49 protein-coding genes and 1 tRNA gene (1 of these 50 running past the window's edge) are annotated in these 57,671 nt (G+C 39.1%); 30 read left to right on the top strand and 20 right to left on the bottom strand.

Annotation, left to right across the window (positions count from 1 at the left end; translation table 11 throughout):
- The 3 genes from AACV01_RS16980 to hemN all read left to right on the top strand — a co-directional run.
- On the top strand, positions 1 to 248 hold the 3' portion of the coding sequence (locus tag AACV01_RS16980) for a DUF4810 domain-containing protein (protein ID WP_004246796.1). The gene continues 103 nt to the left of window position 1, outside the view; the window shows 248 of its 351 coding nt (coding positions 104–351); its start codon lies beyond the left edge, outside the window; its stop codon occupies positions 246 to 248.
- Positions 245 to 901 (top strand): DUF799 domain-containing protein, encoded by a 657-nt coding sequence (locus AACV01_RS16975; protein ID WP_004246797.1) that lies wholly within the window; start codon positions 245 to 247, stop codon positions 899 to 901. Before AACV01_RS16980 ends, AACV01_RS16975 begins: the two co-directional genes overlap by 4 nt.
- A gap of 860 nt (positions 902 to 1,761) precedes the next feature.
- Entirely contained in the window at positions 1,762 to 3,135 is a 1,374-nt protein-coding gene (hemN, locus tag AACV01_RS16970) for an oxygen-independent coproporphyrinogen III oxidase (protein ID WP_020946400.1), read from the top strand.
- A gap of 29 nt (positions 3,136 to 3,164) precedes the next feature.
- Here hemN and glnG read toward each other — a convergent pair whose 3' ends face one another.
- From glnG to glnA, 3 genes are all read right to left on the bottom strand, one after another.
- On the bottom strand, positions 3,165 to 4,586 hold the full coding sequence (gene glnG, locus AACV01_RS16965) for a nitrogen regulation protein NR(I) (RefSeq protein WP_046334844.1): 1,422 nt from the start codon (positions 4,584 to 4,586) through the stop codon (positions 3,165 to 3,167).
- A gap of 10 nt (positions 4,587 to 4,596) precedes the next feature.
- Complete coding sequence (gene glnL, locus AACV01_RS16960; protein WP_004249083.1) at positions 4,597 to 5,643, bottom strand: nitrogen regulation protein NR(II); 1,047 nt, start codon at positions 5,641 to 5,643, stop codon at positions 4,597 to 4,599.
- A gap of 179 nt (positions 5,644 to 5,822) precedes the next feature.
- On the bottom strand, positions 5,823 to 7,232 hold the full coding sequence (glnA, locus tag AACV01_RS16955; RefSeq protein WP_004246801.1) for a glutamate--ammonia ligase: 1,410 nt from the start codon (positions 7,230 to 7,232) through the stop codon (positions 5,823 to 5,825).
- A 359-nt stretch (positions 7,233 to 7,591) separates the two neighbouring features.
- On the opposite strand from glnA, the gene typA reads away from it, so the two are divergent.
- From typA to rluF, 5 genes are all read left to right on the top strand, one after another.
- Positions 7,592 to 9,427 (top strand): ribosome-dependent GTPase TypA, encoded by a 1,836-nt coding sequence (gene typA, locus AACV01_RS16950; RefSeq protein ID WP_004246802.1) that lies wholly within the window; start codon positions 7,592 to 7,594, stop codon positions 9,425 to 9,427.
- 292 nt (positions 9,428 to 9,719) lie between these two features.
- Complete coding sequence (gene yihX, locus AACV01_RS16945) at positions 9,720 to 10,337, top strand: glucose-1-phosphatase (protein ID WP_004246809.1); 618 nt, start codon at positions 9,720 to 9,722, stop codon at positions 10,335 to 10,337.
- A gap of 79 nt (positions 10,338 to 10,416) precedes the next feature.
- Positions 10,417 to 10,854 carry a D-aminoacyl-tRNA deacylase gene (dtd, locus tag AACV01_RS16940; protein ID WP_161682206.1) on the top strand — a complete coding sequence of 146 codons (438 nt, stop codon included), beginning with the start codon at positions 10,417 to 10,419 and terminating at the stop codon, positions 10,852 to 10,854.
- Positions 10,855 to 10,877: 23 nt separating this feature from the next.
- The gene (fabY, locus tag AACV01_RS16935) at positions 10,878 to 11,792 is read left to right on the top strand and encodes a fatty acid biosynthesis protein FabY (RefSeq protein ID WP_161682204.1); all 915 of its coding nucleotides are present in this window, start codon (positions 10,878 to 10,880) and stop codon (positions 11,790 to 11,792) included.
- 175 nt (positions 11,793 to 11,967) lie between these two features.
- The gene (gene rluF, locus AACV01_RS16930; protein ID WP_004246812.1) at positions 11,968 to 12,846 is read left to right on the top strand and encodes a 23S rRNA pseudouridine(2604) synthase RluF; all 879 of its coding nucleotides are present in this window, start codon (positions 11,968 to 11,970) and stop codon (positions 12,844 to 12,846) included.
- An 87-nt stretch (positions 12,847 to 12,933) separates the two neighbouring features.
- On the opposite strand, the gene AACV01_RS16925 is transcribed toward rluF, so the two are convergent.
- The 3 genes from AACV01_RS16925 to AACV01_RS16915 form a co-directional block, all read right to left on the bottom strand.
- The gene (locus AACV01_RS16925; protein ID WP_004246813.1) at positions 12,934 to 13,173 is read right to left on the bottom strand and encodes a hypothetical protein; all 240 of its coding nucleotides are present in this window, start codon (positions 13,171 to 13,173) and stop codon (positions 12,934 to 12,936) included.
- A gap of 83 nt (positions 13,174 to 13,256) precedes the next feature.
- Positions 13,257 to 14,945, bottom strand: a complete 1,689-nt coding sequence (locus AACV01_RS16920; RefSeq protein ID WP_161682202.1) for an AsmA family protein — start codon at positions 14,943 to 14,945, stop codon at positions 13,257 to 13,259.
- Positions 14,946 to 15,190: 245 nt separating this feature from the next.
- Complete coding sequence (locus AACV01_RS16915; protein WP_020946395.1) at positions 15,191 to 16,582, bottom strand: uracil-xanthine permease family protein; 1,392 nt, start codon at positions 16,580 to 16,582, stop codon at positions 15,191 to 15,193.
- Positions 16,583 to 16,824: 242 nt separating this feature from the next.
- On the opposite strand from AACV01_RS16915, the gene gltS reads away from it, so the two are divergent.
- A complete protein-coding gene (gene gltS / locus AACV01_RS16910; RefSeq protein ID WP_004246816.1) occupies positions 16,825 to 18,039 on the top strand; it encodes a sodium/glutamate symporter in 1,215 nt (404 codons plus the stop codon).
- Between the two features lie 108 nt (positions 18,040 to 18,147).
- Here the strand turns inward: gltS and recG are convergent, their stop codons facing one another.
- From recG to AACV01_RS16880, 6 genes are all read right to left on the bottom strand, one after another.
- Complete coding sequence (gene recG / locus AACV01_RS16905; protein ID WP_020946394.1) at positions 18,148 to 20,235, bottom strand: ATP-dependent DNA helicase RecG; 2,088 nt, start codon at positions 20,233 to 20,235, stop codon at positions 18,148 to 18,150.
- 7 nt (positions 20,236 to 20,242) lie between these two features.
- Positions 20,243 to 20,962: a tRNA (guanosine(18)-2'-O)-methyltransferase TrmH gene (trmH, locus tag AACV01_RS16900; protein WP_004246818.1), complete on the bottom strand. Its 720-nt coding sequence runs from the start codon at positions 20,960 to 20,962 to the stop codon at positions 20,243 to 20,245.
- 2 nt (positions 20,963 to 20,964) lie between these two features.
- Positions 20,965 to 23,091 carry a bifunctional GTP diphosphokinase/guanosine-3',5'-bis pyrophosphate 3'-pyrophosphohydrolase gene (spoT, locus tag AACV01_RS16895; RefSeq protein WP_004246819.1) on the bottom strand — a complete coding sequence of 709 codons (2,127 nt, stop codon included), beginning with the start codon at positions 23,089 to 23,091 and terminating at the stop codon, positions 20,965 to 20,967.
- A 29-nt stretch (positions 23,092 to 23,120) separates the two neighbouring features.
- The gene (gene rpoZ, locus AACV01_RS16890; RefSeq protein WP_004246820.1) at positions 23,121 to 23,396 is read right to left on the bottom strand and encodes a DNA-directed RNA polymerase subunit omega; all 276 of its coding nucleotides are present in this window, start codon (positions 23,394 to 23,396) and stop codon (positions 23,121 to 23,123) included.
- Between the two features lie 54 nt (positions 23,397 to 23,450).
- On the bottom strand, positions 23,451 to 24,074 hold the full coding sequence (gene gmk / locus AACV01_RS16885; RefSeq protein WP_004246821.1) for a guanylate kinase: 624 nt from the start codon (positions 24,072 to 24,074) through the stop codon (positions 23,451 to 23,453).
- Positions 24,075 to 24,375: 301 nt separating this feature from the next.
- A complete protein-coding gene (locus AACV01_RS16880) occupies positions 24,376 to 24,993 on the bottom strand; it encodes a trimeric intracellular cation channel family protein (RefSeq protein ID WP_004246822.1) in 618 nt (205 codons plus the stop codon).
- A gap of 136 nt (positions 24,994 to 25,129) precedes the next feature.
- On the opposite strand from AACV01_RS16880, the gene AACV01_RS16875 reads away from it, so the two are divergent.
- From AACV01_RS16875 to AACV01_RS16865, 3 genes are all read left to right on the top strand, one after another.
- Positions 25,130 to 26,416: a DUF3748 domain-containing protein gene (locus AACV01_RS16875; protein ID WP_161682200.1), complete on the top strand. Its 1,287-nt coding sequence runs from the start codon at positions 25,130 to 25,132 to the stop codon at positions 26,414 to 26,416.
- 216 nt (positions 26,417 to 26,632) lie between these two features.
- A complete protein-coding gene (locus tag AACV01_RS16870; protein ID WP_012368526.1) occupies positions 26,633 to 27,517 on the top strand; it encodes an endonuclease/exonuclease/phosphatase family protein in 885 nt (294 codons plus the stop codon).
- Positions 27,510 to 27,944: a hypothetical protein gene (locus AACV01_RS16865; RefSeq protein WP_004246827.1), complete on the top strand. Its 435-nt coding sequence runs from the start codon at positions 27,510 to 27,512 to the stop codon at positions 27,942 to 27,944. The genes AACV01_RS16870 and AACV01_RS16865 overlap by 8 nt, the downstream gene beginning before the upstream one ends.
- A gap of 48 nt (positions 27,945 to 27,992) precedes the next feature.
- Here the strand turns inward: AACV01_RS16865 and AACV01_RS16860 are convergent, their stop codons facing one another.
- The 3 genes from AACV01_RS16860 to glyQ form a co-directional block, all read right to left on the bottom strand.
- Positions 27,993 to 28,313: a helix-turn-helix domain-containing protein gene (locus AACV01_RS16860; protein ID WP_004246828.1), complete on the bottom strand. Its 321-nt coding sequence runs from the start codon at positions 28,311 to 28,313 to the stop codon at positions 27,993 to 27,995.
- A 130-nt stretch (positions 28,314 to 28,443) separates the two neighbouring features.
- Positions 28,444 to 30,516, bottom strand: a complete 2,073-nt coding sequence (glyS, locus tag AACV01_RS16855; RefSeq protein ID WP_041701373.1) for a glycine--tRNA ligase subunit beta — start codon at positions 30,514 to 30,516, stop codon at positions 28,444 to 28,446.
- 9 nt (positions 30,517 to 30,525) lie between these two features.
- Entirely contained in the window at positions 30,526 to 31,431 is a 906-nt protein-coding gene (glyQ, locus tag AACV01_RS16850) for a glycine--tRNA ligase subunit alpha (protein WP_161682198.1), read from the bottom strand.
- A gap of 250 nt (positions 31,432 to 31,681) precedes the next feature.
- On the opposite strand from glyQ, the gene AACV01_RS16845 reads away from it, so the two are divergent.
- Together AACV01_RS16845 and AACV01_RS16840 are read left to right on the top strand one after the other, a co-directional pair.
- Positions 31,682 to 32,263 (top strand): DNA-3-methyladenine glycosylase I, encoded by a 582-nt coding sequence (locus AACV01_RS16845; protein ID WP_004246833.1) that lies wholly within the window; start codon positions 31,682 to 31,684, stop codon positions 32,261 to 32,263.
- Between the two features lie 172 nt (positions 32,264 to 32,435).
- Positions 32,436 to 33,689 (top strand): valine--pyruvate transaminase, encoded by a 1,254-nt coding sequence (locus AACV01_RS16840; protein WP_036908872.1) that lies wholly within the window; start codon positions 32,436 to 32,438, stop codon positions 33,687 to 33,689.
- Positions 33,690 to 33,961: 272 nt separating this feature from the next.
- Here the strand turns inward: AACV01_RS16840 and AACV01_RS16835 are convergent, their stop codons facing one another.
- Entirely contained in the window at positions 33,962 to 35,620 is a 1,659-nt protein-coding gene (locus AACV01_RS16835) for a putative transporter (protein ID WP_017628660.1), read from the bottom strand.
- A gap of 378 nt (positions 35,621 to 35,998) precedes the next feature.
- Here AACV01_RS16835 and AACV01_RS16830 point away from each other — a divergent pair, with 378 nt between their 5' ends.
- Positions 35,999 to 36,328 carry a YceK/YidQ family lipoprotein gene (locus AACV01_RS16830; protein WP_004246836.1) on the top strand — a complete coding sequence of 110 codons (330 nt, stop codon included), beginning with the start codon at positions 35,999 to 36,001 and terminating at the stop codon, positions 36,326 to 36,328.
- Positions 36,329 to 36,385: 57 nt separating this feature from the next.
- On the opposite strand, the gene AACV01_RS16825 is transcribed toward AACV01_RS16830, so the two are convergent.
- Entirely contained in the window at positions 36,386 to 36,688 is a 303-nt protein-coding gene (locus AACV01_RS16825; protein ID WP_004246838.1) for a DUF5339 family protein, read from the bottom strand.
- A gap of 299 nt (positions 36,689 to 36,987) precedes the next feature.
- Between AACV01_RS16825 and AACV01_RS16820 the strand changes: the two genes are divergently transcribed.
- From AACV01_RS16820 to AACV01_RS16775, 10 genes are all read left to right on the top strand, one after another.
- Positions 36,988 to 37,064, top strand: a tRNA-Pro gene (locus tag AACV01_RS16820).
- A gap of 227 nt (positions 37,065 to 37,291) precedes the next feature.
- Positions 37,292 to 38,974 carry a ShlB/FhaC/HecB family hemolysin secretion/activation protein gene (locus AACV01_RS16815; RefSeq protein ID WP_161682196.1) on the top strand — a complete coding sequence of 561 codons (1,683 nt, stop codon included), beginning with the start codon at positions 37,292 to 37,294 and terminating at the stop codon, positions 38,972 to 38,974.
- A 522-nt stretch (positions 38,975 to 39,496) separates the two neighbouring features.
- Positions 39,497 to 41,104 carry a dipeptide ABC transporter periplasmic-binding protein DppA gene (gene dppA / locus AACV01_RS16810; protein WP_041701370.1) on the top strand — a complete coding sequence of 536 codons (1,608 nt, stop codon included), beginning with the start codon at positions 39,497 to 39,499 and terminating at the stop codon, positions 41,102 to 41,104.
- Positions 41,105 to 41,273: 169 nt separating this feature from the next.
- Positions 41,274 to 42,293, top strand: coding sequence for a dipeptide ABC transporter permease DppB (gene dppB, locus AACV01_RS16805; RefSeq protein ID WP_004246841.1), 1,020 nt, complete (start codon positions 41,274 to 41,276; stop codon positions 42,291 to 42,293).
- Positions 42,294 to 42,303: 10 nt separating this feature from the next.
- Positions 42,304 to 43,206: a dipeptide ABC transporter permease DppC gene (gene dppC, locus AACV01_RS16800; RefSeq protein WP_004249100.1), complete on the top strand. Its 903-nt coding sequence runs from the start codon at positions 42,304 to 42,306 to the stop codon at positions 43,204 to 43,206.
- A gap of 12 nt (positions 43,207 to 43,218) precedes the next feature.
- A complete protein-coding gene (gene dppD, locus AACV01_RS16795) occupies positions 43,219 to 44,202 on the top strand; it encodes a dipeptide ABC transporter ATP-binding protein (protein WP_004250066.1) in 984 nt (327 codons plus the stop codon).
- Positions 44,195 to 45,196 carry a dipeptide ABC transporter ATP-binding subunit DppF gene (gene dppF / locus AACV01_RS16790; protein WP_046334853.1) on the top strand — a complete coding sequence of 334 codons (1,002 nt, stop codon included), beginning with the start codon at positions 44,195 to 44,197 and terminating at the stop codon, positions 45,194 to 45,196. Before dppD ends, dppF begins: the two co-directional genes overlap by 8 nt.
- Positions 45,197 to 45,322: 126 nt before the next feature.
- Complete coding sequence (locus AACV01_RS16785) at positions 45,323 to 47,038, top strand: two-partner secretion domain-containing protein (protein WP_046334854.1); 1,716 nt, start codon at positions 45,323 to 45,325, stop codon at positions 47,036 to 47,038.
- A gap of 232 nt (positions 47,039 to 47,270) precedes the next feature.
- The gene (locus AACV01_RS16780) at positions 47,271 to 47,981 is read left to right on the top strand and encodes a HAMP domain-containing protein (protein ID WP_004246847.1); all 711 of its coding nucleotides are present in this window, start codon (positions 47,271 to 47,273) and stop codon (positions 47,979 to 47,981) included.
- 212 nt (positions 47,982 to 48,193) lie between these two features.
- Positions 48,194 to 49,666: a M16 family metallopeptidase gene (locus tag AACV01_RS16775; protein WP_223293380.1), complete on the top strand. Its 1,473-nt coding sequence runs from the start codon at positions 48,194 to 48,196 to the stop codon at positions 49,664 to 49,666.
- Positions 49,667 to 49,758: 92 nt separating this feature from the next.
- Here the strand turns inward: AACV01_RS16775 and AACV01_RS16770 are convergent, their stop codons facing one another.
- The 3 genes from AACV01_RS16770 to AACV01_RS16760 form a co-directional block, all read right to left on the bottom strand.
- Entirely contained in the window at positions 49,759 to 49,965 is a 207-nt protein-coding gene (locus AACV01_RS16770) for a 2-hydroxymuconate tautomerase family protein (RefSeq protein WP_060554927.1), read from the bottom strand.
- Between the two features lie 79 nt (positions 49,966 to 50,044).
- Positions 50,045 to 51,067, bottom strand: coding sequence for an inner membrane protein YhjD (gene yhjD, locus AACV01_RS16765; protein WP_004246850.1), 1,023 nt, complete (start codon positions 51,065 to 51,067; stop codon positions 50,045 to 50,047).
- A 276-nt stretch (positions 51,068 to 51,343) separates the two neighbouring features.
- Positions 51,344 to 51,736 carry a DUF1090 domain-containing protein gene (locus AACV01_RS16760; RefSeq protein ID WP_161682194.1) on the bottom strand — a complete coding sequence of 131 codons (393 nt, stop codon included), beginning with the start codon at positions 51,734 to 51,736 and terminating at the stop codon, positions 51,344 to 51,346.
- A 180-nt stretch (positions 51,737 to 51,916) separates the two neighbouring features.
- Between AACV01_RS16760 and AACV01_RS16755 the strand changes: the two genes are divergently transcribed.
- The 5 genes from AACV01_RS16755 (at position 51,917) to AACV01_RS16735 (ending at position 57,669) form a co-directional block, all read left to right on the top strand.
- On the top strand, positions 51,917 to 52,759 hold the full coding sequence (locus AACV01_RS16755; RefSeq protein ID WP_004246852.1) for a 23S rRNA (adenine(2030)-N(6))-methyltransferase RlmJ: 843 nt from the start codon (positions 51,917 to 51,919) through the stop codon (positions 52,757 to 52,759).
- Between the two features lie 145 nt (positions 52,760 to 52,904).
- Complete coding sequence (gene gorA / locus AACV01_RS16750; RefSeq protein ID WP_004246853.1) at positions 52,905 to 54,257, top strand: glutathione-disulfide reductase; 1,353 nt, start codon at positions 52,905 to 52,907, stop codon at positions 54,255 to 54,257.
- Positions 54,258 to 54,670: 413 nt separating this feature from the next.
- Positions 54,671 to 56,092 (top strand): NAD(P)/FAD-dependent oxidoreductase, encoded by a 1,422-nt coding sequence (locus AACV01_RS16745; RefSeq protein WP_004246855.1) that lies wholly within the window; start codon positions 54,671 to 54,673, stop codon positions 56,090 to 56,092.
- Positions 56,093 to 56,132: 40 nt separating this feature from the next.
- Positions 56,133 to 56,630: a RidA family protein gene (locus AACV01_RS16740; protein ID WP_004246856.1), complete on the top strand. Its 498-nt coding sequence runs from the start codon at positions 56,133 to 56,135 to the stop codon at positions 56,628 to 56,630.
- Between the two features lie 268 nt (positions 56,631 to 56,898).
- Entirely contained in the window at positions 56,899 to 57,669 is a 771-nt protein-coding gene (locus AACV01_RS16735) for an alpha-amylase family glycosyl hydrolase (RefSeq protein ID WP_237584972.1), read from the top strand.
- The last annotated feature ends 2 nt before the right edge of the window (positions 57,670 to 57,671 follow it).

Genomic DNA, 57,671 nt, shown 5'->3' with positions numbered 1-57,671 from the left:
ATCAATATTATCAACAAAGTGAAAGTGATCCTCATGCGCAAATCGATGCATTGAAAAAAAGCATCGAGGTTGCCCGAGCAAAATCATTAGGCGTTCCACCGGGGTTACATGCACATTTGGGCATGTTATATGTGACCACTGGCGCATTAGACTTAGCCATGAGTGAGTTTGATCAGGAGAAAACTCTTTATCCTGAATCAGCAAAGTTTATGGATTTTCTGATGAAAAATAAGGGAGCACAAAAATGAATCGCATTTTAACGTTAGTTTTTGTGGCATTTGCTTTTGTGTTATCAGGATGTGCAGAGCCAGTCAAAACAGACTATACCGCCTTTAAAGCAAGTAAACCAAAAAGCATTTTAGTGCTGTTACCTAAAAATCAGACTCCAGAAGTAGAAGCTGCCCATAGTTTTTTATCTCAAGTGACTTATCCTTTGGCGGAAGCTGGTTATTATGTTTTTCCTGTCGCCGTTGTTGAAGAGACCTTTAAACAAAATGGTTTGTCAACGGGAAGCGATATCCAAGCGGTAAGTCCTAGTAAGTTACGTGAGATTTTTGGTGCGGATTCTGTGCTCTATTTGGATGTCACCCAATATGGTACTTCTTATCAAGTGATCGCCAGTGAGACGCGTGTCAGTGCCAGTGCTAAATTGGTTGATTTACGTAATGGAGCCTTACTGTGGAGTGGACATGCCAGTGCATCGAGTGCAGAAGGGGATACAGCATCGAATGGTTTGGTGGGCATGTTAGTTTCTGCAGTAGTGACTCAAATTGTTGATACTATTGCAGATAAAAGTCATGAAATTGCAGGAGTAGCAAGTGTGCGTTTACTTTCTGCTGGACATGCCAATGGGATCTTATATGGTCCTCGCTCTCCCCACTATGAAAAAGAGGGACAATAACGGTTTGTTATAGTGATTACTCTTTTAAAAGACGCGGTTTATATTGTAAATATAAGCCGCGTTTTTATTTATCTATTATAAATAATAATTATTCTTATTTATATTGGGCGATTTTATCTGCATTTTATATAAACAGCGTGCGACTACTGATTTGAGAGTGAAACATTAAGGGGGAAATGATATATCGCAGAGAACTAACCATCCTTGGTTGATTGTCCATTTCCTTCCGTGGCGCGTAATCCTTAATTCGGAATATATAAAGAGACGATTAAATAAGAGAAATATCAGAATGAATGCGAAAAGGTAATGGGGAGTGCTATCTTTCCTTGTAATATAGCGACCTTTATTCTTTTACTGAGCCTCAAATTTAAATCAAAACACGACTTAATTGGATATTAATCAATGTTTAAATATAGAGTATGTAATATTATAAATTAGGTAAAGGGCTAATTATCATTATAATTATAACTATCGAATTATGAGAGAATAAAAATATAATAAAATTAATAAAACGATATATTTATTTATTTTAAAGTGTATTTTGAGTAATATATTTTTTTTAATGTGTTATAAAAATAATCGAAAAAAGATGTGTCATTAAAATGCGCTACTAACATATTGAATAAACTTAATTTATTCATAAATAAATTTTAACAGTAATACTATTTCCGTTTAATGTGATCTATATCATATTTTTTACTTGAGTGATTATTTACAGATAGAGTGAAAAGGTCAAAAACAGGATCTTTTTTTCTCTCGTGTTCAGTTAAGCATTTATTGGTTACACTATTATTTCTGGTGGTCATAATGTCTGTTGGCTGGTATGGCACATCGGCGGTTCACTTTTGGAAGGTAGAAGCATGTCAGAACAAACAATTATTTGGGATCTTGACCTGATCCATAAGTATAACTATTCAGGTCCGCGCTACACATCATACCCAACGGCATTGGAATTTAATCAGCAATATAGTGATGCGGATTTCGAACAAGCAACAAAGCGTTATCCCGAACGACCTCTATCACTGTATATTCACATTCCTTTCTGCCATAAGTTATGTTATTTCTGCGGCTGTAATAAAATTATCACGCGCCATAAACATAAAGCTGATGAATATCTTGATGTTTTAGAAAAAGAAATTATTAATCGCGCTCGCTATTTTAAAAATAGAAAAGTGACCCAAATGCATTGGGGGGGCGGTACTCCCACTTTTCTTGATAAACAGCAAATTAGTCGCTTAGTCGCTTTATTAAGACAACATTTTCATTTTGTGGAAAATGCTGAGCTCTCTATTGAAATTGATCCCCGTGAGATTGAGTTAGATGTTATTGATCATTTACACAATGAGGGATTTAACCGCCTAAGTATGGGGGTGCAAGATTTTAATAAAGAGGTACAACAAAAAGTTAATCGTGAACAAGATGAAGCATTTATCTTTTCATTAGTAGCAAGAGCGCGTGAAGTGGGCTTTCATTCTACCAGTATTGATTTGATCTATGGGCTACCTAAACAGACTAAAGAAAGTTTTGCTTTTACGTTAAAAAAAGTGATTGAATTGTCCCCTGATCGCTTAAGTGTGTTCAATTATGCACATTTACCTAATTTATTTGCCGCACAACGTAAAATTAAAGATGAAGATTTACCACTTGCAGAAGAAAAGTTAGAGATCTTGCAAGAGACTATCACCACACTCACCACAAATGGTTATCAGTTTATTGGTATGGATCACTTTGCTAAGCCTGATGATGAATTAGCGGTTGCACAACGCCAAGGTATTCTACATCGTAATTTCCAAGGATATACCACTCATGAAGAGTGTGACTTATTGGGAATGGGCGTTTCAGCTATCAGTATGCTGGGTGATCACTATGCGCAGAATGAAAAAGTGCTAAAAGAGTATTATGCTCGCGTAAATAGCGAAGGGCATGCGTTGTGGCGTGGACTCTCTCTAACCCATGATGATTGTATTCGTCGCGATGTTATTAAAACCTTGATTTGTAATTTCCATCTTAACTTTACTGAGATTGAACATCTATATCAGCTTGATTTCCAAGATTATTTTAAAGAAGACTTAGCATTGCTTGCACCAATGGCAGAAGATGGATTGGTGGAGATCAGCGCAGAAAAAATTCAGGTCACTCCAAGAGGACGTTTATTGATCCGTAATATTTGTATGTGTTTTGATACTTATTTACGTAATCAAATGCGCCAACGCCAATTCTCTCGAGTGATTTAGTGGGCAAAAATAAAAGGGAGGGGAGTGACTTAAAACTCCTCTATACCTAACTCTTTTAATTTACGTGTCAGCGTATTTCTTCCCCATCCTAATAAACGTGCAGCATCTTGTTTATGGCCTTTTGTATAGGAAAGCGCACTGAGTAGTAAGGTGCGCTCAAATTGTGGTAGAGCATCATGAAGAATATTTTCTTTGCCTTCACTGAATACCTCATCCGCCCATAATGAAAGATGTTGTGACCAATGTTGAGAGGAGACTCGAGGTATCGATTTGCTCTTCTCATCTGATTGGCGGATCTCTTGAGGTAAATCTTGCGGCATAATCTCTTGGCTAGCGGTCATAACCGTTAACCAACGACATACGTTTTCTAATTGTCTGACGTTACCTGACCAGTGGTATTCCATCATGCAATGTAAACTTTGCTGGTGGAGCACTTTGGTTTCAACACCAAGCTCTCGAGCGGTTTTTTGGAGAAAATAACGCGCTAAGCTTGGAATGTCTTCTGTTCTATCACGCAGTGGGGGCAATTGAATACGTATTACATTGAGTCGATGGTAGAGATCTTCACGAAAATCACCTTCCATTACGCGTTTTTCTAAGTCTTGATGAGTCGCGGCAATAATACGCACATCGACTTTCACAGGGGCATAACCGCCAACACGATAAAATTGTCCTTCAGCCAAGACGCGTAATAAGCGGGTTTGAATATCCAGTGGCATATCGCCAATTTCATCAAGAAAGAGGGAACCGCCATTTGCTTGTTCAAAACGGCCTTGGCGTACTTGAGATGCACCAGTAAATGCCCCTTTTTCATGACCAAAAAGTTCTGATTCAATTAAGTCTTTGGGAATAGCCGCCATATTGAGTGCAATAAAAGGGGCTTGTGCTCTCGGACTATGGCGATGAAGAGCATGTGCAACTAATTCTTTACCAGTACCCGACTCGCCATTGATAAGCACACTAATTGATGAGCGAGAAAGGCGACCAATAATGCGATAAACCTCTTGCATCGCAGGGGCTTCGCCAATCATGTCAGAGACAGATTGAAGGTTAGTTTCTGTTGTATTAGGTTGTTTTTGCTCTCGATAGTGCGTAATAGCACGATGAATGAGTGCAAGTGTATCATCAATATCAAAAGGCTTGGGGAGATAATCAAATGCCCCTTGCTGATAAGCATTTACCGCGGCATCAAGATCAGAATGCGCTGTCATGATAATAACCGGCAACGTAGGGTGTTGCTCTTTAACGCTTTTTAATAGAGATAAGCCATCAATATCAGGCATACGAATATCTGATAATAATACATCGGGAAGTTCACTATTGAGTGCACTGAGGACGTCATTAGCGTGTTCGAAGGTTTTACATGTAAGGCCTTCTCGTGTAATGGCTCGCTCAAGCACCCAGCGAATAGAGCTATCATCATCGACAACCCATATATTTCCTTTTTGCATTGGTTATCTCCTATTTTATTGGCAAGTAAATAGAAAACTCGGTATTTCCCGGCCAACTGGTAAACTCAATTTTACCGGCGTGTTGGTCGACTAAGCTACGTGCAATGGATAAACCAAGGCCATTTCCGCCTTCTCTGCCACTGACCATCGGGTAAAAAAGCGTGTCTTGTAGATGAGGAGGAATACCGGCACCAGTATCAATCACATCAATGCGAGCCACCAGTCGATGACGTTCACCCTGCAGTGTGACTTGGAACGCTGTTCGGGTTCGCAAAATAATAGTTCCCCCAGTTTTCTCCACTGCCTGTAATGCATTGCGGGTGATATTTAACAATACCTGCTCAATCTGATCCGGATAGTGTGAAAGCTCAGGTAGACTAGGATCATAATCTTTGAGTAAGGTGACATTTTCAGGGCATTCTAATGTGATAAGTTGTGCAACACGCTCTACAACATGATGAATACTCTGAAAGGTTTTGGTGCCGGGATGTTGTGGACCGAGTAACCTATCTACAAGCGCTCTTAGGCGATCGGCTTGTTCAATAATGACTTGGGTATACTCAGTCAGCGCAGGATCAGGTAATGATTTTGCTAATAATTGAGCCGCCCCTCGTAATCCACCGAGTGGATTTTTAATTTCATGTGCCAGTCCCCTAACCAATTCCCTAGCCGCCATTTGTTGTGCTTGTTGTATCTGCTCTTGGCTTAACCGGCGTTGACTATCCATAGGCGCCAGCTCCAACAAAATGTGTTGCTCGGAAATAGGCTGGGCACTGAGCGACATAGTGTGTGATTGGTTATTAATAACCAAAATCACTTCGTTATCAGTGAAGCTTTGCCCATTTGCTAATGTTTCACGCATTAACTGTTCATCAAAAGAGGAATAACTAAACAGTGCGCTAAAAGGGGTTTCAAATAATTTGCGACGACTTTGAGCCAGTAATTGCAATGCAGCATGGTTTGCATAGCAAATAATAAACTCTTGGTTGATAACCAATACTGAGTGGATTAATGAATCCAAAATAAGTGTGTTATCAGGTAAATCCGCCGTTTCCATATTGAATACTCCCATTGCACCATTTTAGTGCATCTTACCTTTTTTTTCATAAATGAACAGATGCGTAATTTATTAACAGATGCCTCATTAGAGAGAAAAGAGCCCATCCGAAGATGGGCAAAATAGCTTCACGGCAACAAAAAAATCATAAGCAAAGTAAGTACTTTAACTATTGTGCGTTACGCACTGTAATACATTTCAAATTCAAGTGGATGTGGTGCCATACGAACACGCTGCACATCAGTACGTAATAGCTCAAGATAAGCGTCTAAAGCATCATCAGTGAATACACCGCCACGGGTTAAGAATTCACGGTCATTATCAAGGGCATTGAGCGCCTCTTCTAATGAACCTGCCACTGTTGGGATCTCTTTAGCTTCTTCTGGGGGTAAGTCATAGAGGTTTTTATCCATGGCATCACCTGGGTGAATTTTATTGATAATACCATCAAGACCCGCCATTAATTGAGCTGCAAATGCAAGGTAAGGGTTAGCTAAAGGATCTGGGAAACGCACTTCGATACGGCGTGCTTTCATGCTAGCGACTACCGGAATACGAATGGATGCTGAGCGGTTACGGGCAGAATAAGCCAGCATAACAGGGGCTTCAAATCCCGGCACTAAGCGTTTATATGAGTTAGTGGTTGGGTTAGTAAATGCGTTTAATGCACGAGCATGTTTGATAATACCACCGATGTAATACAGCGCCATTTCAGATAATCCGCCATATTTATCACCAGCAAATAAATTGACACCATTTTTAGACAGTGACATGTGGCAGTGCATACCTGAGCCATTATCACCCACTAAAGGTTTTGGCATAAAGGTCGCGGTTTTACCAAATACGTTAGCGACGTTTTGTACTACGTATTTATAAATTTGAGTTTCATCTGCTTTTTTGGTCATGGTATTAAAGCGGGTTGCCACTTCATTTTGACCTGCAGTTGCGACTTCGTGGTGGTGTGCTTCAACCACTAAGCCCATCTCTTCCATGATATTACACATGGTCGAGCGAATATCTTGTGAGGAATCAACCGGAGGGAGAGGGAAGTAACCTCCTTTTACCATTGGGCGATGACCTTTGTTACCTTCTTCATATTGTGTATTGGTATTCCATGCTGCTTCAATATCATTGATGGCATAAGAAGCACCAGAGATATCATTTTTAAAACGAATATCATCAAAAAGGAAGAATTCAGGTTCAGGGCCAAATAGGACGGTGTCAGCGATACCACTTGATTTTAAGTAGTCTTCTGCACGTTTTGAGATAGAGCGCGGGTCACGATCGTAACCTTGCATAGTGCCTGGCTCTAAAACATCACAACGAATAATTAATGTTGGATCTTGGAAAAATGGGTCAAGCATCGCTGTTGTAGCATCAGGCATTAGCACCATATCTGATTCATTAATGCCTTTCCAACCACCAATAGAGGAGCCGTCGAACATTTTTCCTTCTTCAAAGAAATCATCGTTAACTTGATGCGCCGGAATAGTAATATGTTGTTCTTTACCGCGGGTATCAGTGAAACGTAAGTCAATATATCTAACTTTATGTTCTTCAATCATGGATAACACATGTTCAAGGGACATAGTAACTCTCCTGGCGAATGGTTTTATTAAGTGCAGTGGCCTTACACATTTTTCGGTGAATTTTTTGCTCACCTAAATTCTATTGCGAAAAGCATGCCAACTTATCTAAAAAGGGATATATACTGTATTGATGAAGTTTAGTGTAGAATATCCCCCGTGATTTTTTAATTATTGCACAAATTTGGTGCAAATTAAGTCTGAATGATTGCACAATTTTGGTGCAATCGGTGCAAGACGACTTATTTCTGAGGCGTGAAAAGGATCACAATTCAATTAATTGCATATTGTTAAGCAATCATTATTGTGATCTTGTTTAGTCTCTCGTCTAAAGCGTGTACAATAACACGCTTATTTCTACAATGCCTGAGGCAAATTTTGTGATCGAAAACTTGCGTAATATCGCCATCATCGCCCACGTTGACCATGGTAAAACTACTATTGTCGATAAATTACTACAGCAATCTGGCACGTTCGGTGAACGTGAAACCGTTGCTGAGCGCGTGATGGACTCTAATGATCTCGAAAGAGAGCGCGGAATTACTATTCTTGCGAAAAATACAGCGATTAAATGGAATGACTATCGTATTAATATCGTAGATACCCCAGGACACGCCGACTTCGGTGGTGAGGTAGAACGCGTTATGTCTATGGTAGACAGCGTTCTATTGCTGGTTGACGCGATGGATGGCCCAATGCCACAAACTCGCTTTGTGACACAAAAAGCGTTTGCTAACAACTTAAAACCTATCGTTGTTATCAACAAAGTTGACCGTCCAGGTGCACGCCCTGACTGGGTTGTTGATCAGGTCTTTGATCTGTTTGTTAACTTAGGTGCGACTGACGAACAACTGGATTTCCCAATTATCTATGCATCAGCATTAAATGGTATTGCGGGAACAGATTATAATGACATGGCTGATGATATGACTCCATTATATGAAGCTATCGTCAAATATGTAGAGCCGCCAAAAGTCGATCTGGAGGGGACCTTCCAGATGCAGATTTCTCAGTTAGATTATAATAACTATCTGGGTGTTATTGGTATTGGCCGTATTAAGCGCGGTAAAGTAAAACCTAATCAACAAGTGACTATCATCGATAGCGAAGGTAATACCCGCAACGGTAAAGTAGGTAAAGTATTAGGCCATTTAGGCTTAGAGCGTATCGATGTTGACGTTGCAGAAGCTGGCGACATCATTGCGATTACAGGTTTAGGTGAATTAAATATTTCTGATACGATTTGCGAAGTAGGTGCTGTGGAAGCATTACCTGCATTAGCCGTTGATGAGCCTACTGTTAGCATGTATTTCTGTGTTAATACATCACCATTCTGTGGTCGTGAAGGTAAGTTTGTTACTTCTCGTCAGATTTTAGATCGTCTGAAAAAAGAGTTAGTTCATAACGTAGCACTGCGTGTTGAAGAGACTGAAGATCCAGATGCATTCCGTGTATCAGGTCGTGGTGAATTACACCTATCAGTACTGATTGAAAATATGCGCCGTGAAGGTTACGAATTAGCTGTATCTCGTCCGAAAGTTATCTTCCGCGAGATTGATGGTCGTAAACAAGAGCCTTTCGAACAAGTCACTATCGATATTGAAGAGCAGCACCAAGGTGATGTGATGCAAGCGATGGGTGAGCGTAAAGGTGAAATGCGCGACATGCAACCAGATGGTAAAGGACGTGTACGTTTAGACTACATTATCCCTAGCCGTGGTTTAATTGGCTTCCGTACTGAGTTTATGACGATGACATCAGGTACTGGTTTACTGTACGCAACATTCAGTCATTATGACGATGTGCGCCCAGGTGAAATCGGTCGTCGTAATAATGGTGTGATGATCTCTAATGGTCAGGGTAAAGCCGTTGCTTACGCGCTATATAGCTTACAAGATCGTGGTAAGTTATTTGTTACTCATGGTGCAGAAGTTTATGAAGGCCAAGTTATTGGTATTCATACTCGCTCTAATGACTTAACAGTAAACTGCTTAACAGGTAAAAAACTGACAAATATGCGTGCTTCTGGTACGGATGAAGCGACAACGCTGACGCCACATATCAAGCAAACATTAGAACAAGCATTAGAGTTTATTGATGATGATGAATTAGTGGAAGTGACTCCACAATCTATTCGTTTACGTAAACGTCATCTTTCAGAAAACGATCGTCGTCGTGCTTATCGTAGCAAAGACTAATTTGTTATTCTGATAATATAATTCTTAGGGCGCGTTAAGCGCCCTGAGTTTATATGGACTATTTATCTATTAATAATTTCAGATACTCTTATTGTTACCGCATTCTTTACCGTATTTTTACTAACCCTATCTTTTCTATTTTTCTTTTTTAACCTATTTCCCTTTGTAACTAGTTCTATTCGATATTTTTCAAAAAATTAGGTGTGAATATGGTATTTTTTATCGTTTAAGCCTATTCACTCAAGCAATTTATGATTAAAGTAAAACGAGTTTTCTATTATGGAGAGAATTTATGCTTTATATCTTTGATATGGGTAATGTGATTATCGATATTGATTTCAATCGTGTTTTTGCCGTGTGGAGTAAACTCAGTGGGGTTCCATTAGCCAGTATAAAAGATAATTTTACGACTGGGGAAACCTTTAAATTACACGAACGAGGCAATATTACGGATATAGAATTTGCAGAAGCTGTCTGTGCTGAGCTTGGTATTGGACTGAGTTTTGAACAGTTTGCGGAAGGATGGCAGGCTATTTTTATCGCTGTTCGCCCAGAAGTCATAGATATAATGAATAAGCTAAGAGAGCAAGGTCATCGTGTGGTGGTATTGTCAAATACTAATCGATTACATCAAGATTATTGGCCTCAGCACTATCCTGAAATCGCCGCTTCAGCGGACTTTCTCTATTTATCCCAAGATATCGGTATGAGAAAGCCAGATCCTGAAGTGTATAAATATGTGCTACAGTCCGAAGGCGTTGAAGCACAAGATGCTGTCTTCTTTGACGATTTACAAACCAATGTCGATGCAGCCATTGCGTTAGGTATTCAAGGCGTTCATGTCGTAGATAAAAATACGGTTGTTGAATACTTTAAAGATCATGATTTTACTCTCCCAGTAACAGAATAACGTTATAATAGGATAACAATTAATTGAATTTGTTATCCTTTTTTATAAACACATATTCGGTGTTAATCAGGAATACAGTATGATTGCGTTAATCCAAAGAGTGACACAAGCGAAAGTCGATATTGCCGGTGTGACTGTTGGCGCCATTAATCACGGCTTACTCGTGCTATTAGGAGTAGAAAAAGACGATAACCAACAGAAAGCAAAAAGATTGTGTGAAAAAGTGTGTGGTTATCGTATTTTCGGTGATGAAAATGACAAAATGAATCTGAATGTACAACAAGCAGGTGGTAGCCTATTAGTCGTATCGCAATTTACACTCGCTGCTGAAACCCAAAAAGGGATGAGACCGGGTTTTTCTAACGGAGCGCCTCCTGAAATGGCTGAAAATTTATATCACTATTTTGTTGAGCAGTGTAAGCAACAAGGTTTAGAAACCCAAACAGGGCAATTTGCCGCCGATATGCAGGTCACCCTGACTAATGATGGCCCAGTGACATTCTGGTTGCAGGTCTAGTTGAATTATAATAGGAGCTTACTATGTATCATTTACGAACCCCTAAGACGCAAACAGAATTAGCAGCTTATTATACTTTTCGTTGGGAAATGCTTCGTAAACCGTTACATCAGCCCGAAGGCTCCGAAAAAGATGGTTATGATACCTTAGCGCATCACCAGATGGTGGTTGATGACAGTGGGCAACCCGTTGCTATTGGTCGTCTCTATATAAATGCCGATAATGAAGGTGCAATCCGCTTTATGGCGGTACGTGAGGATGCTCAAGGTAAAGGATTAGGCTCTTTAGTTGCCATGGCGTTAGAGTCTTTAGCTCGCCAAGAAGGGGTAAAGCGTATTGTTTGTAGCGCCAGAGAAGAGTCTGTTCGTTTCTTTGAAAAATTAGGTTATGAGAATTGTGGTTTAGTCACAGGCCCTCAAACTACCCCGATCAAACATTACTTTATGAAAAAAAGTATTGAATCATTAGATGATATTCTCCATCGTCCTGATTGGTGCGCGGAGTTGCAAAAACAGTGGCATCAGCATATTCCCCTAAGTGAAAAAATGGGGTTACGTATTACGCAATATACGGGCACCCGTTTTTATACCACGATCCCTGAATCCGGTAATCAAAACCCACACCATACTATTTTTGCTGGTAGCCAGTTTTCTTTAGCAACACTGACCGGTTGGGGGCTGATTTGGTTGTTAATGCAAGAGCATAAACTGCAAGGCGATATTGTGCTGGTGGATGCGCATATTCGTTATCGAAAACCAGTCGCAGGTCGGCCGTCAGCCGTTGCTGATATGGAAAATTTAAGTGGTGATTTAGGACGATTAGCGAAAGGAAGCAAAGCACGTATTAAGTTAGATGTTGATATTTGTGGTGATGAAGGAACGGGGGCGGTTTTTAGCGGCACTTACATTGTGTTACCCTCACAAAATAAACAGTGCTAAATAATAAATCTCTATTTAATTGAAAATTAAGTTATTTATTGTTTTTATCTCTCTTTTTTTCTACCTTTTTCTTATCATGGAAATGGGGAGTGAGAAATCTCTGCTTTAGTGTCTACCTAATAGTGTTTCTATCGTCACTTAATTGAGGTATATTCCGCAGTTTACGGAGGGAAGCATGGACACCAATTTATCTACTCGTCTTAATAAATATATCAGTGAAAGCGGTATCTGTTCACGTCGTGAAGCCGACCGTTATATCGAGCAAGGTCTGGTTCTTATCAATGGTAAGCGCGCAGGCATTGGCGATCGCGTAACGGCTGGCGATGAAGTGAAAGTGAATGGACGATTAATTGAAGCGCAAGATAATTCTGAGCTGGTGTTGATCGCACTGAATAAACCTGTAGGTATCGTCAGTACCACAGATGAAGGTGAGAAAGATAATATTGTTGATTATGTTAACCATAGCACCCGTGTTTTCCCAATTGGTCGTTTAGATAAAGATTCTCAGGGACTGATTTTTTTGACTAACCATGGTGATCTGGTCAATAAAATCTTACGGGCGGGTAACTCCCATGAAAAAGAGTATTTGGTCACGGTTGATAAACCCATTACTGATGAATTTATTCGCGGTATGGGGGCGGGTGTTCCTATTCTGGGACAAAAAACCAAGAAATGTAAGGTGAAAAAAGAAGCCGCAATGGTATTTCGTATCACCTTAGTACAAGGTCTAAACCGTCAAATTCGTCGTATGTGTGAATATTTTGGTTATGAAGTTACCAAGCTTGAACGTATCCGTATTATGAATGTTAGTTTGGCGGGATTACCTGTCGGGGAATGGCGTGACTTAACGGATGATGAGCTGATAAAGCTATTTGATGCTATTGAAGCATCAAGCTCTGAAGCCCCTAAACAGAAGCAAAATAAACCTAAGAAACAGATAAGTAGTAATGCGAAAGCGTTAGGGATCCATATTCCGAAAACAAAAGCCAAAGAGACGGAAAATAATACGCGTAAACGCTTTGCACAACCGGGGCGTAAAAAGAAAAAACGTTAGTTTGTTTCTTTTATCATTCTGAGTTAAATAAGCGCCTATAGCGGGAGAAATTAGCGCTTATCCCGCTTTATTCCTTAGTGCAATCAATCACTCTAAATCCAGTTCATCGAGTTTCTTTTGGCGACGTTCAAGTACAATGGCGGCTAATTCTGCATCCATAATACGCCCCATTAGCGTGTCATAATCCTGTTTTGATAGGCAATAAAATAACGGAGTTTGGTTATTATCACACACTTCGACACTACTACTATTTTCAAGTGCGGTTAAGGGTGCTTGCTGAAATTCATCAAGAGTGATTGTTGGCAGGGAAAAATTGTCATCAGACATGAAAACTCCGCAATAAGAAAATAGAAAGAGTCTGCATTGTAACGCTTTTTGCAGCAGGCGCAATCTATGCGCCTGCTAAACCATTAAAAGGATAAATTATTTATTATCTCGCCGTCTTGCATCCTGTCATCGATAGGCGTTTGGTCATCTTTTTTACCTATTAATGTACCATTTAAGGTCGGTATAACAGCGTCAGCGGCTAAGTTACCTTTCAGTTTTAAGGTAAATTGTCCTGTTTCATCGGTAGGTTGCGATAATTTCCAACCCATATTATTAGGCAAAGAGAGGGGCACATTCAGCCCATTGACGATAAGAGAAAATAGTCTTTGGTTATTGTTTTGTTCTAATGCAGCAGAGCCACGCACGATGCCTTTATCTACGAAAGCAGAAAACTGTGGAATAATGGCAGTATCTTGTTGTGTCATTAATGTTAGGTCAGGGCGGCGAAGCTCTACGCCATTTAATGTACCACTATCAGCACTTAACGTCGCGGTGCCTTGCCATAATCCCCATTGCCCATCTTTGGCGATGATTAAATTTTTCAGTTGGCCTGTTAGGCCGGTAAATTGAAAAGGAAAGAGGGGATTAATATCAATGAGGATAGATTGGTTTAATGATAACTGCTTAATATTGATACTCTTCACATCTTGCTCAATAGGTTTAGCAAAGAAGGAGAGCCATTGCTCAGGTAGGGTATATAAAATACCTGAGAGTGTTGCATCTTCAATATTTAAAGTCTTTGTCTCGCTGTTCCATTGTCCTGCTAGTTTTATTAGCCCTTTTTCATAGCGTAAGCTTAAATTATCTATGTTAAATAAATTATCTTGCTGATTTAACTTAGCGATCACATCAGTGACATGTTGATTTTTATACACAATATCATCGGTGTTTAGCTCACCGGATGTCAGTGATAGGCCATTATTCCACGCAACTTGAGAAAACTGCCCAGCAAATCCACTTATTGCCCACTGTTTCCCTTCGGCAGTAAAATCAACAATGTTCAATTGCTTGATAGTCATTGCAGGAGATTGACTTAATGATTGTTGTAACTCTTCTAAGGTTTTTGTGGATTGCCAACGCAGTCCGGTTAAGTAAACATCATTAAGTTGCCATTGGTTATCTTGATATTGGCCTGATAAAGAGAGTGAGCCATTAAGGAACTGGGTGGCTAATTTTTCAATCAAAATACGATTTGGTTGATATTCGCCAGCAACAATAAAATTATTAAAGCTATTTTTTCCTATCATGCCATCAGCAATGGAAAACTGAAAATGCCCCGCACCAATAGGATCGGTCGAGGTAGGTTTCCAAGGTGTGATACCTCCCGTTATTTTGTTAGCGCTAAAGGTGAATGTTGTGCTAGATGTTGGCATGCTATCTAACTGCATATTTTTAAACTGGAGAATATCTGCACTAACAGGAAGGGGAGCTATTTTATTAGCTAAAATAATTTTACCATTCTCTAAAGTAATTTTTTGCAGATGGGACGGCATAGTAAAAAATTGCCAGTTAAATCTAAGTTGTGCTGATTGGGCTAATACGGCGGTTTTATCTTGTTTGGGGTTAATGGACAGATCATAAACAACAATTTGTTCTGGTTGAGTTAAATCATGTTCAATACCGGAAAAGCGAATGTCATAATCACTATACTGTGTTAACCATTCACTGGTTTTTTGCGCACCCCATTGTGTTTGAAGAAAGGCATAAATCACAATAATAAATAAAATAACGATAAGTATCAGAGATACCAAACTTTTTATCAGCCAGCGCATAACCTTTCTCCTGTTTTATACTCCATCAAAACATCATACAGTTATGCCTGAAAATTGACTTTTGCTCAAGTATTCATCAATAAAAGAGTAATTATGACATTCTCTTTTATCTAGCCGATATTCTTGCCTAAAAGTAAATAATAATTTTATTGCCTTAAGTAATAATTAAATAATGTTATTAATCAATTTATTAAATGCGCTATTCCGAGCAAAGAGTGAAATAGCGCCGGATTGTGTTTCAGCTATTATTTTTCGGGTGGAAAAATCAGGTTTAAAATAATAGCGGTTAGACCGCCTGCAGCAATACCGGATGACAGTAATGTTTTTAGCCAATCTGGTGCAAACTGTAATATTTGAGGTTGCTGTGATACCCCAAGTCCTACGGCCAAAGAGATGGCGAGGATCATAATAGCACGACGATTTAGTGCCTCTTTAGAGACGATACGCACCCCAGATGCAGCGATAGTACCAAACATAACAAGCGTTGCCCCCCCTAGTACAGGTTCAGGAATTCGTTGTACAAATTCTGCCACAGAGGGAAATAACCCTAAAATAATCAACATGGCTGCTACGACATAGCCCACATAGCGACTTGCCACACCTGTTAATTGAATAACGCCGTTATTTTGCCCAAAACAGGAGTTTGGAAAGGTATTAAAAAACGCAGAAACCATAGAGTTCAATCCATTTGCTAATACGCCCCCTTTAATGCGTTTCATATAAAGTGGCCCACTGACGGGTTGTTCTGAAACATCTGAGGTGGCAGTAATATCACCAATGGTTTCTAATGAGGTGATCATAAACACCAGCATTAGTGGGATAAGTAAATGCCAATCAAATGAGAGGCCATAATAGAAAGGTTCTGGTACGGTGATAATCGGTGTTTCTTGTTGTTCAGGCGGTGTAGGTAGCATATCTAGCCACCATGCCAAAATATAACCGACAGCCATAGCAATCACTAAAGAAGCGACACGTAAATAAGGGTTTCTTTGACGGTTAAGTAAAATAATAACCACTAATACCGAACCCGCTAATAAAAGGTTTTTAGGTGAGCCAAAGGTGTTACTTTCAATAGCGGCGTAACCACCACCAATAGAAGTAAGCCCAACTTGAATTAAAGAAAGGCCGATAATCATCACCACAATTCCTGATACCAATGGTGTGATAATCCGGCGAGCTAAATGTAAAAAACGCGATAATAGCACTTCGGTAAGTGAAGCAACCATTAAAGTGCCAAATAGAGCCGCCATCATTGTTGGAATATCCGCGCCACCATTTTTTAATGCCAATCCCCCCATAATCAGAGGAGCCACAAAATTAAAACTGGTGCCTTGAATTGATAATAAACCTGAACCTACGGGACCCCAAGCTCGAATTTGGATCAGTGATGCAATACCTGAGGCGAATAATGACATGCTGATAATGCGTTGAGTGTCATGTGTAGGTAATCCTAATGCTTGGCAAATTAAGATAGCAGGGGTTATTACGGCGACAAACATGGCTAATAGATGCTGACAAGCCGCAAATAGTGTTTGTGGTAATGGGGGCTTTTCTTCTAAAGCGAATAGAAGCTCACTCGTTTTTTGGGGCGAAATCTGACTACTTTGTGACAAATTACGATTTTCTGAAGTAACCATGATGTGAATTTCTTATCTGGCAAAAAGCGTATTTTAATGATCTGCGCCACAAAAGCAATCGTTTGCGTAAAATTGATGTTATCAAAATGCATAAGAGGCGCTCACATTTTTATATGTTTTAACTTGTGTTTATCGTCGTTTTTTTTTCTAATCGGGGTATACCTGCTTTTGGCGTTGTTCATGGATGAACTTAGCGTCGTAGTTTTTTTATACAAAATTAACAAATAAGACGGGGTACATAAATGTATCATCTCGATGTTTATGGCACGCTAGTCGCGGCCACTTTGGTTCTTTTACTCGGACGTAAGTTAGTGAAATCTGTTCCTTTTTTAGAACGGTATACGATCCCAGAACCCGTTGCAGGTGGGTTACTTGTTGCAGCTCTTTTACTTGCATTAAAATCATTTATGGACTGGGAAATTAGCTTTGATCTCTCCTTAAAAGATCCACTGATGCTCGCTTTTTTTGCAACAATTGGTTTAAACGCGAACCTTGCCAGCTTAAAAGCGGGAGGAAAAGCGCTGTTTATTTTTGTGTTTGTGGTCGTTGGATTACTTTTAGTTCAAAACACAGTAGGTATTGCATTAGCAGAAATGCTAGGCCTTGATCCTCTTATGGGATTATTAGCCGGTTCTATTACCTTATCAGGTGGTCATGGAACGGGTGCCGCTTGGGGGAAAACATTCGTTGAAAGCTACGGCTTTATGAGTGCCTCTGAAGTGGCTATGGCTTGTGCAACCTTTGGTTTAGTGTTAGGTGGATTAATTGGTGGCCCTGTTGCGCGTTATTTAATTCGTAACATTCCAACCCCTGGCGCAGGCAGTGATGATCATGAAATGCCTACAGCCTTTGAGAAACCCGCTACGGGGAGAATGATCACTTCAATGGTGTTATTGGAAACCATTGCGATGATCTCTATCTGTTTAATGGCAGGGACTTTCTTATCTCAGTTACTAGAAGGTACGGCTTTCTCATTACCTACCTTTGTGTGTGTACTGTTCATTGGCGTTATTTTAAGTAATAGTCTATCAATGCTCGGTTTTTATCGTGTATTTGATAGAGCCGTTTCTGTTTTAGGTAACGTTAGCTTATCGTTATTTTTAGCGATGGCGCTGATGAGCTTAAAATTATGGGAGCTGGCATCACTGGCAATACCTATGTTGGTTATTCTCGGTGTTCAAGCGGCAGTAATGGCATTGTATGCAATTTTTGTCACTTTCCGTGTTATGGGTAAAAATTATGATGCGGCAATTTTGGCAGCGGGTCACTGTGGCTTCGGTTTAGGCGCTACGCCAACGGCTATCGCTAATATGCAAGCTGTGACAGATCGTTTTGGTCCTTCTCATCTTGCATTCTTAGTAGTTCCGATGGTCGGTGCATTCTTTATTGATATAGTGAATGCGATAGTGATCAAATTGTATCTGATGCTACCATTCTTTACGCCTATAGCAGGGTGATGACAGTGTTCATCTAGTTCGAATGAGAACGGCACAGATAAGTCTGTGCCGTTTTTTATTACAGTATTAAGCCCTCAAGTGCGCTCTAAGCCATTTAAACGGTGTCGTTTAAGCTTGGCTATATTGGGTCTTTGCAGGTAGCCAGCGTTCGATTAACGCTTGCGAATGCTTAGGATAATGTTGATGTAAATAACGAGCAATACGTTGTACTTCTGGAATAAGCGCCTGATCGCGTAATAAGTCTGCGACTTTAAATTGTGCATTGCCCGTCTGCTTAGTTCCTAATAGTTCACCTGGTCCTCTTATCTCGAGATCTTTTTGTGCAATAACAAAGCCATCATTACTGTCTCTGAGCACTTGTAAACGTAAACGAGCAGTTTGAGTTAACGGCGTTTTATATAATAAGACACAATGGGAAGCCACAGCACCTCGACCAACACGCCCTCGTAGCTGATGTAATTGTGCAAGACCTAATCGTTCAGGGTTATCAATGATCATTAAACTGGCATTAGGTACATCTACTCCGACTTCTATCACGGTCGTTGCGACCAAAAGCTGTAGTTTGTTTTCTTTAAAGTCGGTCATCACCGCCTGTTTTTCTGCCGGCTTCATTCGACCATGAACCAATCCAATCTTGATTTCCGGTAAGGCAATTGTCAGCTCATCATAAATAACTTGTGCTGCTTGTGCTTCAAGGACTTCGGAGTCTTCAATTAACGTACAAACCCAATAGGCTTGGCGATTTTCTTCGCTACAAGCCACCCTGATACGTTCAATGATGTCATTTCGCCGAGTGTCAGGGATAGCCACTGTCGTTACTGGGGTTCTACCAGGAGGTAGCTCATCGATAATGGAGGTATCCATATCCGCGTAAGCGGTCATCGCCAGTGTTCGAGGAATGGGGGTTGCGGTCATCACCAATTGGTGTGGATGAAAGCCTTGCTCTTCGCCTTTTTTCCATAACGCAAGGCGTTGATGTACCCCAAAGCGATGTTGTTCATCAATAATGACTAATGCGAGAGAGTGAAACTTAACTTGCTCTTGAAAAATGGCGTGAGTGCCAATAATGATGGAAACCTCGCCATTAGCTATTGCATTTTGTTGTGCTTCTCGCGCTTTACCTTTTTGTTTGCCAGCCAACCACCCCACTTGAATACCAAAAGGCTCAAACCATTTTCTAAAGGTGAGGGCATGTTGCTCCGCTAGTAACTCAGTGGGCGCCATTAAAGCCACTTGTTTACCATTGGCTATCGCTCTTAATGCACTTAGTGCAGCAACTAAGGTTTTACCTGAGCCAACATCCCCTTGAATTAGGCGCATCATAGGATAATTTTTTTCTAGATCTTGCTCTATTTCATTGACGACGCGCTGTTGTGCTGTGGTGGGTGTAAAGGGCAATGTTGCAAGAAATTGTTCACGTAATGTTGAGCCATGTGGCATTAATAAGGGTTCTGCACGATAAGATTGTGCTCCTGCCCGAGCATTAAGCATACCTAAGTTATGCGCCAATAATTCTTCAATAATCAGCCGTTTTTGTGCAGGATGTTGCCCCTTTTCAAGTTCAGCAAACGCAATATCAGGGGGAGGATTATGTAAGGTTCGTAACGCGGTAGCGAGTGGCGGTAAACCATAAATAAATTGATCAGGAAGCAGTTCATTAATGGCACAAGTATCAAGTAAGGTTAAGGCTTGTTCTATTAATTTACGCAACGATGTCTGGCGTAAGCCTTCTGTTGTTGAATAAATAGGGGTAAGCGTTTCTTGTAACTTAACTTCTGAGCCAGCCACTTTAATTTTGTATTCGGGGTGAATAATTTCAGGGCCTCGACTTCCTCGTTTTATTTCACCATAAGCGATAACTTGCTTACCCTGAGCAAGATTATTTTTCATGGCTGCCGTGAAGTTAAAGAAGCGTAAGGTTAAAATACCTGAACCATCAGAAATTTGGCAGGTCATCATTTTTCGACGACCAAAATTTACTTCAGTTCTTAAGATTTCACCGGAAACAGTGGCTGGAATACCAGGAAGTAGATCGCTGATGGCATACAGATGGGTTTGATCTTCATAGCGTAAAGGAAGATGAAGCAATAAGTCTTCCACAGTGACTAACCCTATTTTGGCCAGTTTATCTGCCTGACTTGCACCTACGCCGTGAAGAGTGGTTAAGGGGATTGCATCAAGCAGTTTTCCTTTCATGGGAAAGTTACTCCGTCAGTTTAAATTTCCTAAGTTGTTTTTGTGTCATTTGCATTTCTGCCCACCATGAGTCCGGTGCTTCAATTTCACCACGATCATTAATATAAGGGCGAGGCAGTCCTTTACGACGAGAAACTTCAGCAAGTACTGGATAGCCACCTTCAAAGAGTAAAATTTGTTGCTCTTCTGCAGTTAATGCACTTTCGGTTCGATTATACATGCCCGCCGCCTGACGTTGGCGTTGTGCTTCATATAAAATTAATGCACTCGCCACAGAAACATTCAAAGATTGCACCATACCCATCATCGGTACAATGATATCTTGATCGGCCAGCGCGATAGCTTCTGGTGATATACCGGTTTTTTCTTGCCCCATAATAATACAGGTTGGTTGTGTGTAATCAATCTCACGAAAATCAACCGCTTTATCTGAGAGATGGGTCGCAAGAACTTGCATGCCCTGTGCACGAAAAGTGTTGATGGCGTCGGCAATGGTTGGATGAGTGTTAACATTTACCCAGCTATTACTGCCCGCTGCGGGAGAAACCAGCATACGCATTTTTTCTTCAGGCCAGATAGCATGGATTTTAGGGATCCCCACCGCGTCCGCAGTGCGTATTACAGCAGCAACATTATGAGATTTATGCACTTCTTCAAGGCAAACAGTGAGATCAGGTTGCCGCATCGCCATCATTTGGCAGATGCGGGCATAGCGTGTTGGATTCATAATTAGTTTTTATTACGGCTGACACGTAATACATCAGGCATGATACGAAGTTTACGCATAATATTGGCTAATTGGATGCGATCTTTGGCTGTCAGTCGAATAAATGCACAATAGACGCGTCCATCTTTCTCTTCGGTATTCATGCTCTGAATGCTTGAATTAGCGTCATTAATTGCTGCGGTTAAATTCGCTAATGCACCTTGATGGTTTATCATATCGACTTTGATTTCGGTAATAAAATCACCATCAATATCTTTATCCCACTCAACTGGCATGAATTTTTCTGGCTCTTTTTGATAACCGCGAATATTACGACAAGATTCGTGGTGAATAACTAAGCCTTTACCAGGGCTAATGTGCGCAACAATAGGATCACCAGGAATAGGACGACAACATTTAGCAAATGAGATAAGTACACCATCAGCCCCTTTAATAGGTAATTTAGGTGTTTCGTCATTGGTTATGCTTAGATGTGTGTGTTCTTCTTGTTGTTGGTTGTCAATCAATAAGTTACGCGCTACGACAACACTCATCGCATTACCTAAACCTATCTCAGCCATAATATCATCCATTGAGTGAAGCTTCATGCGCTTCAACTCTCGTTCAATATTTTCTAGCGGAATATCTGCCACTTTATGATGGCCTAAAGCGTGATTAAGTAGACGACGACCTAAATTAATAGAGTCTTCACGTTTTAGATTTTTGAGCAACTGTCTTATCTTTGAACGAGCTCTTGAACTGACGACAAAGTTTAACCAAGCCGCATTCGGTCTTGCACCCGGCGCAGTAATGATTTCAACGGTCTGTCCGGTACGTAAAGACTGTGAGAGTGGATAAGGTTGTCTATCAACCCTTGCACCGACACAAGCATGACCAATATCAGTATGAACGGCGTAAGCAAAATCAACCGGAGTCGCACCCGTTGGTAATTCAACAATGCGACCTTCTGGGGTGAAAACGTAAATTTCATCAGGAAAAAGGTCTGATTTCACGTTTTCGATAAATTCAAAAGAGCTACCTGCACTTTGTTGCAATTCAAGTAAACTTTGCATCCAACGTTGTGCTCTGACTTGGGCTGTTGTCCCCGGCTGCTCACCTTGCTCTTTATAAGCCCAATGGGCCGCAACGCCCATTTCAGCCATTTGATCCATATCTTCGGTGCGAATTTGTACTTCAACAGGGACACCATGAGGACCAATGAGCGAAGTGTGAAGGGATTGATAGCCATTAGCTTTGGGGATAGCAATATAGTCTTTAACACGGCCAGGGCGAGGTTTATAAAGGCTATGCATTTGGCCTAACACGCGATAGCAGGTATCGACATCTTTAACGATGACGCGAAAGGCATAAATATCCATAATCGAGTGAAAACGTTGTTCTTTTAGCAACATTTTACGATAAATGGAATAAAGGTGTTTTTCGCGACCGTTAACTTTGCATTGAATACTCGCTTCTGTAAGGCGCCCTTCAATTTCAGAGAGGATTTTATTAATCATCTCTTTACGGTTACCACGAGCTGCCTTAACAACTTCTTTAATCACGCGGTAGCGATTAGGATGCAGAGCCTCAAAGCCTAATTCTTCTAGCTCAGTTTTAATATGGTGTATACCTAAACGGTGAGCAAGAGGACTATAAATTTCCAGCGTTTCGCGTGCAATACGGCGACGTTTATCTGGGCGTAGTGACCCCAGCGTGCGCATATTGTGAGTTCGGTCTGCCAATTTGATCAAAATAACGCGAATGTCTTTTACCATCGCCATGATCATTTTGCGAAAGTTTTCAGCCTGAGCCTCTTTTTTATCTCGAAACTTTAATTTATCCAGTTTTGAGACGCCTTCAACCAGATCTGCCACCGTACTGCCAAACAGAGTTTCGATATCTTTAAATGTCGCAGGTGTATCTTCAATGACATCATGCAACAATGCCGCCATTAGCGTTTGATGATCTAATCGCATATCGGCAAGAATACAGGCAACCGCCACAGGGTGAGTAATATAAGGCTCACCACTTGAACGAGTCTGTCCCTCGTGGGCATCTCTGGCGACGATAAAGGCTTTTTTGAGTTGTTCAACTTGCTCAGGTGGCAAGTATTTTTGAACGATTTGATTCAGGCTTTCAAACAGGTACAAGGCAGACCTACCCCTATTTTATGAGACGATTAACGACGACCTTCCGCAATCGCTGAAACCGCTTGTAATTCTGCGGCTTCTTGCTCTTGCTGCTCTTGACGTTCACGAGCATCAAGAATTTTACCGTTAATCAAACCTTCTTCGATTTCGCGTAGTGCGATAACCGTCATTTTATCATTTTCTTCTGGTACTAAAGGATCTTTAGCGCCAACTTGTAACTGGCGCGCACGACGTGCTGCGACCAGAACGAGGTCAAAACGGTTACCAATTTTCTCTACAGCGTCTTGAACGGTTACGCGTGCCATATTTGTGTTACTCCACCATTAACGAAATGACTGGGCATAATACTGAAACTTATCTCAGTCTGCCAATAATTTGCTGATTAAATCACCATGTCGTAGTGTTTGACGATCAAGGCGTAATTTTTCTGAGCGAATGATTGATTGTAAATCAGCAAGCGCAGTATTGAAATCATCATTGATGAGCAAATAGTCATACTCATTAAAATGTTCCATTTCAGACACAGCTTGTGACATACGTTTAGCAATCACTTCTTCACTATCTTGCCCACGCCCGCGAAGTCGGCGGTAAAGCTCTTCTTTAGACGGTGGCAGAATAAAAATACTGCGAGCTTCAGGCATCTTTTTACGTACCTGCTGCGCACCTTGCCAATCGATATCTAAAAAGACATCAACGCCACTGGCTAAGATCTGTTTGATAACTTTACCCGATGTACCGTAATAGTTACCAAACACACAAGCGTGTTCGATAAAATCTCCACTTGCTATCATACTTTTAAATTCTTCTTCAGTGACAAAGAAGTAATGCTCACCATGGTTTTCTCCTGGTCTCATTGGGCGGGTAGTATGAGAGACAGAAACCTGTGTGTCATATAAAGGCTGTGTTTTTAATAAAGCCTGAATAAGACTTGATTTACCCGCACCGCTTGGAGCGGAAACAATATAAAGTGTTCCTTGGATCATGATGACTTTCTGAATTTGACTGGAGAATTAATATAAATGTATGTCTAGGGAGCAAATCCCCCTATAGTATACACATACCACGAAGCACATACAGTGCCCTTGTTTAATACAGGGCTATTTTTTTCTTAATTCAGCTATTTTTTTGTTTTGAAATAAGAGAAAAATTGAGTAAGCCCAATATTAACATACAAATAACGTCTCAGTGATAGGAATTGCCTTTTATCATCATCGAGAAAAGAGATGATACTTTGAGATACCCCACAGAATCTACAATAATTGCTGTTGTTATTACTCCGTTTCGCTAATCTTGATTTTCATAATTAAATACGGGTAAGCCAAGCTTATAGCGGATAGCGAGTAGCCGAGCCGTGAGTCCGGCAACAAGCGTAATAATAATCACGACATCTTTAGGGAGTGGTGTGTAAAACAGTAATCCCATGTAGAGCCAAGCGGCGCCAAATGCGACACCCGCATAGATCTCTTTTTGGAAGACGAGGGGGATGGTATTACACAGCATATCACGTAAAACGCCACCAAAAGCGCCGGTGATCACGGCTGCAATGGCAGCAATAATAGGACCATATTCCATATCGAGTGCAATTTGGGCACCGATAATAGAAAAAACCATCAATCCGATGGAGTCTAAAATGAGAAATAAGCGTCGTAGGTGTTTCATCATGGGGGCGACCCAAATAGTGATCACCGCGGCACAAGCTACTGTGACAATATACTCAGGGTGTTTGACCCAACCTAAAGGGTAGTGACCAAGAAGAATATCTCTTACTGAACCACCACCAATAGCAGTGGCTGATGCGATGATGATAACGCCAAAAACATCCATTTTACGGCGACCAGCGGCAAGTGCCCCTGTCATGGCTTCTGCGGTAATACCAATAATATAAAGAACACTAAGTAACATGATTTTTTAATTTTTTGACTGTTTAGTGAGGGTAGAGTAATCACCTTGCGAAAAAGTCTCGACTGAGTTTTTTTAGTGCCAGGTAAAATCAATTAGTTTTTATAATGTGGAAATTTATTTCCCGATAAGGATAACTATGTCTTTTCAGGAACAACAGATTACATTTGATAGTCGTCATCATCAGTTAACCAATATAAATGTTTGGACACCAGATAGCCAGTGGTTAGTTTATGATGTACGTCCCAATGGTGGATCTTTTACAGGATTAACCATAGAAAAAATTCATGCGAAAACAAAACAGCAACAGATAATTTACACCGCCACTCAAGGCGCTCATGTTGGGGTTGCCACAATCAGCCCTGTGGCACCGGTACGTTATGCTTTTATTCATGGCCCAGAAAATCCCGATGATTTATGGCATTATGATTTTCATCACCGTCGCGGTGTGATTGTTAATGAGCAGGAAGATCTTGGTGCAGTTAATATTGATGCTTGTTCCCTGACATCGCCTTATCAAGCTGGCGCGTTACGTGGTGGAACCCATGTGCATGTGTTTAGCCCTGATGGTACACGTTTAAGCTTTACTTATAATGATCACATAATGCATGAGTTAGGGCGCGAGTTCGATCAACGTAATGTTGCAATCGCAGTGCCACTCAAAGCCGTTAAAGTTGCGAAAAAGCACCCCCGTGAGTATGACGGTGAATATTTCTGTACCCTAATAAGCCAAACAGTCGCTTATCCACAAAAGGGCAGTGATGAAATTAATAAAGCCTATGAAGAGTGTTGGATAGGTAAACAAGGTTATACCAAAGCTGATGGCTCACAACAGCGCTGGGCTATTGCTTTTATTGGTGATACGGTCAGTGAAAGTGGTGAGAAGGTCGCTGATATCTTCTTAGTTGATTTGCCAGATGATGATCATGCTTTCAGCCTAGAAGGTGATAAACCTCTGGCAGGAACAGAGACGACGATGCCAGCTCCTGCACAAGGGATTGAACAAGTTCGCTTGACGAATACCCACCATAGAAAATATCCCGGTGTTTTAAATCAACCTCGTCATTGGTTAAGAAGTTCACCGCAAGGAGATGCGGTTGCTTTTCTGATGAAAGATGATAATGGTGTTGTCCAGCTATATACCGTTTCGCCAACCACCAAAGCGATTAGACAGGTCACTTCACAGCAATGGGATATTCAATCTGCATTCACTTGGAGCCATAGCGGAGAATATCTCACCTTTATTTGTGATAATAGCGTGATGTTATGTAATGCTAAAACAGGTGAATTAACGCGATTAACTGATAAAACAGCACAAGCACCAAGTGGTGACGCAGTCGTATTTTCACCTAATGATCAGTATATTGCTTTTATGCGTGATATTGATGGTTATCGGCAAATATTTACGGTAGAAAGTGGGTTATAACGTTTTTTATTGTGAAAGGTAACTGATTTTGATGTTACCTTTTCTATTATTATTAATATACATATTATTTAAATAAAAATTAAAATATTTATTTGTCTTGATTCATTTTATTGGTTTTTATAAAGCTAATTGTCATGTTAAAGTTAACTTATTGTTTTAATAATAGTTATTAGTGATTAAAAATCAAATATATTTTAATGGATATAAAATATAACAATGGAATTAAATTTATGCTGGTGGAATATAGGAATATCTCCACCGACAAAATCAAAACAGAACGTCAAGACTGAAAAAGTTGGCTTAGCGAAAAAATATCTTGAAGAACTTATCATTAAAAAAACGCTTGATATCATTGCGTTGAGTGAGGTTTCTGAAAACGAGAGCTACGCTTTTAAGCAGTTGGCGACTCAATTAAAAATGGGTTATATCGATCTCTCAGGTAAAATAGGACGAATTATTATTGATATATCATTAATATATCAAATGAATAAACTAGAGTTTATTTCAAGTAAGTTTTTAACTAAACTCCAGCCTGATAATAGAATGGTAAGGGTAGGCGTTGCTGTTGTATTTAAAGAAATCGAACATCAAAAAATAATCACCCTTTTTTTATCACATTGGCCATCAATATTAAGTGCTAATGATACAACTCGAGAAGTGGCAGCTGCAGGATTAAGAAGTAGTATTAATAAACTCTTTGAAAATAATGGAGATGATGTTCAGTTTATTTGTATGGGGGATTATAATACAGAGCCTTATTCTAATGCGATGCTTAATATATTGTATGCGACAAGAGATTATCATTTAATAAAAAAGAAAAGAAAACTATTATTTAACCCATTTTGGTATCTCTTATCTGATAAGAAGACTAATAATTTAGGTACATATTATTATAATTCCGCATCTATTAATCGTTGGTATGTGTTTGATCAAATGATTTTTTCTTCATCATTTTTATATGGAAAAGAAGATTGTTTTAAATTAGATCTTGAACAGCTTGATTTTTATCGCGTCCTAAATGATGATAATCACTGCCTTGATGATATCTTTTTTAAGAAATTTGATCATTACCCCATATTTTGTAGGATCTTCCATGAATGATGAACATAAGATATTCGAAAAAATAAAAGCTTCACTCAATAGAGCATCTTTTATTATTGATCTACGAAGTAAGATAGAAGATAAAATCAGTGCAGTGGTCAAAAAGCTAGAAGTGATCACCAATAATAAAGTTAAGGTATCATTTGAAGATAATAATAAAAGTAATATTCATTTTATAAATAGTGAGCGCCTTGTTTATATTAATAATGCTGATTTAAGTAAAGAGGGTGGTTTTATACTATTTGGTTATAGCTTTAGTAAAATAAATGGCTTTCCTATTGAGATAGAAACGGAAATAGAATCTTTTCACGCAGAAGATATTGAAAATTTATTACATATTATTGTTAATATTATTGATAATGAGTCTATCAGGATCATCGAACTTACTCATCATACTATTTATAATAAATTGATTAATCACCAATAAAAAACTGGCACTGCTTTCGCAATGCCGGTTTTTATTCTTTTGAGGAAACTAGATGAATAATATTTTTTTATCTATTAAATGCAGAAGTCGTAGTGCTGCACCATTGGGCTTAATTTCGTTTCTTTCCCACTTAGAAACGCTTTCTTTAGTCATATTCAATATCAAAGCAAGGGAAGATTGAGAGATATTATTTTGCTCACGGATCCTTTTTATATCTTCACCTGTCATAGGGGTAGGATGTTTATACTTAGCTTGTAATTCTTTCGCTTTTATTCTGGCGGCAATACGTTTAGTTGTACTGCCATCAGTGACTCCTGCATCTTCCATTTCTTGTGCAAATTTTAGCATTTCTTTCATTTTATCAGTCATATTTAACCTCTGTTAAAAGGCCTAGTGCAATCATTTTATCTATTTTATTTTGATTTTAATTTTAAGTAAAAAAACCGGCACTGCTTTCGCAATGCCGGTTTTATGTTGTTGTATGACTAAGTTTTATAACTTATTGTAAAACAGAAATATCAGCGACTTTTAAGAACAACTCGCGTAATTCATGTAGCATGGTTAAACGGTTGATACGAATTTCTTCGTCTTTATCCATTACCATCACTTTATCAAAGAAGTTATTCACAACATCACGTAAAGAGGCGAGTTCAACTAATGCTTCTTGGTATTTACGTTCAGCAAATAGAGGGGCTAGCTTATCTTGTAGCACAGAAAGATTAGCCGCTAGCTGAACTTCTTCAGGCGCTTTTAGCACCGAGGCTAATACTTTATCGTTGAGCTTAACATCTGCTGATTTTGCTAAGATATTAGAAACACGTTTATTGGCTTCGGCTAATGCAGCTGCTTCTTCTAAGGTTCGGAAGTAAGTAACGGCTTTTACACGAGCGTTAAAGTCAGCAGGTTGTGTTGGACGACGCGCTAATACCGCTTGAATAGTATCAATACTATAACCCAGCTCTTGATACCAAGCACGGAAACGACCTAGCATAAACTCTACGACATCACTGACGACATTTTTGTTCGTCAGTTTGTCACCATATAAGCGAGCCGCTTCTTGGGTTAATTCTTCAATATCTAATGGTAAATCTTGTTCAACAATAATACGTAGCACACCAAGGGCAGCACGACGTAAAGCGAAAGGATCTTTATCCCCTTTAGGGTGTTGACCAATACCAAAGATACCCGCCAGCGTATCCATTTTTTCAGCTATAGCGACAGCACTTGCTACTGGGTTAGATGGTAGTGCATCACCTGCAAAACGTGGTTGATATTGCTCTTTTAATGCGACAGCAACTTCTTCATCTTCACCATCATGGCGAGCATAATGCATCCCCATAACCCCTTGGGTATCGGTGAATTCAAACACCATATTGGTCATTAAGTCACATTTTGATAATAAACCAGCACGTGTTGCTTTATTGACATCAGCACCCATTTTCTCAGCAATAAAACCGGCGAGAGCTTGAATACGGTCTGTTTTGTCGCGTAGAGAGCCTAAATCTTTTTGGAAAAGAACAGTTTCAAGGCGTGGTAAGTTATCTTCTAAACGCTGTTTTCGGTCAGTTTTAAAGAAGAATTCCGCATCCGCTAAACGAGGGCGAACCACTTTTTCGTTACCACTGATTATCTGTTGAGGATCAGAGGATTCAATGTTAGAAACGAAAATAAAGTGAGGTAATAGCGCACCTTGTTTATCGTAAACAGGAAAATATTTCTGATCGCCTTTCATGGTGTAAACCAGTGCTTCAGCCGGAACTTCAAGGAATTTTTCCTCAAATTTTGCCGTTAACACCACAGGCCATTCAACTAATGAAGTGACTTCTTCAACTAGGCTGTCACTTAAATCAGCGACACCACCTAGTTTTTCAGCCGCAAGACGTGCATCATGAAGAATGATGGATTTACGGTTTTCGTAATCGGCAATGACCTTACCACGTTCATAAAGGATTTCAGGGTACTGGTCTGCATTATCGATAGTAAATTCAGCTTCACCCATAAAACGGTGGCCACGAATAATACGATCGCTTTGTACACCTAAGATTTCACCGTCAATGAGGGTATCACCCAATAATAAAGTAACAGTATGCACTGGACGCACAAAATGCGTTTCTTTATCACCCCAACGCATTAATTTAGGGATAGGCAGTTTTGCTAGTGCATTGCTTACCATACCAGCCAGTAGTTGGTTAACGGCTTCGCCTTTAACTTCAGCACGATAAAAGAGCCACTCACCTTTATCCGTTGATAAACGTTCAGCTTGATCAACAGTGATGCCGTTACCTCTAGCCCAACCTTCTGCGGCTTTAGTTGGCTTACCTTCAGCATCAAATGCTTGCGCTATAGCAGGGCCTCGTTTTTCAACGATCCTATCTGCTTGAGATTTCGCCATATTCGCCACTTTGATGGCTAAACGACGAGGAGCGGCAAACCAAGATACATCACCATGAGTAATATTGGCGTTATCCAGTTCAGCCGTAAAATGGGTCGCAAAAGATTCGGCTAAAGAACGAAGCGCTTTCGGCGGTAACTCTTCTGTGCCGATTTCCACAAGGAAAGTCTCAGTTGTCATAATAGCCTCTTACTTTTTACACATAGGGAAACCAAGCGCCTCACGGGAAGCATAATAAGCTTCAGCGGCGGCTTTGGTTAAAGTACGGATACGTAAAATATAGCGTTGACGCTCTGTAACAGAAATCGCTTTACGTGCATCCAATAAGTTAAAAGTGTGACCTGCTTTTAAGATACGTTCGTAAGCAGGTAAAGGCAGAGGTTTTTCTAACTCTAACAACTCACGAGCTTCTTTTTCATATTGTTCGAAACAAGAGAATAAGAAGTCAACATCTGCATATTCAAAGTTATAAGTTGATTGTTCTACTTCATTTTGGTGATAAATATCGCCGTAAGTGGTTTTACCTAATGGGCCATCACACCAAACTAAGTCATAAACGCTATCAACGCCTTGAATGTACATTGCCAGACGCTCTAAACCGTAAGTAATTTCGCCAGTGACGGGTTTACACTCTAATCCGCCGACTTGTTGGAAATAGGTAAATTGCGTCACTTCCATGCCGTTGAGCCAAACTTCCCAGCCTAATCCCCAAGCACCTAATGTTGGGTTTTCCCAGTTATCTTCAACAAAACGAATATCATGGATAGTAGGATCTAATCCTAATTCTCTTAAAGAGCCAAGATAAAGCTCTTGGATGTTATCCGGTGATGGCTTGATGATAACTTGGAATTGGTAATAGTGCTGTAGACGGTTAGGGTTTTCACCGTAACGTCCGTCAGTTGGACGGCGTGATGGTTGAACATAAGCCGCTGCAATAGGCTCTGGACCTAATGCTCGTAAACAGGTCATTGGGTGTGAGGTACCTGCTCCTACTTCCATATCTAATGGTTGAACAATGGTACAGCCCTGACGAGCCCAATAATCCTGTAATGTCAGGATCAGCCCCTGAAAGGTTTTGGTATCAAACTTTTGCATGTTATATCCGCATGGCGATACATAGAATAAAAAGAAAGGTTTCAGTATACCTTCTAGACGAAAGATATACAGCAAGGAATACGGGCAATTTTCTCTTGATCAAAAAAATAGTGCCTTAATCGTTGTTATGACTATGCTCAAATAGCCAGAATGATTTTTTCTTAGTCTATTTACATGTGTTTTTATACAGTATATAAAGAGCGATATCAATTGTATGAATAACACCTATAAAGAACAAGGAATGTAGCAAATGAATAAACAACGTTGTGATTGGGTAACTCAAGATCCTGAATATCTCGCATACCATGATAATGAATGGGGAAAACCACAGCGAGATAAATACAAACTTTTTGAGATGATCTGCCTTGAAGGACAACAGGCAGGTTTGTCGTGGTATACCGTATTAAAGAAAAGAGCGGGATTTCGTCGTTGCTTTTTTGATTTTCGTCCTGAAAAAATAGCACTAATGACTGAAAAAGATGTGGAAACACTACTACAAGATCCGTCTATTATTCGTCATCGTGGCAAAATTAACGCCATTATCAATAATGCGCGTGCCTTTTTAGCGATGGAAGCTCAGGGTGAAGATTTCAGTGAATTTATTTGGCAATTTGTTGATGGAAAACCCATTGATAACCAGTGGCAGACTATTTCACAGGTTCCTGCTTTTACTGAAATTTCAGATGATATGGCTAAGGCGTTAAAGAAAAAAGGGTTTAAATTTGTTGGTACTACCACCTGTTATGCATTTATGCAAGCAGTAGGTATGGTTAACGATCATATACTCTGTTGTTTTTGTCGGCAATCTCAGCCGGAAAGTAGTATTAAATAGAAGAATACTAGTTTAGTTATCTTTAATTGGATTTAAAACTGAATTTATATTTCAATATTGGTTTTAAGGTTGGTGTTGATATTTAAGTATACATCTGTTAACGGTTGATGCTGAGTCCGGCTCACGGTATGGTGTTTATCTAATGAAAAACGACAAAGAAGATCCTGCAAAGATGACTCAACTATCACGATTTGGGCAAAAATTTGCTCGCCACTCAGGTATTTCTCGCTTGATGCAAGACTTAAATGAAGGAATACGTACACCAGAAGCGGTGATGTTAGGAGGAGGAAATCCTGCCCATATTCCTGAGATGGACAGCTATTTTCACCAATTATTACAAGAGATGGTGAATAATGGCTCATTAAGTGATGCCGTATGTAATTACGATGGGCCACAAGGTAAAGATGCGATGCTCAACGCCTTGGCTATTTGTTTAAAAGAAAAATTAGGATGGAATATTTCCGCTAAAAATATTGCGCTTACTAACGGCAGTCAAAGTGCTTTCTTTTATCTTTTTAATTTACTCGGTGGCCAATCTGCTGAGGGTAAAAAGCGCAAAATTCTTTTTCCCATCGCTCCGGAATATATTGGATATGCCGATGCCGGATTAGAAGAAGATTTGTTTGTTGCGAATAAACCCACTATTGAAATGCTACCTGATGGACAATTTAAATATCATGTAGATTTTGAACATTTAACGATAGGTGATGATATTGGTGCTATTTGTGTTTCTAGACCAACAAATCCAACAGGTAATGTGATCACTGATGATGAAGTAAAAAAGCTGGATGCCTTAGCGAAAAAACATGATATCCCACTGATTATTGATAATGCTTACGGCGTGCCCTTTCCGGGGATTATTTTTTCCCAAGCAACTCCCCACTGGAATGACAACACCATTCTTTGTATGAGCCTCTCTAAGCTAGGATTACCGGGGGCTCGTTGTGGCATTATTATCGCTAATGAAGAGCTTATTACTGCAATCACGAATGTGAATGGCATTATTAGTCTTGCCCCTGGAGGTATTGGCCCTGCGATGGCATTAGAAATGCTCAAACGTGATGATTTAATGCGATTATCCCAAGAGATAATTAGATCTTTTTATCATCAACGAGTACTTGAAACTATTGATATTATTCGTCGCTATCTACCTAAAGAGCGTTGCCTTATCCATAAACCGGAAGGGGCTATTTTCTTGTGGCTTTGGTTTAAAGATTTACCAATCTCAAGTGAAGAACTCTATCGGCGTTTAAAAAAACGTGGTGTATTGATGGTTCCTGGTCACTATTTCTTTCCAGGCTTAGAAGAGTCGTGGCAACATGCACATCAATGTATGCGAATGAATTATGTACCAGAGCCTGCATTAATTGAAAAAGGAATAAAGATCCTATCGGAAGAGATAGAACGATGCTTATCGCCAGAATAAATAAGTAATAAAAATGCCCCTTCAGCGAGAAGAAGGGGCAAAGACAATAACGAGGACTTTTGAGCATAAGTTTGACGGAAAGAAATTGATTACTAAAAGTTAGCAATCCGTCTCAATCTAAATTTCTTAGCACGAGCGCTATTAAAACAGATAATAATAAAATCGATGGCTTAAATAAGCCCCTTTTAAGCCCTTTATTATCCTTCTGTAAAGTGAAATTAAGCATTTGATAACAAATTGACTGCAACCATTTAATATACCTATTAAATTCGTTACAAAGCCCAAATAATCAGTGCCATTAGTTGTGGCGTGATGATACGTAAAAACATAGCTAAAGGATAAACCGTGGCATAAGAAAGTGCGGCAGCACCGCTATTTTGATGAATAGAATTAGCGAATGCTAGAGCGGGAGGATCAGTCATCGAGCCAGCAAGTACGCCACATAGGGTAAGGTAATTTAACTTAAAAACGAGACGAGCCATTATACCGACTATCAATAATGGGAGTAGTGTGATCGCGATACCATAGCCAATCCAACTTAACCCTTGTCCATATATTAAGGTATCAATAAACCCGCCACCGGAATTAAGGCCAACCACAGCTAAAAACATGACGATCCCGAGTTCACGTAGTGCAAGATTAGCACTTGGGGGCATAAACCAATAGAGTTTCCCGAAAGTACCAATACGGCCTAAAATCAAGGCCACGATCAGTGGCCCGCCAGCAAGACCTAATTTTAGTGCAACAGGGATCCCCGGAATAAAAATAGGGATAGAGCCTAATAAAACCCCTAAACCAATGCCAATAAAAACAGGCAACATCTGTACTTGTTCTAATTTTTGTCGTGCATTACCCAAAAGTACCGTGATTGCTTCTATGGCCCCAGGTCTACCCACAACATTTAAAATATCGCCAAACTGTAGCATACTGTTATTACTAGGAATTAATTCAATTCCTGCTCGATTTAATCGTGTGATAACAACATCATATTTTCTTTTTAAATCGAGATCTTTTAATCGTTTACTCAATACTGAGTCATTCGTGACAACAATGCGCACAGATTGTAATTGATGGGTTGAGGTAGAAAGTGAAGCATCTACTTCTTCGCCTAAAATAAGGCGAACCTTATTGAGATCTTCTCTTGAGCCGACAATATGCAGTAAATCTCCTAACTGAATAATAGTGGAAGGCATCGGAACCATAATATCGTCGCCACGTTTCAAACGTGAACAGACAAGGGCATCTTCATTGAGTAGTGGGATATCCTGCATTAATAAGCCATCTAAATTGGGATTGCGAATGGCAATGTTAATGGTATGCAGTGTCTCTTTAGTGCTGTTTTGCTGATGGTTAAAGTGTTTTGCTTCTCGCTCTATATTGATTTTAAACAGCACGCGAATAAACCACATGACCAAAAGAATGCCACAAATTCCCATGGGGTAAGCCATAGCATATCCCATTCCCATTTGACTGATTATGGCTGGATCAATATTAAGGTCGGTGAGGATTTGTTGCCCTGCACCTAATGAAGGCGTGTTCGTTACCGCACCAGAAAAAATGCCAAGAATAATGGGTAGTGGCACATTAAATAAGTGATAAATAAAGGCTGTTACTAGTGAACCAAGTAAAATAATCAAAATGGCAAAGGCATTGAGCTTAAGCCCAGATACACGTAAAGAAGAGAAAAAACCGGGGCCGACTTGGATACCAATGGTATATACAAAGAGGATAAGGCCGAATTCTTGAATAAAATGGAGTATCTGTGTGTTGAGCACCAGTCCATAACGTTGAGCTAAATGGCCGACAATAATCCCTCCAAACAGCACTCCGCCAATTCCTAAACTGACCCGATAGATTTTAACGTTACCTATCCAAAGTCCTAAGGCGCCTGCTAATGACAACATCACCATTGTTAATGCAATATCACTCATAAAACAGATCCTATGCCAAGTGAAATAGCCAAGTAACTCACTAGCTAAAACGATACATCTAGTTTGCCAAAAAGATAAAAAAACGCTGTGTCTTATTGCACAAATTCAGCATATATAACGATCAAAAAAATAAAAAAGATAAATATTTAGTTAAAATATTTATTTAAAATGAATAGGGTTGAATTTTAATATCAGTGAAACATAATAATTTATAACATCAGAATTATTATATAAAATGAGTTTATTTTTAGATTAAATTAATTACCTGTGTTATTAAAAATAAACCCCTTAGATCTTCTTTTTCTTGTCCTAACAAGGAAAACAGGTTTAACTATGTAATAAAGGTGTTTAACCCTAACGGCTTTTTATAGGTGCTCTATGAGATCCATAATCATTAACAAGTTAATACTAGCGACGTTTATGCTATCACTGACAGGGTGCTCAAGTGTTATGACGCATGCAGGCCCTAATAACGAGCTTTATTCAGGAACAAAAAATAACGTTAATATGCTTTCTGATGATGAAACAGGGTGGGCAATGAAACCGTTAGTTATTCTTGATCTTCCTTTTAGTGCGTTATTAGATACTTTATTGCTTCCTTATGATTATTATACACAACATGATGACAACAGTGATAATTCACCTAAAGAAAGGATAAAAAAATTAGGTAGCACTAATGATACACTTAATACTGGAAATAAAACCTAATTATTATAAATAAGACTAAATATAATCACTTATTTATTATTTAGTCATTATTTATATTTATTTTTTTGCTGTAGCTTCTTTTGGACCAAACATCTTGTTAAGGTTATCAAGCTCTTGCATTCCTTTTTCACAAATTGCTTTTTGCTCTTTTAGGGTGGAAGAACTGATCAACTTTTTATTTTGTTCAAAATTACCTTTTATTTCAGGCATGTTCTGTTTTAAGTCATCTCTTGTAGCAATATATTGTAAGAATTTATCGGCTTCTTTAAAGTAAACCCGACAAGTTTGTGATGTAGCCGCTTGGACTGAAAATGTGGTGACGAATAAAAGTAATGTGCTAATGCCCCAACGTGATTTCATGCTCTAAATTCACCTAACTGATTTGACATAGGGTAATTATATAAAAAGTGCATGAAATAAACGATAACAATAAAGAATAAATTTGTCATTTTTCATGATGTTTTCTGATAACTGTAAAGAAAAATAGCTGTTTCATATAACTTAAGTAAAAGTAGGGTTTATGATGCGGTTAATTTCAGCAATAGTGCTAATAAAAAGTTAAAAATCAGTCATTTTGGTTGAAAACCATACGAACAGTTGGGAGATAAGAAAAAAGTATTGACGCTTTGGCTTTCTGGCAGTAAGATGCACCTCGTTTTCGGCGAGTAGCGCAGCCTGGTAGCGCAACTGGTTTGGGACCAGTGGGTCGGAGGTTCGAATCCTCTCTCGCCGACCATATTTAGAAACCCCGCTTTTTTAAAGCGGGGTTTTGTCGTTTTAAGGCATCTCTTTATAAATAATCGTTTATGATTTTTTTACTCTCTGATCTGATAAGTCGGCATAGTTGCATTATTAGTAACTGTGTAGGTAAGTCAGGGTAAAAAGACGGTTTTTATAAATCTTTTTTGTTTCTCTTTACATATACATAGCACTCCTATTTCCGGTGATAAGAGTGTAAATTGAATGCGTATTGAGTTGTCTATTTTAATCTATTGTATTTTATGGTGTTGTGCTTTTTTTTCTGTAGCGAATGAAAGTCATATCGATCCCCCTGTACCAGTAGATTTACCGACAGAAACACAACTTAGAGATCAATTACTACAACAAAATGACAATGTCTCTTTAGTGAACTTAGCGCCACAAAATAAAAGGGAATTTATCACACCTTCTGTACATTGTTTTTCAATCAAACAGGTAAAACTCCATCATCTCGATGAGTTTTCTTCCCCATCACTGCAACGCCAAGTGGCAAAATGGCAAGCTGAATTAGTTGGGCATTGTCAGTCACAGGCATTGTTAGAACAAGATATCAATATTCTGAATGCGCTGCTTTATGATGCAGGTTATGTGACCAGTGAGGTGGGTAAAGTTGATCTTTATGCCGATGACGAGGTATTGGATATCACATTAAATGTCGGGAGAGTGCAAGACATTGTTTCCGAAGCCCCGACAGATAAACGCTATTTGATTTCACAGGCAGTGCCAATCAAAAAAGGTGATATTTTAAACGTTAAAGATATTGAACAGGGGGCTGACAATTTCAGATCCCGTCCTAATAGTAATGTCAAAATTCAGATAGAACCCTCGTCAAAAGAACATGAGTCAATTATTTCTCTTTCTCAAGTGGGAAAAAGGACAATGGCAGGCTCGGTATCGATTGATAATAAGGAGCAGAAAATTTACGGAGATCTATTTGGTACTACAAGACTAAGCTTTGGTAATCTAGCGCAACTTAATGATACTTTAATGGTTATTCTTTCTAGTCAACTCGATACCTTAAAATCAAGAGGCATCAAAAAGCAGATCTTTTTATGGCAAGTACCTTATCATTATTGGCGTGCGGCATTATTTGGTTATGATATTGGTTCAAAAATGAGAGTCTCTGAAGTGACAAAAGAGTTACAAAAAACGCGTCAACAGCTTCTTTCTTTTGAGATCCAGCGCCAATTTAGACCTTCAACACAGCGTACGGTGACTTTAAGTGGTGGAATACAATATTACACTTATCGCAATGAAGTGTCAGGCTATCGCTTATCAGTCCATGAGCGTCGCAGTCCTTATATTAATGCGGGTATTGAGCAAAATTATCGCTTTATGAGAGGGGGTTTCCTTAATACAAAATTTCATTATAAGCAGAGTGTTTATATTCCTGGCGCAAGACTATCACCAATAGATTCCCTTAATGGTGTACCCATTTTTAATCTTAATTTTGATGCATTAATTCCTTTTAAAATCACTTCACAGCAATTTTTTTATCAACCAGAAATGATATTCCAACTGACTCGCTCAGACATTGATGGATTGCTTGATAAAGCAACCATTGGTGGTCTGTATAGCGTGTATGGTTTTGAGTCCGGCAAAGGTTATTCTGATGCCAATCAGTTTGTTTCCCGACATAAAGTTACTTGGCTTACACCTTTGAATAACCAAATGCTATTTTCCGCCATAGATTATGGTTCCGTTTCAGAAGATAGAAAAAATATTTTTTATAATAAAAATAAATATTTAGTTGGTGCGGCAATAGGATTAGAAGGTAGCTTTAAGAAACTTAGTTATCAGTTAGTATGGAGCATACCGTTATCAGCCCCTTCTAGTCGAGAAGCGACAGGATCGCAGTTTAATTTTAATACCCAATTTAACTTCTGATTATGGAGGTTGATTTTATATTTTTTACTACTGTTTTTATAAATTATTTAATAATTAACTATAGATTATTGGCTTATATAGCATACTAGTAGTCAAAGAGAGAAAAAGGTATTTTTCTCTCTTTGGATTAACGGAGTATTGCGCTGATTATCTTCTATATACTGGTGTTATTCTTCACTACTAACAGAATAAACCACCCACTTCTTTGTTTCATTTCAATATATTCGTTTAATATTTAAGCGTTCAATCACAAAATATCGTTTTTTTTTAAATAGTCATTTAACTTAAGACTTACTTAATGTGTGGTTTAATTCTCTACCATTAAATCAATTTGTCCAATTTTTATCCTGTAATTGTTTGGTATTTGTTTCGTTTATGTTTGCAACTTGTTCATTTTGGCGTAAAGCCCCTTATTGACGGAAACGAATACAGTTGGTTAATTGAACAATGACAAAATAAAAAGGTATTCCGTTTTTAAACAGGAAACCAAAAAACACAACAGAATAATGACGGAGAATAATGATGAGAAGCTCCAAAAAACAGACAGGGTTGCTAACCGCTACAATCGGCTTACTCGCTTTGGCTATTTCAGCAGGTGTGCAAGCGAAAACATTAGTGTACTGTTCAGAAGGCTCACCGGAAGGATTTAACCCCCAACTATTTACCTCAGGTACGACTTATGACGCAAGTTCAGTACCGCTTTATGATCGCTTAGTTGAGTTTAAACTCGGTACCACAGAAATTACTCCCGGCTTAGCTGAAAGTTGGGAAGTGAGTGATGATGGTAAGGTGTATACTTTCCATTTACGTAAAGGGGTTAGTTGGCATAGCAACAAAGAGTTTAAGCCCACTCGTGAATTTAACGCAGATGATGTGATATATACATTTATGCGTCAAATGGACCCAAATCATCCTTATCATAAAGTCTCTGGTGGAAGTTATGAATATTTCACCGGGATGGATATGAATAACATGATCGAGAAGATCGAAAAAGTGGATGACAATACGGTTCGTTTTGTACTTACCCGTTCAGAAGCGCCTTTCTTGGCTGATATGGCAATGGACTTCGCATCTATTCTTTCTGCCGAGTATGCAGATAATATGATGAAAGCAGGGACTCCTGAGAAAGTGGATCTCAATCCTATTGGTACGGGACCTTTCCAACTGCAACAATATCAAAAAGACTCACGTATTCTTTATAAAGCGAACGATAAATATTGGGGGAAAAAACCTGATATAGATCGTTTAGTTTTCTCTATTACGCCAGATGCCTCTGTTCGTTATGCCAAATTACAAAAGAACGAATGTCAGGCAATGCCTTACCCAAATCCTGCTGATATCGCAAAGATGAAACAAAATAATGATATCCAGCTACTGGAACAACCCGGATTAAACGTGGGGTATATCTCTTTTAATGTGGAGAAAAAACCGCTCGATAACCAAAAAGTACGCCAAGCATTAAGTATGGCGGTGAATAAAGACGCCATTATTGAAGCTGTCTATCAAGGTGCAGGCCAGAAAGCGAAGAATCTTATTCCACCGACAATGTGGGGTTATAACGATGATATCGTCGATTATGAATATAACCCGGAAAAAGCCAAAGCATTGCTAAAAGAAGCCGGCCTTGCAGATGGCTTTACTATCGATTTATGGGCGATGCCAGTGCAACGACCATATAACCCTAATGCCCGCCGTATGGCTGAAATGGTACAAGCTGACTGGGAAAAAATTGGTGTGAAAACTAAGATCGTTAGTTATGAGTGGGGTGAATATCTGAAACGTGCTAAATCAGGTGAACACCAAGCTGTGATGATGGGCTGGACGGGAGATAACGGTGATCCTGATAACTTTTTCGCCACACTGTTTAGTTGTGCTGCGAAAGAGCAAGGCTCTAACTACTCGAAATGGTGTTATAAGCCGTTTGAAGATCTGATCCAGCCTGCGCGGATCACGGCAGATCACGATAAGCGTGTTGAGTTATATAAACAAGCTCAAGTGGTGATGCATGACCAAGCGCCAGCACTGATTATTGCTCACTCCACGGTATATGAACCAATCAGTAAAAAAGTAGAGAACTATGTGGTCGACCCATTAGGTAAACACCACTTTAATAATGTCTCTCTAAAATAGTCGTGATATTAACGAGCTGAGTTATCTTTACCACGGTACTTCTCTGAGCGTTTAGAGAAGTACCGCTATCCAATAATAATCAAGACATTCAGTACACTGTGAGCGCAGGGGCTTTCCCCTGATTTATCAGCGCTATCTTTTAGCTGATGTGTAAAAAGAGAATTAGGATATGCTGCAATTTATCCTTCAGCGTTTGGGGCTCGTGATCCCAACGTTTATCGGAATTACGTTATTAACCTTTATTTTTGTCCATCTTATTCCGGGTGATCCGGTCATGATTATGGCGGGAGAGCGTGGATTATCACCAGAGCGTCACGCTTATTTAATGGCGGAATTAGGACTAGATAAACCGCTATGGCAACAATATTTAAATTACCTTAACGGCATTATGCACGGTGATTTAGGTATTTCACTAAAAAGTCGTATTCCTGTCTGGGATGAATTTTTGCCACGATTTAAAGCAACCTTAGAGCTAGGTATTTGTGCCATGATTTTTGCTGTTTCAGTGGGCATTCCCGTTGGGGTGCTTGCGGCAGTAAAACGAGGTTCTATTTTTGATCATACGGCAATCAGTGTGTCACTTGCAGGATATTCTATGCCTATCTTTTGGTGGGGGATCATGCTGATTATGCTCGTTTCAGTGAAGCTTGATCTAACACCTGTATCAGGTCGATTGGCGGATAGTGTCTTTCTAGATGATAGCTATCCACTAACGGGATTTATGTTGATTGATACGCTCTTTTGGGGGGAAGAAGGTGATTTTCTTGATGCGCTACACCATATTATTTTACCAGCCATTGTGCTTGGGACTATTCCATTGGCGGTTATTGTGCGTATGACGCGTTCGGCAATGTTGGAAGTATTGGGAGAAGATTATATTCGCACTGCCAGAGCCAAAGGATTAAGTCGTGCACGAGTGATTTTGATCCATGCATTACGTAACGCAATGTTACCTGTTGTGACGGTGATTGGTTTACAAGTTGGTACGATGCTAGCCGGAGCGATACTGACAGAAACTATTTTTTCATGGCCGGGGTTAGGTCGCTGGTTAATTGATGCTCTACAACGTCGAGACTACCCTGTTGTTCAAGGGGGAGTATTGCTCATTGCCACTATGATCATTTTCGTGAATCTATTAGTGGATGTGCTATATGGCATTGTTAACCCACGTATCCGTCATAAGAAATAAGGAGTGCATCATGGCTGAAAATAACGTAACACCGGTCATTAGTGCACCGGTGCCAATGACCCCCTTTCAAGAGTTTTGGCACTATTTCAAACAAAATAAAGGGGCGGTTGTTGGCTTAATTTATATTGTCATTATGCTGTTGATAGCTGCCCTTGCAGGCGTTTTAGCGCCTCATGCACCCAATGAGCAGTTTCGTGAGTTTCTTCTAACGCCCCCAGTATGGCAAGAAGGAGGAAGCTGGAGTTTTATTTTAGGCACTGATGATGTTGGGCGGGATATTCTCTCTCGCTTAATGTATGGTGCGCGTCTTTCATTACTCGTTGGTTGCATTGTCGTTATACTTTCACTGATTTTAGGCATTATTTTAGGTTTAATGGCCGGCTATTTTGGTGGCATCGTTGATATCGCCATTATGCGCGTAGTCGATATTATGCTGGCATTACCCAGTCTTTTATTAGCATTAGTGTTAGTGGCTATTTTTGGGCCTTCGATTATTAATGCTTCAATCGCTTTAACCTTTGTTGCCCTACCTCATTATGTTCGACTGACGCGTGCGGCAGTGTTAACAGAAATTAACCGTGATTATGTTGTGGCGTCTCGTGTTGCGGGAGCAGGCTCTATACGCCAAATGTTTATCAATATCTTGCCTAACTGCCTTGCTCCTTTAATTGTGCAAGCCTCTTTAGGTTTTTCTAATGCCATCTTAGATATGGCTGCCTTAGGTTTTTTGGGAATGGGCGCACAGCCACCGACACCAGAATGGGGAACCATGTTATCTGATGTACTGCAATTTACCCAAAGTGCATGGTGGGTAGTGACTTTTCCGGGGTTAGCTATTTTGTTGACGGTTTTAGCCTTTAACTTAATGGGTGACGGTCTACGAGATGCACTCGATCCAAAATTAAAGCAGTAACGGAGTAAGAGCATGGCGTTATTAAATATAAATCAATTATCAGTTCACTTTGGTGATGAAGATACTCCGTTTAAAGCGGTAGACCGGATCAGTTATCAAGTAGAAGAAGGTCAAGTGGTGGGCATTGTTGGCGAGTCAGGCTCAGGGAAATCAGTCAGTTCATTAGCGATTATGGGGCTTATTGATTTTCCCGGTCGAGTATCAGCACAAGCCTTGCAATTTGATGGACGTGATCTGATGCAAATTTCTGAATCTGAACGTCGTGATTTGGTTGGTGCTGAGGTTGCCATGATATTTCAAGATCCGATGACAAGCCTTAACCCTTGTTTTACGGTCGGTTATCAAATTATGGAGGCCCTCAAAGTCCATCAAGGAGGAAGTCATCGTACGCGTAAACAGCGGGCGATTGATCTATTAACGCTGGTGGGTATTCCTGATCCCGCATCACGTTTAAATGTTTATCCTCATCAACTGTCGGGTGGAATGAGCCAAAGGGTAATGATTGCGATGGCAATTGCTTGCCAACCTAAATTATTGATTGCTGATGAGCCAACCACTGCGCTTGATGTCACCATTCAAGCGCAAATTATCGAGCTATTACTTGAATTACAAAAACAAGAAAATATGGCGTTAGTGTTAATTACTCATGATTTGGCATTAGTCGCAGAAGCTGCAGATACCATTATTGTGATGTATGCAGGGCAAGTTGTTGAATCAGGCCTCGCAACAGAAATTTTCAAAGCGCCTCGCCATCCTTATACCCAAGCTTTATTAAAAGCATTACCTGAATTTGCGAGTGATAAAGCTCGGCTTGAGTCATTACCGGGCGTGGTTCCGGGACGTTATGATAGACCGATGGGATGCTTACTTAATCCTCGTTGCCCCTATGCACAGGATACTTGTTTTCAGATAGAACCCGAATTGAAAGAGATGGGTAAACATCGAGTGAAATGTCATACACCATTGGATGATACAGGGAGACCAACATATGGCTAATGTTAATCCGAATACTGCAGTGCCTTTATTAAAAGCGGTTAATCTTGCCAAATATTACAGCGTTAAAGGTGGACTTTTTGCGAAGGAAAAAACCGTTAAGGCACTAGATGGTGTCTCTTTTGATCTCGAGCGAGGAAAAACGTTAGCCGTGGTTGGGGAGTCTGGCTGTGGTAAGTCAACCTTAGGTCGATTATTAACGATGATTGAAGTACCAACCTCAGGAGAGCTTTCATATCAAGGGCAAAATTTATTAGTTAAAGATAAATCAGCGGAAAAATTACGGCGCCAAAAGATCCAAATTGTCTTTCAAAATCCTTATGGATCATTAAATCCACGTAAGAAAGTGGGGCAAATATTAGAAGAGCCTCTATTAATTAATACCACGTTAAGTGCACAAGATCGTAAAGAAAAAGTACTTTCTATGATGGCGAAAGTAGGTTTAAAGGCTGAGCACTATAGTCGTTACCCGCATATGTTTTCAGGAGGACAACGCCAACGTATTGCTATCGCCCGTGGTTTAATGCTTGAACCTGATATTGTGGTTGCTGATGAGCCTGTATCTGCCCTAGACGTTTCTGTGCGAGCTCAGGTGCTTAATTTAATGATGGATCTCCAGCAAGAGATGGGACTTTCTTATGTTTTCATTTCCCATGATCTTTCCGTTGTTGAACATATTGCAGATGAAGTGGTGGTGATGTATTTAGGGCGCTGTGTTGAAAAGGGCACTAAAACACAGATATTTGAAAACCCACAACATCCTTACACCCAAGCGTTATTATCAGCAACACCAAGATTAACACCGACATTAAGGCGAGAGAGAATTAAATTAACGGGTGAATTACCTAGTCCGTTAAATCCACCACCAGGATGTGCTTTTGCTGCTCGTTGTAGGCGCGCATTTGGAATGTGTACTCAATTACAACCGACTTTAAAAGAGTATCATGGGCAGTTGATTGCTTGTTTTGCCGTAGAGCAAGATCACGGCGAGTTTTAATCAATAGATTGATAAAGTTGGTTTATAAAATAAGAACAATGATATTATGTGTTGTTCTTATTTTTATATGACTAGCGTTTCTTATTATTTAGTCTCCCTTTAAATTTACTAAATAAAAGGAACGTTATGTTTTATAAAAAATTGCCATCATTAAATCTTCTAGTTATCTCTATTTCATTTGCTTTTATGCATAATAGTGCAGTAGCCAATAACGTTATTGTAGATGCAGGAAAATCTGCAAACACAACAGTGAGCAAGAATGGAGATGGTTCAGAAACTATTTATATAGATAAAGCAAACGACATTCGTTTATCAGTTAACTATTTTGAACAATTTAATGTTGGAAAAAAAGGTGTTAATATTGATAATAGCGAGGTAAAAGCAAAAGTTATTCTTAACGAAGTGACTTCAAAAAAAACGAGTTCATTAAAGGGTAAAATCTCTGTTTTAGGACAAAATGCAGAATTGATTATCGCCAATCCAAATGGAATTGATTGCTACGGGTGTCAATTTTCAGGTTCAGATAAGGTAATGTTAATTTCAGGGAAGTTAGATAGTATTACAGGCAAAAAAATTTATTTATCAGATGGTTATGTTAATCTAAAGAATGTTAATAATTTCAATGAAGAACAAACAATCAATGTTTTTTCTAATCGTATTAATATATTAGGTAAAAATAAAATCCCAGTTTTTAATGTGATCAATGGCTATGAAACGGTTAGTTTTGTTGATTATGTTTGGAAAGGTGAACAAGAAAAAGTACTATCTAAAGCTAATCAAGAAGGCATTTCTATTTTAGAAAATAATTCATTAAAAACAGATCTTTTCTCTCTACAGGGGGGCATTTTAAATCTTAATGGGAATCTAATCACTAAAAAAATTAATATCATTCGTAATAAAGAAATTAATGCTAATGAAAAATCAATATTCGGAATTATTAATAATGAAAATAAATTTAGAGCATATAATGAATTAGATCTAATGTTCATGTTAGCATCTATGAAGTTAGATTTTATTGATAAAGATGCAAAAAAATCAGCTGAAATAGCATTAGAATTAGAATTACAGGCATTAGAATTAGAGGTATTAGAAGAAAAAATAATGGAGTTAGAACTTGATAATATATATAAAGATAAAATAAATGAATTAAGAGAACTAGCTACTGAAGCTAGGAGGTTTGCTGATCAACAGCAAGCAGAATATAACAAGATCCAGAGTGCTGTTCTTAAAATCGATGAAGCTAAACAAGCAGAAAAAACAAAGTTGGAGGCTGAGGGTAAAGAAATAGGATCAGCACTTCAATATATAGAAAGTGACAATATTAACTTTAAAGGTAAACTAGCTATTATAAATAGCGAAGTTTTGTTTAATGCGAAAAATATTAATGTTGATATTGATAAAAAAATTTCTTATGTCAGAAATTCTGGTGTCTCATTTAATGCCCATCAAGATAATAACTACTCGGGTAGATTTGGTCTGAGAAATAGCAGTATCAGATTTTTAGGTTATCGAAATATCCCAATGGTAGATGGTAACGACGATAATAGTTTATATAAAAATAAGCTTAATAATATTAATTTAAATAAACTATCTATATTTGGTTTTGGTCAGATTTTTGCACATGGAGATAGCATAAATATAACAGATGTTAAATTTAAAGAAAAGCTTTTAGATGATGGATTAAGCAAAACTTATATAGATTTGATAGCTGATAATGAAATTAATATTAAAGGTCAGTTTAAAACTTCTTTAATTAATAAATATAGCTTATTTAAGTTCGCTAGCAAGATAACGGAGAATGATAAGGTTATTTTCGATATTAATCCACATAAAACTAAATAATTTAAATGATGATATTTAATAATAACAATTAAAAGAGTAATAAAATTATCATCTAAAAAAGATGAATATTATCTGGCTATTTGTGTTTATAGCCAGATAATTCTTTTTATTGATTTTAACCTGAGTAGAGATGCAGGCTTTCGTGTGTTTTTTCTTTATTGATTGTGATACATAATCGAAAAAATACAGTATAATCACCGTTGTTCAAGCATGGTTACTGGAAATAGCACTGATGAAACCTCATCTCAAACGTTCACTAACAATCAAACAGATGGCAGCTGTTGCAGGTGTCACGTTGGTGACTATTGCTATTTTTATTAGTATTCAGCTTGTTTATTTGATTGATCAACGCCGAGAAGATTATCAAAATCAGCTATTTAATGCGGCAGTCAGTATACAACAACCGCTAGCTGATGCGCTATTGCGTTCAGATTTAAATGATGCCAAACAACTGATCATTAGTTTAAAAACGACCGGGATACTGGGTAAAGCGATTGTGACACAACCTGAAAATGTTCAGGTGATGAACTTAGATTTTGCACCGAAAAAATCAGTTTCTCAATTTTCACGTTGGCTGTTTGGCATCCCTGTTGAAGTGACTATCCCTTTACAGCCTTTAGGTATTACCTCCGCTGACGATAAAGCCTATACCAGTCATCTTATTTTACAGGCAGATACTAACCGTTTTTATCGTTTTGCGAGTAATACTGTCGCACTGATGTTGACGACTTATTTATTAATGGGTCTTATCCTCACTATTGCAATTAGCTGGTGTATTAATCGTATTATGGTAAAACCGTTGCGCCACATTGCTGTGACTCTTAATAAAAGTAATCAGGTTTCGATGTTGTCGTGTTCAGAATCTCATCGTGATGATGAGATTGGTTTGCTGATTAAAGGATATAATCAACAAAAATCTGATCAAAAAGAGTCAGATATCTGAACCTTCTTACACCACTATGACTCTAATCACGTGAGTGATTTTATTTTAGCGTTCTGTGGTGATAAAGATGACAACGCAACATACAGACATTTTACATCTAACATGTCTTCCGGCATTTATTGTTAAACCTCATAAGTGGTTTAATACCAAGGATTAATAAAACAGAGGTTCACATGCAGGGTGCAATGACACGAATTTTATTGGGAAGCGTTATGTTCAGCGCTGCTATTTGTCAGGTTCAAGCTGAAGCACTGCAGCCTGATCCTGCTTGGCAAGAAGGGCGACTCGCAAATGGTTTCCAATGGCAAATTTTACAAACACCACAACGCCCAAATGATAGGATCCAAATTCGCTTATTAGTGAATACGGGCTCTTTATCAGAAAAGCGCAGTGAAACAGGGTTTTCATCTCTGGTGTCAAAACTGAATGTGTTAGAAAACACCGGATTAACACCAGAAAAACGCGATAATCTTTGGAAAAATGCATTCGATCCTGATTATCCATTGCCACCGATGATCGTCTCTTATGACTTTACGGTTTATAACTTAAGCTTGCCCAATAACCAGCCTGAATTATTAAAAGATGCATTTGCATTATTGGCGGGTATAGCAAAACCGGCACAATATACAGAAGATGCGGTTCGAAATGCGATTCAATCTCCGCTTCCAGTGGTGACTTTTCCCGCTAACATTGATGATCCTATCTGGCGTTCACGTCTAGAAGGTTCAAATCTAAAAGGCCATAATCCAGGTAAACCGGTTAATCATTCGGTAAATACAAAAGAGTTATCAGATTATCAACAGCGTTGGTATACCCCAGATATGATGACGTTATATATTGCCGGTAATGTTGATAATCGTATCTTAACCGAGAGTATTAATCAGGCATTTTCTTCCCTTGAAGGAAAACGTGTGACACCTGTGCCTGTGCCTGTTCTTGCCGATATGAAACCAGAAACATTGTATGTGCAAGAACCCATGCGAAAAAATGACCAAATCTCTCTTATTTGGGATCTGGATTGGTCACCAGTGAAAGATTCTGACACGCTGAGCCGTTATTGGTTAAGTGATTTAGCGCGTGAAGTGATTTTTGTACACTTAGGTCGTAGTCTCGAACAGCGTAAAGAAAAAGAAAGTACGCAAGTGAATATCGATTGTCGAGTGCAATATCAACGAGCCAGTTGCTCGTTAAATGTTGATACAGCAACGGCAAATATTCCTGCACTTGCCACTTGGGTGGGGGAAGAGCTTGGCGAATTACGTAATCAAGGTGTCAGTGATGAATTGTATCAAGATTTACTTCAAGAAAAGCAAATTCAACTCACTCAATTGTTTGCGCGTTATGCCAAAACAAGTACCTCTATCTTAATTAATCAGCGTTTATTGTCTCAGCAAAGTAATATTATTGATATTCCACCAGAGCAATATCAGCGTTTACGCCAAGCATTTTTAGCGGGTTTAACGAAAGAGATGTTAAATCAAGAGTTATCGAGAATTCTATCTGAGGATATCACTTTTGTATTAACGCAAAGTAGCGAGACGCCAACGGTAAACTTGGGTGAATTGCGTGTGCAATTTGAAAAGCAAGTTCACCCAGAAACAGCGAATAGCTCAAACACGGCTAAAACATCGTTAACTACTGGTGAAAAAGCTTCGGTGCAGGCAGATGCACAACAGACAAAATAGATAAGTAGTACGGCATTAACTTAATAAATAAAAGCTGGAAATAGCCTAACGCTATTTTCAGCTTTTTTATTTTTATATGTTAAACCGCCAGCTTATTTTTTTGCACAGGCACGTAAATCGGTTACTGTTTTACCACCTATCCCCCAGTTATCTGTATCAACTTCATCGATAACGACGACAGTTGTCGCTGGGTTTTTGCCTAACACATCCACTAAAAGCTGTGTTGCCCCAGCAATTAATTGTTCTTTTTGTTCTGCTGTTGCACCTTCGCGGGTAATTTTAATATTAACGTATGGCATTTATTTTTCCTTATTACGTTTTACATTATTAATAGGTAGTTAATGCAGGGAATTAACCCTATCTCGTGAGGTTACAATTTTAGGTGATAGATTGAGTTTCACTCTTGTGTTTTTCTTTGCGCATATTAGGTCCATCTGTTGCAATCCAAGCGGCACAAAAGAGCGTTAGTCGTGCAAAAAAGTAGAAGAAAGCCATTAAACCAATCACAGAGCCAAAAGCTGCACCAGAAGGTGAACTGGCTAATCTAGGTAATAACCATGTCATCACCGACTTTAAGATCTCAAAGCCAATTGCGGCGATAAGCGTTCCTTTTAATAATGAGATACGTTTAGGTTGGTGACGAGGTAAGATCCACAATATCCACAAAAATAACAGATAATTGGCACTAATAGAGATAGTTAAACCAATGGTTGTCCAAGCAGGTGTGAGCCATTCAATACCATCTAAACCTAATGTATGCACAATCAATTTTTGTGCGGAGCCAGCAACGGAGGTTAGTGTAATAGTGATAACAAGTGCAACAAGTAAACCGATAAGGGCTAAAAAATCGCGAAAATAACGAAAGTAAATTTTTTCTTGATCTTCTTTGTTGCGTTCCCATATCGGGCGAGATTGAGCCAAAATGGCTTGGCGTAAGTTTCCGACCCAGTTAACACCAGAATACAAGGCGATGGCTAACCCTGTTAAACCTACGGTTGTACGTTGACGAACCGCAGTATCAATACTTTGTTGAACGGTTGAGGCTAAAGTTGGATCATCAATACTATTGGCAACTCCGGTAATTAATTTGGCCAACAAATCAGGGTTTGAAGCTAAAATAAAACCCGCACAAGCAAAAGAGAGCATTAATACGGGAATTAATGATAAAAATGAGAAGTAAGTGATAGCCGCACCAAACTGGTTTCCCATTCGGTCAGTAAAACGCTCTGCCGCTCGAATAAGGTGAGCAATAAAGGGAATGTTGGTAACAAAATTAGTGAATTTTATACCAATACCAATGGCTTTTTTTCCACCATGAAGCCCTTTTTCTAACCCATGCTTAATGGGCTGAGTCAGTTGAGTGTTTTTATTGGATGCCTTTTTCTGTGTCTCTTCTGACATATATCCTCTTTAATTAAATCAGTCCATTCTTAAGAATTGAGTACTATTATGATAATGATTATTGAAAAATAGCATAAGGTTATGCCTATTACATAACTTAATGCTTATTATCATTAGCTATCTATTAGGGTAGCAGAGTTGTCTGCTTTGGCTTAAGTATGATGATATTTTTAACAGTTATGCGCTTTTTATCTAAGCAAACCTATGATTAGCAGGTAGTTCGAATGAATAATAATTCCCATTATATGGCTTAACATAATGGGAATTTAAGGGGCATTATTTTTTTGTGAGTAGCTCTAACTCTTCTTCAGCTGCTTTCAACTCAGCTTTTGCTTGTGCAAGTTTATCTTCTCTTTTTGTAATTTTATCGCGCTCTCCCTTAAGTTGCGCTTCTTTTAATTCTAATTCACGCTCTTTCACTTCCAGTTGTTTTTCACGTAATTCTAGGCGGGTATCTTCAATAACCTTTTCTGGAGTGCAATAACGTTCTACTTTATTAAGTGCTCGCTCTAAGCCTTGTACTCGATATTGATTACCATGCATTTTGGCATAGTCGATTTGTCGTTGAATATTCTGTTTTTTGATGTCACAACCATTAACCGCTGTTTCTGCTGATGCATAACTAGCTGTTAAACTAAGAATAATTGCAGTAAAAATATATTTTTTCATTCTATTCCTTTATCTGACTTAAGTTAAATATTGATTTATCATAACCTCTGCCTGCCAAGACTCAATGTTTCTTTTTCTTTCAATAAAGAAGTTCAGCTTTTTCTGATACACTTAGCTTATTCACTCTTTTCAGAGTAAGTTAATTACTTTGCTATGCCCATTTCTAACGGAAGATAAAGAATGCTGAGCTATCGTCATAGTTTCCACGCTGGCAACCACGCCGATGTATTAAAACATATTGTTCAAACTCTGATTATTGAGTCTTTAAAAGAGAAAGAAAAACCGTTTCTTTATTTGGATACTCATGCTGGCGCTGGACGTTATCAGCTCACCAATGCACATGCGACTCGCACGGGAGAATACTTAGAAGGCATTGCACGCTTATGGCAACAAGAAGAGGTGCCTGAGCTTATCTTGCCTTATTTGGAGGCGGTCGGTTCGTTAAATACATCTGATGAGTTACGTTATTATCCCGGCTCTCCTTTATTGGCTGCTAAATTATTGCGTGAGCAAGATCTGTTAATGCTAACTGAATTACATCCTACCGATTTCCCTTTATTACGTACGGAATTTTCCCGCGATAAACGTGTGAGAGTGTGTCGGGAAGATGGCTTTGGACAATTAAAATCAAAACTCCCTCCCGCCAGTCGTCGTGGGTTTGCTTTAATTGATCCACCTTATGAACTTAAACAAGATTATAGTGCGGTTGTTAAAGGCATTGTGGAAGGCTATAAACGTTTCGCCACCGGGACCTATGCAATTTGGTATCCTGTTGTGCATCGCCAACAAATTAAACGGATGCTAAAAGAGCTAGAGGCCACCGGTATTCGTAAAATTCTGCAAATTGAGTTGGCAGTGAAACCAGATAGTGATCAACTAGGTATGACAGCATCAGGTATGATTGTTATTAACCCACCTTGGAAATTGGCATCACAAATGGCGTCTATCTTGCCTTGGCTACATAAAACCTTGGTTCCTGAAGGTACTGGACACACATTAGTTGAATGGGTTGTACCAGAATAAGTCATTTATTACTGTTTTACCTATTACTGTAAAAGCGAAAACCTAACCTGCTAAGTAATAAAATTTGTCATAATAGACTTTATTACATGAAAGAATTAGCCTGTTAGGTACCTATTTTTCTACAGATAAATGGATTAGATCAATTATGAGCAAACATTACGATTATATCGCCATCGGTGGCGGTAGTGGTGGCATCGCATCAATCAATAGAGCGGCTATGTATGGCCAAAAATGTGCATTAATTGAAGCGAAAGCGCTAGGTGGCACTTGCGTTAATGTCGGTTGTGTCCCGAAAAAAGTGATGTGGCATGCTGCGCAAATTGCCGAAGCAATTCATCAATACGGTCCTGATTATGGTTTTGATACTACAGTAAACCGTTTTGATTGGGATACATTAATCAGTAGCCGTACTGCTTATATTGATCGTATCCACCAATCTTATGAACGTGTATTAGGTAATAATAAAGTTGATGTTATCCAAGGCTTTGCCCGTTTTGTTGATGCGCATACTATTGAAGTAAACGGTGAAAAAATTACCGCAGATAATATACTTATCGCCACGGGAGGCCGTCCTATTCAGCCAAACATTCCAGGGGCTGAATATGGTATTAACTCTGATGGTTTCTTCGAACTTAGCGCATTACCAAAACGTGTTGCTGTTGTGGGTGCCGGCTATATTGCTGTTGAATTAGCGGGTGTATTAAATGCGTTAGGGAGTGAAACACACTTATTTGTGCGTAAACATGCACCATTACGTAGTTTTGATCCACTAATCGTCGATACGCTGGTGGAAGTAATGGAAGCGGAAGGGCCTAAATTACACACCCATGCAGTTCCTAAAGCTGTGGTTAAAAATGCCGACGGTAGCTTAACGTTACAACTTGAAAATGGCTTAGAGCAGACGGTAGATACTTTAATTTGGGCAATTGGTCGTGAACCTGCTACAGATAATATCAATTTAGCGGCTACGGGTGTTAAGCTAAATGAAAAAGGGTATATTCAGGTTGATAAATTCCAAAATACCAATGTGCCCGGTATTTATGCCGTAGGTGATAACACAGGTGCGGTAGAATTAACCCCTGTTGCGGTAGCCGCTGGACGTCGTTTATCAGAGCGATTATTTAATAATAAACCTAATGAACATTTAGATTATACCAATATTCCAACAGTGGTATTTAGTCACCCAGCTATTGGTACTGTGGGTTTAACGGAACCTCAAGCTATTGAGCAATATGGCGCTGAGCAAGTGAAAGTCTATAAATCTTCTTTTACTGCCATGTATAGTGCAGTGACACGCCATCGTCAGCCTTGTCGGATGAAATTAGTCTGTGTGGGTGCTGAAGAAAAAATTGTCGGAATCCACGGTATTGGTTTTGGCATGGATGAAATGTTGCAAGGTTTTGCAGTGGCATTAAAAATGGGTGCCACGAAGAAAGATTTTGATGATACTGTTGCTATCCACCCAACGGCGGCGGAAGAATTTGTGACAATGCGTTAATTTTTTCACATTTAATTAAAAAGCGAGTACTACTATAGTGGTATTCGCTTTTTATTTTAGCTAATCGTGCTATCGAGTCTATTTATTTTATCTGCATAAATGGTCGCTTTAAATACAACATCAGTCGTTAAATGTTAATAAAATATTTATGCCCTTTCTTATCAATACCTCCATCTAAGACATACTTTTCCTTTTAATTCAAGTTAATACTTATTTCGACTCTTTTGTTCCACTTTATTATCAATAGGTTTTTTTTTATAAGTAACCATAATGTTTCTAATGGTATTATGTCTTATTAGTATTATTAACAAATTATTATATTCATTAACATTATAATAAAACATGATATTATAAAGCCTCTAAAAAATAATCTAATAACAATATAAATAGTAAGACTATTACTGAGGTAAAAGATGAACATTTCAAGGAGAAAGCTACTTTTAGGTGTTGGTGCTGCGGGCGTTTTAGCAGGTGGTGCGGCTTTAGTTCCAATGGTTCGCCGTGACGGCAAATTTGTGGAAGCTAAATCTAGAGCATCATTTGTTGAAGGTACGCAAGGGGCTCTTCCTAAAGAAGCAGATGTAGTGATTATTGGTGCCGGTATTCAAGGGATCATGACCGCTATTAACCTTGCTGAACGTGGTATGAGTGTCACTATCTTAGAAAAGGGTCAGATTGCCGGTGAGCAATCAGGCCGTGCATACAGCCAAATTATTAGTTACCAAACATCACCAGAAATCTTCCCATTACACCATTATGGGAAAATATTATGGCGTGGCATGAATGAGAAAATTGGTGCAGATACCAGTTATCGTACTCAAGGTCGTGTAGAAGCGCTGGCGGATGAAAAAGCATTAGATAAAGCTCAAGCGTGGATCAAAACAGCTAAAGAAGCGGCAGGTTTTGATACACCATTAAATACTCGCATCATTAAAGGTGAAGAGCTATCAAATCGCTTAGTCGGTGCTCAAACGCCATGGACTGTTGCTGCATTTGAAGAAGATTCAGGCTCTGTTGATCCTGAAACAGGCACACCTGCACTCGCTCGTTATGCCAAACAAATCGGTGTGAAAATTTATACCAACTGTGCAGTAAGAGGTATTGAAACTGCGGGTGGTAAAATCTCTGATGTGGTGAGTGAGAAAGGGGCGATTAAAACGTCTCAAGTTGTACTCGCCGGGGGTATCTGGTCACGTTTATTTATGGGCAATATGGGTATTGATATCCCAACGCTCAATGTATATCTATCACAACAACGTGTCTCAGGGGTTCCTGGTGCACCACGTGGTAATGTGCATTTACCTAATGGTATTCATTTCCGCGAGCAAGCGGATGGTACTTATGCCGTTGCACCACGTATCTTTACGAGTTCAATAGTCAAAGATAGCTTCCTGCTAGGGCCTAAATTTATGCACTTATTAGGTGGCGGAGAGTTACCGTTGGAATTCTCTATTGGTGAAGATCTATTTAATTCATTTAAAATGCCGACCTCTTGGAATTTAGATGAAAAAACACCATTCGAACAATTCCGAGTTGCCACGGCAACACAAAATACGCAACACTTAGATGCTGTTTTCCAAAGAATGAAAACAGAATTCCCAGTATTTGAAAAATCAGAAGTTGTTGAACGTTGGGGTGCCGTTGTGAGTCCAACATTTGATGAATTACCTATCATTTCTGAGGTCAAAGAATACCCAGGCTTAGTGATTAACACGGCAACAGTGTGGGGTATGACCGAAGGCCCAGCAGCGGGTGAAGTGACCGCTGATATTGTCATGGGCAAGAAACCTGTTATTGATCCAACGCCGTTTAGTTTGGATCGTTTTAAGAAGTAACCCCTTGTTTTACTGTAATTAAACACATTAAGGAGTTTTCATGCGCTATAAAAGTCTACTTGTTGCTTTGCCTTTCGTGTTCGGTGTAGCAAGTGCAAATGCAGCGGAGAATGTTGTGCATCATAAATTAGACGGTATGCCTATTTCAGAAGCAGTTGAAATTAACGCAGGTAATAATCTGGTTTTCTTAAGTGGTAAAGTGCCTACTAAGAAATCCGCAGATGCACCAGAAGGTGAATTAGCTTCTTACGGTAATACCGAAGAGCAAACTATTAATGTTTTAGAACAAATCAAAACTAACCTGAATAACCTTGGTCTTGATATGAAAGACGTGGTTAAGATGCAAGTATTCTTAGTTGGTGGTGAAGAGAATAACGGCACTATGGATTTTAAAGGCTTTATGAACGGTTATTCTAAGTTCTATGACGCTTCAAAAACCAATCAATTACCAGCACGTTCAGCATTCCAAGTGGCTAAATTGGCTAATCCAGCATGGCGTGTAGAAATTGAAGTGATTGCAGTTCGTCCTGCTAAATAAAGACACCCTGTATTTTACCTTATTTTAAGGTAAACCAATTTTATAAAACGCTAGAGAAGGGCAACTTTCTTTAGCGTTTTTTTAGTTTGTAGATTGACCATCTAGTTTTATGAGGTATTAGTATCATTAATTTATGTTATTCAGTTTGCTATATTTTTTGCCATAAACTTATCTATATTTTTCTAGGTTAATCTAATCCCTACATATGATCTAATATTAATTAAGGCACCCTTCCTTTTTTACGATGTTATCTTTGTGAGGTGATGATATGTCTAGTACTTGGTGGAAAGAGGCCGTAGTTTACCAAATATATCCGAAGAGTTTTTTTGATAGTAATGGTGATGGGATTGGTGACTTATTGGGGATCAACGAAAAATTAGATTATATACAATCCTTAGGAACCAATGTTATCTGGTTATGTCCGATTTTTAAATCTCCGATGAAGGATAATGGTTATGATATTGCTGACTATTCTATCGTCGATCCTATTTTTGGCGATAATAAAGCGCTAGATAATTTAATCAGGGAAGCGAAAAAACGCGATATTAAAATCTTACTCGATTTAGTATTAAATCATACTTCCAATGAGCATCCATGGTTTAAATCCGCGCTTAGCGATCCCAATAGCCCTTATGCTGATTATTATATTTTTAAACAATGGGATAAATCGATACCACCAAATAATTTACGTACCTACTTTGACTGCTCTGTTTGGAGTCGTGTTGAAAATACTGATCGTTGGTATTTTAATTCGTTCGGTCCTGAACAACCGGATTTAAATTGGGAGGAGCCACAATTACGCCAAGATATTATCGATATGATAAACGTCTGGATCAAAAAAGGTGTTGCTGGATTTCGTATTGATGCTATTGGTAATTTAAAAAAATCACCTGAAGCCTTGTCGGTACATCACTTCGAACCTGATAAAGATGATGGTAGCGCTTCATTAGTACCTTGGGTATTGAACCAACCGGGGATAGTTGACATCCTCCACGCCCTAAAGGACGTGGATCCCTACTGCGTTCAGACTGATGTCTGAAT

Origin of the sequence: Proteus sp. G2609, from assembly GCF_963896135.1 — a bacterium.
In the GTDB taxonomy this organism is placed as follows: Bacteria; Pseudomonadota; Gammaproteobacteria; order Enterobacterales; family Enterobacteriaceae; genus Proteus; species Proteus mirabilis.
The sequence above is the reverse complement of the archived record's forward strand: the minus strand, read 5'-3'. Positions and strand labels throughout refer to the sequence as shown.

Bases quoted from the DNA above. Each gene is read 5' to 3' on its own strand.
- AACV01_RS16975 (WP_004246797.1), top strand. From the start codon at position 245: ATGAATCGCATTTTAACGTTAGTTTTTGTGGCATTTGCTTTTGTGTTA.
- hemN (WP_020946400.1), top strand. From the start codon at position 1,762: ATGTCAGAACAAACAATTATTTGGGATCTTGACCTGATCCATAAGTAT.
- glnG (WP_046334844.1), bottom strand. From the start codon at position 4,586: ATGCAAAAAGGAAATATATGGGTTGTCGATGATGATAGCTCTATTCGC.
- glnL (WP_004249083.1), bottom strand. From the start codon at position 5,643: ATGGAAACGGCGGATTTACCTGATAACACACTTATTTTGGATTCATTA.
- glnA (WP_004246801.1), bottom strand. From the start codon at position 7,232: ATGTCCCTTGAACATGTGTTATCCATGATTGAAGAACATAAAGTTAGA.
- typA (WP_004246802.1), top strand. From the start codon at position 7,592: ATGCCTGAGGCAAATTTTGTGATCGAAAACTTGCGTAATATCGCCATC.
- yihX (WP_004246809.1), top strand. From the start codon at position 9,720: ATGCTTTATATCTTTGATATGGGTAATGTGATTATCGATATTGATTTC.
- dtd (WP_161682206.1), top strand. From the start codon at position 10,417: ATGATTGCGTTAATCCAAAGAGTGACACAAGCGAAAGTCGATATTGCC.
- fabY (WP_161682204.1), top strand. From the start codon at position 10,878: ATGTATCATTTACGAACCCCTAAGACGCAAACAGAATTAGCAGCTTAT.
- rluF (WP_004246812.1), top strand. From the start codon at position 11,968: ATGGACACCAATTTATCTACTCGTCTTAATAAATATATCAGTGAAAGC.
- AACV01_RS16925 (WP_004246813.1), bottom strand. From the start codon at position 13,173: ATGTCTGATGACAATTTTTCCCTGCCAACAATCACTCTTGATGAATTT.
- AACV01_RS16920 (WP_161682202.1), bottom strand. From the start codon at position 14,945: ATGCGCTGGCTGATAAAAAGTTTGGTATCTCTGATACTTATCGTTATT.
- AACV01_RS16915 (WP_020946395.1), bottom strand. From the start codon at position 16,582: ATGGTTACTTCAGAAAATCGTAATTTGTCACAAAGTAGTCAGATTTCG.
- gltS (WP_004246816.1), top strand. From the start codon at position 16,825: ATGTATCATCTCGATGTTTATGGCACGCTAGTCGCGGCCACTTTGGTT.
- recG (WP_020946394.1), bottom strand. From the start codon at position 20,235: ATGAAAGGAAAACTGCTTGATGCAATCCCCTTAACCACTCTTCACGGC.
- trmH (WP_004246818.1), bottom strand. From the start codon at position 20,962: ATGAATCCAACACGCTATGCCCGCATCTGCCAAATGATGGCGATGCGG.
- rpoZ (WP_004246820.1), bottom strand. From the start codon at position 23,396: ATGGCACGCGTAACCGTTCAAGACGCTGTAGAGAAAATTGGTAACCGT.
- gmk (WP_004246821.1), bottom strand. From the start codon at position 24,074: ATGATCCAAGGAACACTTTATATTGTTTCCGCTCCAAGCGGTGCGGGT.
- AACV01_RS16880 (WP_004246822.1), bottom strand. From the start codon at position 24,993: ATGTTACTTAGTGTTCTTTATATTATTGGTATTACCGCAGAAGCCATG.
- AACV01_RS16875 (WP_161682200.1), top strand. From the start codon at position 25,130: ATGTCTTTTCAGGAACAACAGATTACATTTGATAGTCGTCATCATCAG.
- AACV01_RS16870 (WP_012368526.1), top strand. From the start codon at position 26,633: ATGGAATTAAATTTATGCTGGTGGAATATAGGAATATCTCCACCGACA.
- AACV01_RS16865 (WP_004246827.1), top strand. From the start codon at position 27,510: ATGAATGATGAACATAAGATATTCGAAAAAATAAAAGCTTCACTCAAT.
- AACV01_RS16860 (WP_004246828.1), bottom strand. From the start codon at position 28,313: ATGACTGATAAAATGAAAGAAATGCTAAAATTTGCACAAGAAATGGAA.
- glyS (WP_041701373.1), bottom strand. From the start codon at position 30,516: ATGACAACTGAGACTTTCCTTGTGGAAATCGGCACAGAAGAGTTACCG.
- glyQ (WP_161682198.1), bottom strand. From the start codon at position 31,431: ATGCAAAAGTTTGATACCAAAACCTTTCAGGGGCTGATCCTGACATTA.
- AACV01_RS16845 (WP_004246833.1), top strand. From the start codon at position 31,682: ATGAATAAACAACGTTGTGATTGGGTAACTCAAGATCCTGAATATCTC.
- AACV01_RS16840 (WP_036908872.1), top strand. From the start codon at position 32,436: ATGACTCAACTATCACGATTTGGGCAAAAATTTGCTCGCCACTCAGGT.
- AACV01_RS16835 (WP_017628660.1), bottom strand. From the start codon at position 35,620: ATGAGTGATATTGCATTAACAATGGTGATGTTGTCATTAGCAGGCGCC.
- AACV01_RS16830 (WP_004246836.1), top strand. From the start codon at position 35,999: ATGAGATCCATAATCATTAACAAGTTAATACTAGCGACGTTTATGCTA.
- AACV01_RS16825 (WP_004246838.1), bottom strand. From the start codon at position 36,688: ATGAAATCACGTTGGGGCATTAGCACATTACTTTTATTCGTCACCACA.
- AACV01_RS16815 (WP_161682196.1), top strand. From the start codon at position 37,292: ATGCGTATTGAGTTGTCTATTTTAATCTATTGTATTTTATGGTGTTGT.
- dppA (WP_041701370.1), top strand. From the start codon at position 39,497: ATGAGAAGCTCCAAAAAACAGACAGGGTTGCTAACCGCTACAATCGGC.
- dppB (WP_004246841.1), top strand. From the start codon at position 41,274: ATGCTGCAATTTATCCTTCAGCGTTTGGGGCTCGTGATCCCAACGTTT.
- dppC (WP_004249100.1), top strand. From the start codon at position 42,304: ATGGCTGAAAATAACGTAACACCGGTCATTAGTGCACCGGTGCCAATG.
- dppD (WP_004250066.1), top strand. From the start codon at position 43,219: ATGGCGTTATTAAATATAAATCAATTATCAGTTCACTTTGGTGATGAA.
- dppF (WP_046334853.1), top strand. From the start codon at position 44,195: ATGGCTAATGTTAATCCGAATACTGCAGTGCCTTTATTAAAAGCGGTT.
- AACV01_RS16785 (WP_046334854.1), top strand. From the start codon at position 45,323: ATGTTTTATAAAAAATTGCCATCATTAAATCTTCTAGTTATCTCTATT.
- AACV01_RS16780 (WP_004246847.1), top strand. From the start codon at position 47,271: ATGAAACCTCATCTCAAACGTTCACTAACAATCAAACAGATGGCAGCT.
- AACV01_RS16775 (WP_223293380.1), top strand. From the start codon at position 48,194: ATGTTCAGCGCTGCTATTTGTCAGGTTCAAGCTGAAGCACTGCAGCCT.
- AACV01_RS16770 (WP_060554927.1), bottom strand. From the start codon at position 49,965: ATGCCATACGTTAATATTAAAATTACCCGCGAAGGTGCAACAGCAGAA.
- yhjD (WP_004246850.1), bottom strand. From the start codon at position 51,067: ATGTCAGAAGAGACACAGAAAAAGGCATCCAATAAAAACACTCAACTG.
- AACV01_RS16760 (WP_161682194.1), bottom strand. From the start codon at position 51,736: ATGAAAAAATATATTTTTACTGCAATTATTCTTAGTTTAACAGCTAGT.
- AACV01_RS16755 (WP_004246852.1), top strand. From the start codon at position 51,917: ATGCTGAGCTATCGTCATAGTTTCCACGCTGGCAACCACGCCGATGTA.
- gorA (WP_004246853.1), top strand. From the start codon at position 52,905: ATGAGCAAACATTACGATTATATCGCCATCGGTGGCGGTAGTGGTGGC.
- AACV01_RS16745 (WP_004246855.1), top strand. From the start codon at position 54,671: ATGAACATTTCAAGGAGAAAGCTACTTTTAGGTGTTGGTGCTGCGGGC.
- AACV01_RS16740 (WP_004246856.1), top strand. From the start codon at position 56,133: ATGCGCTATAAAAGTCTACTTGTTGCTTTGCCTTTCGTGTTCGGTGTA.
- AACV01_RS16735 (WP_237584972.1), top strand. From the start codon at position 56,899: ATGTCTAGTACTTGGTGGAAAGAGGCCGTAGTTTACCAAATATATCCG.